This window comes from Aminobacter sp. DSM 101952 (assembly GCF_001424795.1).
In the GTDB taxonomy this organism is placed as follows: Bacteria; Pseudomonadota; Alphaproteobacteria; order Rhizobiales; family Rhizobiaceae; genus Aminobacter; species Aminobacter aganoensis.
The window spans coordinates 1-56,027 of sequence record NZ_LMCL01000012.1; the positions used below are offsets into that span (position 1 = coordinate 1).

Sequence of the window (56,027 nt, forward strand, 5' to 3'; positions counted from 1 at the left end):
GTGACCAGCTGGAACGGCCGCGTCGAAATCTCCTGGCCGGCGCCCGCAACGCCGATGACGATCGACTGGCCCCAGCCGCGATGGCTGGCTTCCAGCGCCTGGCGCATSACCTTGACGTTGCCGGTGCAGTCGAAGGTGTAGTCGGCGCCGCCGATCTGGTCGGCGCCGCGCTTGGTCAGGTTGACCAGRTASGGMACGATGTCGCCGTCGACCTCCTTCGGATTGACGAAATGSGTCATGCCGAAACGCTCGCCCCATTCCTTCTTGTCGTTGTTGAGGTCGACGCCGATGATCATGTCGGCACCGGCGAGACGCAGGCCCTGGATGACGTTGAGGCCGATGCCGCCGAGGCCGAAGACGATGGCCGTTGCGCCGATCTCGACYTTGGCGGTGTTGATGACCGCGCCGATGCCGGTGGTGACGCCGCAGCCGATGTAGCAGATCTTGTCGAACGGCGCGTCGGGRTTGACCTTGGCSAGYGCGATCTCGGGCAGCACGGTGAAGTTCGARAAKGTCGAGCAGCCCATGTAGTGGAAGATCTTGTCCTTGCCGATCGAGAACCGGCTCGAACCGTCCGGCATCAGGCCCTGGCCCTGCGTCGAGCGGATCGCGGTGCAYAGGTTGGTCTTCTGCGACAGGCACGACGGGCACGAGCGGCACTCGGGCGTGTAGAGCGGGATGACGTGGTCGCCCTTCTTGAGCGAGGTCACGCCCTTGCCGACATCGACGACGACGCCGGCACCCTCATGGCCGAGGATCGCCGGGAAGATGCCTTCGGGATCGGCGCCCGACARGGTGAACTCGTCGGTGTGGCAGATRCCGGTCGCCTTGATCTCGACGAGCACCTCGCCCTCGCGCGGACCCTCATTGCAGCTTGTCGCCCTATCCGAAGAGATGACGCAATTGGCGGAGGCGCTTGAAAAAACGAAGGAACAGCAGGTCCTCGTTACTCTTCGACGGGCGCCNCCTTGTCGCGCGCGATCCGGCCTTCCCAGCGGAAGTCGGGATCGTTGACCTGCCATATCTTCGGGCCCTTCTTGAGCGAGGTCACGCCCTTGCCGACATCGACGACGACGCCGGCACCCTCATGGCCGAGGATCGCCGGGAAGATGCCTTCGGGATCGGCGCCCGACAGGGTGAACTCGTCGGTGTGGCAGATRCCGGTCGCCTTGATCTCGACGAGCACCTCGCCCTCGCGCGGACCCTCGAGGTCCACCTCCATGATCTCGAGCGGCTTTCCGGCTCCGACGGCAACTGCGGCGCGGGTTTTCATGGTTTACACTCCCAAAATATCGGTTACCGGACCGATGGCCGGCGGAATTGCTTAAAACGGGTCAGGCTGCCTTGGCCGGTCCGGCGGGGAACACCCCCGACATCACCGTGAAGCCTTTGATGCGCTTGACACGATCGCACCAGCGGCGGATCGCCGGATAGTCCTGTCTGGGGACACCGCCCTCTTCCGACAGCATGATGTAGGGGAAGCAGGCGATGTCGGCGATGGTCGGATGCGCCGCCGAGCAGATCCACTGCCGCCCCTCCTGCTCGCCGAACCACAGATGCTCATCGAGGATGCGGAACAGGCGATGGGCGCCGGCACGGGCCGCCTCGACGTCAAAGTCGTAGAACAGCGCGTCATGCAACCGGGCCGCTGAAGCCGTGCCGGTGATGCCGTCGGCGAAGGCCAGCCACTGGCCGATCTCGCCGAGCAGCGCCGGGCTGTCGCGCGGATACCAGGTACCCGCGGCATCGTATTTCGAGGCGAGATAGACGAGAATCGCCTGGGCGTCGCGTAAGACGAGGCCATCGTCTTCAATCACAGGCAGTTGCCCGAGCGGGTTGATCTTGAGAAACCATTCCGACTTATGCTCGCGGCCGGGGTAGAAGTCGATCGGCACCGTCGTCCAGTCGACGCCGAGCATGCCCATCAGCAGGCGCAGCTTGTAGCAGTTGCCCGACAGTTCGTAGTCGTAGAGCGTAATCACAAGGGAAACTCCTAGAGGTCGAGGACGAGCCGCGCCGACTTGGCACGCGACACACAGGTCATGATCTTGGTGCCGGACTTGCGCTCGGCATCGTTGAGATAGACGTCCTGGTGATCCGGTTCGCCTTCGATGACGGTCGCGAGACACGTGCCGCAGGCGCCCTGCTCGCAAGACGACGGCATGTCGATGCCGGCTTCACGCATGACGTCGAGGATGGTCCTGCCCGCGGGCACCTTGAGCGTGACGCAGGAACGCGCCAGCGCCACCTCGAAGCTCGAGCTGTCGTCGATGACATTGGTGTTCTTGAAGTATTCGAAGTGCACCGCCGTTTCCGGCCAGCCGGCCTCGGCGGCGACATGGCGCGCGGCTTCCAGCATCGGCCCGGGGCCGCAGAGATAGAGATGCGCATCCGACCTGTAGCCGGACAGGATCTCGCGCAGCCTGGCGCCGGTCTGCTCGGGCGAAAGGCCGAGATGCGGCTTGAGCGATGTGCCGAGACAGGCGGTCTTCTCCGGGAAGGCAAGCTGCGCCTCGTTCTGCGCGAAATAGTGCAGTTCGAAATTGAGGCTCTGGTTGCTGAGCGCCTGGGCCATGGCGAGCAGCGGCGTGATGCCGATGCCGCCGGCGACGAAGATGGTCTTCATCGCATCGCGGCGCAGCGGAAAGTTGTTGCGCGGCTCGGAAATCGCCAGAACGTCGCCCTGGCGCACCGTCTCGTGCAGGCAGGTCGAGCCGCCCTTGGAGTCGCGCTCGAGCTTGACGCCGATGATATAGCTGTCGCTTTCGCCCGGGCCGTTGGTGATCGAATATTGCCGGATCAGGCCGTTGGGCAGATGCACGTCGATATGGGCGCCGGGCTGGAAGGTCGGCAACAGACCCTTGATCGGCCGAAGCTCGAAGCCGGCGATGCCGTCGGCAGCCTGCCACTTCCTGGCAACCTCGACGCGGATCGTCGCCTTGCGACCGTGCTTGGTCTCTTCCGGCATCTCGGCGAGTTCCGGCGAAACCCGGTCGATGACGGGCTCCAGCGGTGCAGGCACCGGCTGTGCCTGGGCCTCGTGCTCGGCGATGTCGCGCAGCTTCGACAGGAGGTCGTTGTGGTGATGGAGCACGGCCAGCCGCACGGCACCCTCGACCTTGCCGTCGAGGACGCCGCGGATCACCGAACGGTTGGAATCGACCGGCTGGACGAAGAACACGGCCAGCGTCGAAGCTTCGCCATCGACGGCACGCAGCGCGACCGAAAACTCGTTCGATGCCTCGACGGAGACCTTGGCGTCGCTGCCGTCGGTCCGGCCGTTCGGCTGGAAGCGGTAGCCCTCCAACCTGGCCGCAACGACGTCGGCCGGGGCGTTGACCGGGATGCCGCGCAGGGTCAGCAGTTCGCCCTCGGCAAGGCCGGGCAACTCGGGCACTTCGCCCTGCGGCTCCTCGGCCGACCAGATGAGGCCGTAGCGCTCGACGGCGGCGAAGGTGCGATTGGTGATGGTGCGCGCCGGCGCGTCGGCCGGATGGGCGGGAATGTAGGTACAGCCGGCGGTACGGTTCGAATAGCGCCAGCCATGGTACTGGCACTTCAGTTCGCGGCCATCGTTGATGCCGATGGACAGGCGCACGCCACGGTGCAGGCAGCGGTTTTCCCAGACGTTGACGTAGCCGTCGTCGGCACGCCAGACGGCGAACTCGCGGCCGAGCAACTGGGCATGGAAGACATGCCGGAACGGCAGGTCATAGGTCGCGGCAACGGGATGCCATCTGGTCTTGGCGGTATCGAGCATTGTTGTCTCCAGAACTGGGTTTCGCGCGGCTCGCGCTCAGGTAGCGGCGGGAATGACCCCGTAGGTCACACCCTTCTGACTGAGCCAGCGGCGGTATGCGATCGCCGACTTGTCGGCACGGATGGGTGTTTCGGCGCGCGGATCGAGCGGCAACCGTTTCGGGAACTGGTTTTCCAGGATCGGCTTGTCCTGCCCGAAGATCGTCTGCTGGAAGCGCTTGATGACCTTGTCCTCGTTCTCCTCGTCGAGGATGCACAGCATCATGTGCGCCCGCACATGCTCCTGGTCGACCGGCTGCAGGAACACGGCGATCACGTCTAGGCGGCTTTCATCGACCGGGCTCGATTTGTAGAGCACCGAGCAATAGGGATGCGGCACCCGGTAGATGTAGTCGACGTCGGCGCCCTCGGTCGACGTCGTCGAGGCCATCGGCTGGAAGAAGCGGCAGCGCGTGGCCAGGATCTCGTCGCGGTCGACCGAAATCTCGACGTCGTATTCCTTCACCTCGGTATGCGGTTCGGCGCCGAGGATGTCGGTGTGGACATAGGGGAAATGTCCCATGTCGAGGAAATTCTCGATTGCCCGCGGCGCCGAGACGTTCACGCCGACGGTCGCGGCATTGAGCTTGCGGCGGTCGGGCTCGTCGAATTCCGGTATCGGGAACAGGTCGGCCGGCGGATTGCCGAGCGACGTCCAGATATAACCATAGGCGAGCTTGACCGGCAGCTTGCCGTCAACGGCCGCCACGTCCACCAGGCTGCCCTCGGCAAGATCGGCCCGGTCGCGCCAGACCGCGGCGCTGCCCTTGCCGTCGATGGCAAGGCTGAGGCGTTCCTCCAGAAGCACCGTATCGACGACGACACCTGCCCGCACCTCCGCAAGGGCGGCCAGCGGGTGCCAGAGGTCGAGGATCACCTGATCCGTGCATCGCGTCTTGGTCATATGCGTTTCCTTAGTGAAGGCGCGGTTTCACATCCGCGCCGGTATGGCACCATAGGTGACCGACTTGTCGCGCAACCAGCGCCGGTACAGCACGGCCACGGCATCGGCGCGGATCGGCGTTTCGGCACGCGGATCGAGCGGCAGCCGCCTCGGCACCTGGTTCTCCAGGATCGGTTTGTCCTGGGCGAAGATCAACTGCATGAAGCTGCGGATCCCGGCCTCGTCGATGCCTTCCTTGAGGTAGGTGAGGAAGGGATGAGCGACGCAATTTTCCTCGTCGACCGGCTGGACGAACAGGGTAATGACGTCGAGCCGACCTTTCTGCGCCGGATTGCTCTTGTACAGCGCCACCGTGTAGGGGCGGATCACCTTGTAGACGTAGTCGACGATGAAGCCTTCCCTAGCCGTCGGCGAGGCGACGGGCTGGTAGAACTGGCATTCGGTCGCCACCAGCTCGTCGGCGGCTGTCAGTTCGACCTTATAGGGCGCTACTTCCGTATGCGGTTCTTCGCCAAGCCAGCCGGTGTGGACGAAAGGAAAATGTCCCATGTCGAGGAAATTCTCAACCATCCTCAACCCCGACACCTTGACGGCGATCGAGCCGCCGGTGACGAGATAACGATCGCCCTCCTCGGCTTCGGGCACGAAGACGATGTCCCGCTCGGGCTTGCCCAGGCATGCCCACAGGAAGCCATAGCGTTTGGTCGAATTGACGACCTCGCCGCTGTCTTCGCGGATGATCTGCTTGTCGTATCGGCCGTGGCTTCGAATGGTAAGATCGACGCCGAGAAGCCTTGTCTGAAACGCCGTGGCCGAGGACAGGTTCGCCAGATCCGCCACCACGTGCCAGTCGTTGAGAAGGACTCTGTCGCTACAAAGGGCTGCTATGCTCATGGCACCCTCCCTGGCTAGCACTTCCCCATGAACCTAGCTCTCTTATGCCTCAATTGGAAACACAGGATTGGATATCAATCAATAAGAAATTGCATATCCAGTTAAGAATTTTGGTTGACAGCGCGAACCGATTGAATACCGATATGGAATACCGTAACTCGGGATATGCGGCGCCGTCGGCGCAGCGCGAACCGGAGCTGGCCGCCAAGAAGCCAAAAAGGCACTGGCGGGAGGAGGGAGTTGCATGAGCCGCTCGCAGGCGATTGCCGACATTTTGACCCGGGCGATCCTCGATCACCGGCTCGTGCCCGGCTGCAAGCTCGGCGAGCGCGAGCTGTCCGAGATTTTCGACGTCAGCCGCATTGTCATCCGCCAGTCGCTGATCCGCCTTGCCGACGACGGGCTTGCCCAGATCGAGCGCAATCGCGGCGCCTTCGTCGCCCGTCCCAGCATGCAGGACGCGATGGAGATCTACGACGCCCTGACCCTGGTCGAACAGGGCGTGGCGGCCCAGCTCAGCGATCGCCTCGGCCCCGCCGGCTGGGCCGAATTGCGCCAGCATGTCGAGCGCCAGCGCCAGGCGGTTGCCTCGGGCAACGATGCCCTCGCCGACGTCCTCGGCCAGGAATTCCACACCGTTTTCGTCCGCCTCAGCCGCAACAAGGTGATGCAGGAAATCCACGCCCAGCTGGTGCGCCGCACCACGCTGCTCCGGTCGCTGATCACCGCCGATTTCGACTACTGCAACCTGCTCGACGACCATGCCCGCGTGGTCGAACTGCTCGAAAAGGGCCGGCTCAAGCCGGCGATGGAGCTCATTGATGCACATCACCGCAGCGTCGTGCGCGGCTACATCATGGACCGGCAGGTGTTCCCGGAGCTGACGCCCCGCGAAGCGCTGGAGCCGTATCTCGACGGCAAGGCCGGCGAAGCGCCGAAGCCTGCGCCACGAAAAAAGACGGGAGATAGAGGTGGAACAGGGGCGCACGCCCACGTCCACACCGCTAAATAGACCCGGCACGAAGCCGGGCGCCGACTACCAACAGAGGGTTACCACAATGCTTAATCTCAACAGACGCAAATTCCTGCAATATTCCGGCGCTGCCGGCGCGGCACTCGGCACCGGCAGCTGGGCTGGCCTCGCCAGCGCCCAGGAGCCACTCAAGATCGGCGTCGTCTATGTCTCGCCGATCGCCGACATCGGCTGGACCAAGCAGCACAGCCTGGGCGTCGATGCCATCAAGGCGGAATTCGGCGACAAGGTCGCGCTGACCGTCATCGACAACATCTTCATGCCCCAGGACGCCGAACGCGTGTTCCGCGAACTCGCCGCCTCCGGCAACCAGCTGATCTTCGGCACCTCGTTCTCGCACGGCACGCCGATGCAGAAAGTGGCGCCGCGCTTCCCCAAGGTCGCCTTCGAGCATTGCTCGGGCATTGTCCACTTGGCCAATCTCGGCACCTTCGAAGCCAAATATTATGAAGGCTGCTACGTGGCGGGTGCTTCCGGCGCCCATATGAGCAAGTCCGGCAAGATCGGCTTCATCGGCGGCTTCCCGATCCCCGACATCGTCGGCCCGGCCAATGCGCTGTTGCTCGGCGCCCAGAGCGTCAATCCCGACATCACCTGCAATGCAATCTTCCTCAATTCCTGGTTCGATCCGGGCAAGGAAAAGGAAGCGGCCAACACGCTGCTGTCGCAGGGCTGCGATGTCATCTGCTCGATGACCGATACCGCCACCGGCGTGCAGGTGGCGGGTGAAGGCGGCGCCTGGTCGATCGGCTATGCCTCAGACATGGCTAAGTTCGGCTCCGGTAAGCAGCTGACCGCCTTCACCCTCGACTGGTCGAGCGACTATGTCCGCGCCGCCAAGGGCGTGGCCGAAGGCAACTGGAAGCCGGAATCGCGCTGGGACGGCCTCGCCGGCGGCGTGGTCAAGATGGCGCCCTACAACGAGGCCATCCCGGCCGACGTCATCGCCAAGCTCAAGCAGCTCGAAGCCGACATCGGCTCGGGCAAGATCCATCCCTATGCGGGCGAACTGAAGGACCAGGACGGCAACGTCAAGGTCGCAGCCGGCAGCGTGCTGGCCGATGCCGACATCCGCGGCATGAACTGGTTCGTCAAGGGAATGATCGGCAAGCTCGGCTGATTTCCGCCCCACGCTAGCAAGTCCACCGGAGCCCAGGCTCCGGTGGCTATGGCTGCGCATCGTCCAACCCAAATGGCAGGACCGGCTATGCCCCCACGCCTCGAATTGCGCAACATCACCAAAAGCTATCCCGGCATCGTTGCAAATGACGACATCTCGATGTCGATCATGCCGGGCGAAATCCATGCGGTGCTCGGCGAAAACGGCGCCGGCAAGTCGACCTTGATGAAGATCATCTACGGCGCGGCCCAGGCCGATTCCGGCGAAATCTTCTGCGACGGCAAACCCATCGCCGCGCACACGCCAGCCACCTCGCGAGCGCTGGGCATCGAGATGGTTTATCAGCACTTCGCTTTGTTCGAATCCGTGACCGTGGTCGAGAACATCGCGCTGGCCGTTTCCAACACCTTCGACCTCGACGCGCTTGCCCGCCAGATCACCGAGCTGTCGAACCGCTACGGCATGCCGATCGATCCGCACCGCCGCGTGCACGACCTCTCCGTCGGCGAGCGCCAGCGCGTCGAGATCGTGCGTTGCCTGTTGCAGGCGCCGAAACTGCTGATCCTCGACGAGCCGACCTCGGTGCTGACGCCACAGGCGGTGGTCAAGCTGTTCGACACCTTGCGCCAGCTCGCCAGCGAAGGCTGCTCCATCGTCTACATCAGCCACAAGCTCGACGAGGTCCAGGAACTCTGCGACACCGCAACCGTGCTGCGCAACGGCAAGGTGACGGGCACGGCACGGCCCAAGGAAAGCACCTCCGCCCAACTGGCACGGCTGATGGTCGGCGCGGAACTGCCGGAGATGCACGTCAGCCCCTCGGTGCCGAGCGAAAAGCCGGTGCTCGAAGTGCGTGGCCTCACCGCCCCGGCGCGCGACCGCTACGGCGTCGAGCTGAAGAACGTCTCGTTTGAGGTGCGTGGCGGCGAGATCGTCGGCCTTGCCGGCGTCTCCGGTAATGGCCAGGCCGAGCTGATCTCGCTGCTCAGCGGCGAGCGTACCCATCCCAATGCCCTGACGATCCACATCGACGGCAAGGCTGCCGCCCATCTCAACGCCAGCGAACGGCGCAAGCTCGGCATGGCCTTCGTGCCGGAAGAACGTCTTGGCCGCGGCGCCGTGCCGCCGCATGCGCTGTGGCAGAATGCGGTGCTGACCGCCCACCGCACCGGGCTCGTCCGCAACGGCCTCGTCGACCGCAAGGGAGCAAACAGCTTCGCCGCGAAGATCATCGAGCGCTTCAAGGTCAAGGCCAACGGGCCTCAGGCGAGCGCCCAGAGCCTGTCGGGCGGCAACCTGCAGAAGTTCATCGTCGGCCGCGAGATCGCACTCCAGCCCAAGCTGTTCCTCGTCGCCCAGCCGACCTGGGGCGTCGATGTCGGCGCGGCAGCCTTCATTCGCCAGACGCTGGTCGATCTCAGCCGTTCGGGTGCGGCCGTGCTGGTGATCTCGGAGGAACTCGACGAGCTGTTCGAGATTTGCGATCGCCTGCTGGTCATCTGCCAGGGACAGGTTTCGCCGCCGCTGATCAGAACAAAAACCAACCGCGAGGAGATAGGCCTGCTGATGACCAGGGTCGACCGCGGCAACGGAACCAACGGGAGAGGCGAAGTTGCGGTACAGGATTGAACAAAGACCGGAACCATCCGCCAGGATGCGGGTGGCGGCGCCGGTCGTCGCGACCGGCCTGACGCTTGTCGTCGGCTCGCTTTTGTTTGCCGCGCTCGGCTATGACCCGCTGGCGACGCTGCAGGCCTTCTTCATCGCTCCGCTCAATTCGTTGAACGGGCTCTCCGAATGGCTGCTCAAGGCGTCGCCGCTGATCCTCATCGCCTGCGGCCTGGCCGTCGGCTTCCGTGCCAATGTCTGGAACATCGGCGCCGAGGGACAGCTGATCGTCGGCGCCATCGCCGCTTGCGGCGTCGGCCTGTTCTACCCCAACCCCGAAAGCCCCATCCTGCTGCCGCTGATGGTCCTGGCTGGTGCCTGCGGCGGCATGGCCTGGGCCGCCATCCCGGCCTTCCTCAGGGCGCGGATGAACACCAACGAGATCCTGGTCACGCTGATGCTGACCTATATCGCGACGCTTCTCCTGTCGTGGCTGGTGCACGGGCCGTGGCGCGACCCCGCCGGTTTCAATTATCCGCAGACCGCACTTCTGTCTGCCGCTGCGATGTTCGAGCCCTTCGACTATGCCTACCGGCTCAACGCCTCGGTCTTCATCACCGTGGTCGCGGTGTTCCTGATGTGGCTGTTCACCGACCGCAGCTTCCTCGGCTACAAGATGTCGGTCAGCGGCGCCGCCCCCCTGGCGGCACGTTATGCGGGCTTCCGCGAATCCTCGGCCGTCTGGATCGGCCTGCTGGCCGGCGGCGCTGCCGCAGGCGTTGCCGGCATGGCCGAAGTGGCCGGACCGCTCGGGCAGTTGTCGCCGCAGATCTCGCCCGGTTACGGCTTCGCCGCGATCATCGTCGCCTTCATCGGCCGTCTCAATGCCTTCGGCATCGTCCTCGGCGGCCTGCTGATGTCGCTGCTGTTCCTCGGCGGCGAGGCAGTGCAGATGAACCTTGGCCTGTCGGCGGCATTGACGCGAATCTTCCAGGGCATATTGCTGTTTTTCCTGCTCGCCGCCGACTTCTTCATCTTCTATCGACTTCGCCGCATCCCGGAGCACGCCTGATGGACCTGTTCATTGCCATCTTCACCGGCACCATCATTGCCGCCACGCCGCTGATCTTCGCGGCCCTCGGCGAACTCGTCGTCGAAAAATCCGGCGTACTCAACCTCGGCATCGAAGGCATGATGCTGATCGGCGCCGCCTTCGCCTTCTGGGCGGTCATCGCAGGCTTGCCGATGCCGGTGGCGATCCTCGCCGGCGCGCTCGGCGGGGCAGCCGCCTCGCTGCTGTTCGGCGTGCTGGCGCTGACGTTCCTCACCAACCAGTATGCCGCCGGCCTGGCCCTCGCCATCTTCGGCTCCGGCGTCTCGGCCTTCCTCGGGCGCAATTTCGGCTCCGCTCCGATCGACGCGCTCGACCGCATCAGCATCCCGTTCCTGTCGGACATCCCCGTCATCGGGCCGATGTTCTTCCGTTTCGACCCGATGGTCTATTTCGCCATCGTCATGTTCGCCGTCATCAGCTGGTTCCTCTACCGCACCAAGGGCGGGCTGATCCTGCGCACCATCGGTGAGTCGCCGGAGACCGCGCACGCCATCGGCTATCCGGTGATCAGGATCCGCTATCTCGCGGTGCTGTTCGGCGGGCTGATGGCCGGGCTTGCCGGTGCCTACCTGTCGGTCGCCTATACCCCACTCTGGGTCGAAAACATGACGGCCGGCAAGGGCTGGATCTCGCTGGCGCTCGTGGTCTTCGCCACCTGGCGGCCGCTGCGCGTGCTGCTCGGCGCCTGGCTGTTCGGCGGCATGACCATCCTGCAGCTTCAGGGCCAGGCGCTGGGCATTGCGGTTCCCTCCGAACTGCTCTCCGCTTTGCCCTATCTCGCGACGATCGTCGTGCTGGTCATCATCTCGCAGAACCGGCAGATGCTCGCCCTGCACTTCCCGGCATCGCTGGCAAAGCCATTCCGTCCGGCGACATAAGTCGCCGGGCCGCGAGACGTCACCATGCCCCCTGCCGAAAACCCCTTCCCCAACGACCCGGATCGCACCGCGATCTGGGAGATGCTGGTGCGCCGCGACATCGCAGCGTTTGTCGGCCAGGACTGGGCCATAGTCGCAGGCGATTTCGACGAGCAGCGCTTTCTCGGCGTCCACGCCCACAACTCGACCGACCCCGACCACTGGGATGCCGCCTTCCCCTCGCTCGCAACCTATCGCGACGAGTGGCTGCGCCAGGCGGCGGAGACGGCCGCCACCGCCTATGCCGAGCCGCTGGCAGACGCGATCTTCCGTGCCACGCGGTTGACGCAGATCGACATCACGAACGACGTCGCCGTGGCCCGCAAGAAATTTGACGGCACCATCCGCCGTGCCGACGGCAGCGACGATCGGCTGAACTGGCAGACGCTCTATTTCTGCCGCAAGGCCGGCGACCGCTGGAAGATCACCGGTTTCGTCGGGTACCTGGAATACAAATAACCGCTTCGCGCGTGGCTGATCGTCCTCGGGAAACGGCGCCCCTTGGGGCGCCTTTTCTTTTCCCGCATGGCCCCTGCAAGACAGAAAAGTCGATCTTGCAATCTTTGCGCTTGACTGCAAGATATCTTGCATTCTAAGAGTCGAGTGCAATGTGGATGCAAGATGATGACGCTGCTGGATCGCATCAAAAGCCATTCGACCCGCCTCACCGAGGCCGACCAGCGACTCGTCTCCGCCCTGCTTGAAAACGCCGCCGAAGCCGCCTTCCTGTCGAGCGCCCGCCTTGCCGAGCGCGCCAGCGTGCATGAGGCTGCAACCACCCGGCTTGCCCAGAAGCTTGGCTTCAAGGGCTACCCGGAGCTGCGCTCGCAGCTGCAGCGCGAACTGGTCGAAAGCCAGGATGCCGCCGAGCGCATGCGCCGCTCCGTTGCCAAGGTCGAGCATGGCGACTTCCTGCTCGACCTGATCGGCACCGAGATCGCGGCGCTCGAACATCTCCGCCTTGCCGTCCCCCAGGACAGCATCAACCGCGCCGCCGACATGATCGTCGAGGCGAAGCGGGTGTTCCTGTTCGGCCAGGGCCACGCCCAGTCGATCACCCAGTTCCTGCGCCGCCGGCTCGACCGCTTCGGCATGACCCCGATCGTGCTCGAGGGCCGCGGCCGCGACATCGCCGAGCGCGTCGTCGGCATGCGCGAGGGCGATCTCGTCCTGGCGCTCGCCTTCCGCAAGCAGCCGACCAGCTACGCGCCGCTTGTCGAGCACTGCCATGCGCAAGGCGCCAAGGCCATGCTGGTCACCGACCTTGCCGGAACCATGATGCAGCCACAGGCCGACCTGGTGCTGGCAGCACCGCGCGGCCGTTCGGGCAGCGAGTTCCAGACACCGACGGTGCCGTTCGCCATCGTCAACGCCATCCTTCTGACCATCGCCGGCCGCCACCAGCCCCGCGTCATGAGTGCCCTGGAGCGGCTATCGGGTCTGTTCGACGAATTCGATTGAGAAAACCTGGGAGGGAACCATGCTCAAGTCGATGAAATGGGCGCTGTTTGCAACGGTCGCCATACTGCCCCTTGCAGCCAGCGCTGCCGAGCTCGACACCATGAGCACGGCCGAACTGCTGCCGCTCGCGCAGAAGGAAGGCAAGGTCACCGTCTTCTCGTTGTCGAGCCGCATCGCCAAGGTCGAGAAGGCATTTGAGGAAGCCTATCCGGGCATCGACCTCGTCGGCGTCGACATGAGTTCGGTCAAGCAGATCGCCCGCGTCGTCGCCGAGCAGACCGCCGGCGTCAACGCCGTCGACGTGCTCTACATCGCCGACACGCCCGTGGTCTACGAAGACCTGGTCAAGACCAACCGCGTCGTGCCCTACATCCCGCCGCGCGTGGCGGGCGAACTCGCCGACGAACACAAGACGCCGCTGCTGACCCAGCGCCTGTCGACCAAGGTCCTGATGTACAACGAGGCGGCCAACCCGAATGGCGCGCCGATCAACAACCTCTGGCAGCTGACCACACCCGAGTGGAAGGGCCGCGTGCTGATGGTCGACCCGATGCAACGTGGCGAACTGCTCGACCTTCTTGTCGAGTTCTCGCTGCGGCCCGACGACATGGCAAAGGCCTACGAGGCCCAGTTCGGCAAGCCGATCGCCGTCGACAGCGACCTTGAGGGCGCGGGAGAACAGTTCATCCGCGACCTCTTCGCCAACGACCTCGTGCTGGTGCCCAACAGCGACGCCATCAACAAGGCCATCGGCGACAAGACGACGGCGAACCCGCCGGTCGGTTTCGCCACCTATTCCGACCGCCGCGACAACGAAAAGGAAGGCTGGGCGTTGCAGGTTGCCAACGACGTCGCGCCTTCCAATGGCATTCTGTTTCCAGCAGTCCTTGCACTGGTCGACAAGGCACCGAGCCCGGCTGCGGCTCGGTTGCTGATCGACTTCATGATGGGCGACGACTCGGCCACTGGCGGACCGGCCTTCGAGCCCTTCAATGTGCCGGGCGACTATGCCGTGCGACCGTCGGTGAAGGACAGCCCGGATTCGGTACCGCTCAAGGACCTCAAGGCCTGGCGCATCGATCCGGTGAAGACTGCCGCCGCCCGCAAGCGTATCGCCGACCTGGTGCTGACGCTGCAATGACTGCGGCCGGACCGGCGCCTTGGGGGAGGCGCCGGTCCGTTCCCCTTGCCTTTCCGACCGCGTCGCCGCGGCCCGGCTGCCCCGCGCTTCAATTCCGCGAGAAAGATTGTCATGTCCGCCGCTGCAACATCCGTGTTGTCCCGGAGAGGCTTTTTGCGCTCCGAAACGCTCGTACCCATCATCCTCATCCTGGTCGTCGGCATCCTGGTCATCGCGCCGCTGGTCAAGATCGTCCTGTCGACGCTGACGGTCGAGGGCCTTGATGCCTGGCAGGCCGTGCTTGCCAGCAAGATGTCCGAGAACCTGTGGTGGCGTCCGCTCTGGAACACCATCCTGCTCGGCATCGGCGTCGCAGCCGGCTGCATCCTGATGGGCGGCTTCCTCGCCTGGCTGGTTGTGCTGACCGACGTGCCGGCGCCGAAGACCCTTGGCCTGCTCGCCACGCTGCCCTTCATGATCCCGAGCTTTGCCGCTGCCCTCGCCTGGGGCGCCCTGTTCCGCAACAGCCGGCTTGGCGGCTCGGTCGGCTTCTTCGAAGCCAACGGCTACATCGTGCCCGACTGGCTCGCCTGGGGCCTGCTGCCGACCCTGATCGTGCTGATCGCGCACTACTATTCGCTGGCCTTCACCGTCATTTCGGCGGCCCTCAGCTCTGTCGGCGCCGACCTCGTCGAGGCGGCACAGGTGGCCGGCGCCAAGCGGTCGCGGATCTTCTTCGGTATCATCCTGCCTGTCGTCACGCCCGCGCTGATTGCGGCGGCCTCACTCACCTTCGCCGGTGCGGTCTCCAACTTCGCCGCCCCTGCCCTGCTCGGCCTGCCGGTCAGGATGCAAACGCTGTCGACGCGACTGTTCGGCATGATCGAGACCGGCCAGACCGAACGCGGCTTCGTCATCGCGCTGCTGCTGATCATCGTCTCCGCATCCTTCCTGTGGCTCGGCGAGCGCCTCGTCGCCGGCCGCAAGAGCTACGTCACCGTCACCGGCAAGGGCGGCCGCACCAAGCGCTTTCCACTCGGCAAATGGCGCTGGCCACTGTTTACGGTCGCCGTACTGATGTGCGCGCTGACCACCTTCCTGCCGGCGGTGATCCTCACCGCATCGAGTTTCGCGCTGCAGAACGGCTCGCTGTTCTCCAACTGGACGACACATTTCTGGATCGGCGAAGGCGGTACCGACATGGCGCAGGGCCAGGCCGGTATCTTCCGCAACCCTGTCTTGATCGAAGCCCTGTGGATGACGCTGAAGCTCGCCGTCACCGTGGCATTCACCACGATGGCGCTCGGCCTGGCGCTGGCCCACACCATCGCCCGCAACAAGGGTTCGGTGCTGGCCACCGTCCTCGGCCAGGTGTCGTTCACCCCTATCCTCATCCCGAGCATCGCCTTCGCAGCGGCATACATCGCGCTGTTCGGCGCGCCCATCGGCCCGCTGCCCTCGCTCTACGGCACCTTCCTGCTTCTGGTGCTGGCCGCCTCGGCACATCTGCTGCCCTACGCGGTGCAGTCGGGCCGCTCGGTGCTCGGCCAGATCTCAGCCGACATCGAGGAAAGCGCCCGGCTGACCGGCGCCGGCTTCTTCCGTCGCATGGGCGCCATCATCATGCCGCTCGCCATCCGCGGCCTGCTTGCCGGTGCGCTGCTGGTCTTCGTCAAGATCGTCCGCGACCTGTCGCTGGTGGTGCTTCTGTTCACCTCGACCTCGCCGGTCCTCAGCATGCTCGCCTACCGCTACGCCGCCGAAGGCTTCATGCAGTTCGCCAACGCCATCACCATGGTGATCCTCGTCCTCTGCGTCGTCGCCACGCTTCTGGCGCATCGCCTCCAGAACCGCGTCCAGAAGTGGAAATCCGCATGAACACGCAAAACGGCACGTCCGTCCCGGCGATCGCGATCCGCGGCGTCACCAAGCGTTTCGGCGGCTTCACCGCCGTCGACAATGTCGACATTTCGGTGCCGCAGGGATCGTTCCTGGTGCTGGTCGGCCCGTCCGGCTGCGGCAAGTCCACTTTGCTGCGCATGCTGGCCGGGCTGGAGACGCCCAGCGAAGGCGAGTTCGTCTTCATGGGCCGCACCGTCTCCGACGGCACGCGCGGCCTAGTCGCCGACGCCGGTGCCCGCGATGCCGGCCTGGTCTTCCAGAGCTACGCGCTGTGGCCGCACATGACGGTCGCCGGCAACATCGAATGGCCGCTCAAGGTCGCGAAATGGAGCAAGGCCGATCGCGCCGCCCGCGTCGACGAGGTGCTCGGCCTTCTCGGCATCTCGGCCCTGAAGGAGCGCTACCCCGCGGAGATATCCGGTGGCCAGCAACAGCGCGTGGCAATCGCCCGCACCATCGGCCCCAAGCCGAGCATCCTGTTGTTCGACGAGCCGCTCTCCAACCTCGACGCCAAGCTGCGCATCGAGATGCGCAGCGAACTGATGCGCATCCACCGGGCCACCGGCGCGACCTCTGTCTACGTTACCCACGACCAGGTCGAGGCGATGACCATGGCGAGCCATGTCGCGGTGCTGAACAACGGACGGGTCGAGCAGTTCGGCGCGCCGCTCGACCTGCTCGAAAACCCGCGCACCACATTCGTTGCCACCTTCCTCGGCACGCCGCCTGCCAATCTGATCGAGGTGACACGAAGCGGCGACGGCCTCGTCTATGAAGGGCTGCGTCTGGCCGACGCCAGGCGGGCCGAAGCGCAGGAGGGCGTGCAGCTTCTCTATCCCGCCCACGGCCTGGCGGTCGGCGACGTGCCGGGACGGCCGGCAATCACGGCACGCTTCGAGGAGGCGGCGCCGATCGCAGGACGCACCATGGTGACGGCCTTTTCCGGCGGCAAGCGGCTTACCGCCATGGCCGACGGCTACTTCCGCGCCGCAAGCGGCGACACGATACGCCTCAGCTTCCTGGGTGAGCCGAGCGCGGTTTTTGCAATGACTGGTGAAAGGATCGACTGATGAGATTGATAATGGTGCGCCATGGCGAGACCACCTGGAATGCCGAACACAGGCTCCAGGGCCACGACAACGCGCCGCTGTCGCCACGTGGCATCAGGCAGGTCCAGCGTTTCATCGATTTCGCGAAGGCCATGGAGCCCGACCATGTCGTGGTCTCCGATCTTGGCCGAACCCGCGAGACGGCCAGCCTGCTCGGCTATGGCGATGCGCCGCTCGATCCGCGGCTGCGCGAGATCGACATGGGCAACTGGACCGGCCGCATCAAGCACGAGCTAGAGGCCGAGCGTCCACATGAATATCTCGCCTGGCGCGCCGGCACCTTCACGCCCGACAGGGGCGAGCCATGGGCGGATTTCTGCGCCCGCATCGTCGAGGGCCTGCGTGATTGTCTCAGAACATGCAGCGGCGACACGCTTGCCATCGTCCATGGCGGCGTCATCCGAGCCGCCTGCCACGCCTTCCTGGGGCTTCCGCCCTCGCGCGTGGTTCCGGTGACGCCGGGTACCGCGACGATCCTGAGCTTCGATACCGCCGATGCGCCGGCAGCGCGGCTCGAGGCCTACAACATCGCAGCCGTCACGCCGGATTTCGATGCGCCGGACTGAGGTCGCGCCGGTCGCCAGCAGCTGACGTATGGCTGAGTCTGGACAATTCGGAGATGAAGGAAGCTCGCGGCTAAAGGAAAATGTCGCGGCTTCCGAGGGTCCCCCAAGAAGCCGCAGTTTCCCCCCTCACAGAGGCTGTAATAGCTAGATTATTTAAAACGCAGGTCTGCAATACAGACTTAGGTAGAAATGGCTGTGCGCCAACGGCAATATCTTGTTTCTGCATATGTCATGCGTTGTTAGAGCACCCAAACTACCAACACGATTCCAAATTCTGCAGCATCCCCCGTTTGGAGTATGCCGCCCAAAAATTAGGCATGGTCCGCGCGGTCGCCGCGCAGCGACGGGCCACCTGATGCCCACACGCAACCACGCTGGCAGTTTATTTCGAGGCTTCCTCGATATAGGCGATCACATTGGCGATGTCGGCATCGTCCTTGAGACCGGGAAAGGCCATCTTGTTGCCGGGCACCTTTTCCTTCGGCGCCTTCATGTAGGCGGCGATGTTGGTCTCGTCCCAGACGAGGCCGCCGGCACCAGCCTGCTTCATGGCATCGGAATATTTGGCCTCGAAGCTGGGGAGCGTTCCCGCCGTGCGGCCGACCACGCCGTGCAGGGACGGGCCTATCTTGTTCTTGTCGACCGCCAGGTCATGGCAGGCCATGCACTTGCTGAACACCTTCTTGCCGGCGGCCGCGTCGCCTGCCGCATGGACCGGATTGTTGGCTAGAACCGAAGCTGCAAGAAGGGCGAATGCGCCCCATGCCGTCAGTCTCATGGCTATCTCCTAAGTCAGGGTCGGCGCTCCACGTCGACGCCAGCGATACTATCCCCGGCTGTGGTAACGCGCCATGCTCCATTGCGTTGCAGCTTCTGGAGCCAGCACCGCCGAAATAGGAGGCCGTGCGGCAGGGGCGACAAGGGCCGCGATGATTGCTATCATCGTCCACGGTGCAGGTCGCGGTTCGCGTGACCAGTCACGCTGGACGGCAGCACCGCGAAGCCGCGACCGAACCGGGCCCGATCTCGGAGGAATGGTTCATGGCAAACTTCCACGTTTACGCAGCAGGAACCGGCAGCAACGTCGAACATCCCGCCATACGTCGGATAGGGGTTTCGGATGTATTTGACGCGCTTCGCCGAGGATTTGAAGACTTTTGGGACAAACCTTCACACTACGTCTTTTTATGCCTGATCTATCCGGTCGTCGGCGTGTTCCTCATTACATGGACCTCCGGCGGCAACGCACTGCAGCTGATCTACCCGCTGATGACGGGCTTCGCGCTGCTTGGACCATTCGCCGCGATCGGCCTCTACGAGATCAGCCGTCGGCGCGAGCAGAACATGGACACCTCCTGGTGGCATGCGCTCGAAGTCAGGAACTCGCCCGCCATGCCGGCCATTGCCGTGCTCGGCGTCATGCTGATGGCGCTGTTCATCGTCTGGCTGTTCACCGCGCAGGCCTTGTTCTCGTGGCTATACGGCGACAGCGCTCCGGCGACCTTCTTCGGTCTCGCCAACGACGTGCTGACCACCCAGCGAGGCTGGACGCTGATCATCCTCGGCAACGTCATCGGCTTCCTGTTCGCACTCGTCGCGTTGAGCACGACGGTCATCGCCTTCCCGCTGCTGCTCGATCGTGACATCGGCGCCTACGCCGCCGTCGAGACCTCGGCACGCGCGATCATGGCCAACCCGATGCCGATGCTGCTCTGGGGCCTGATCGTCGCGGTCGGACTGGTGATCGGCACGCTGCCCCTGCTCGTCGGACTGGCAATTGTGCTGCCCGTGCTCGGCCATTCGACCTGGCACCTCTACCGCAAGGTGATCGAGGCAGCACCGGCATCGACGGGCAATCGCGCCTGACCCGCACTTCGCCGGTGGCGGCCCTGCCGCCGGTTCTGTCTCGAAAAACTTCGCCCGCCCTGATGAGGGGCGGGCGTTGAAGTTTCCGGGCCCCGTCAGGCCGGGTGGCTGAAACGCGCCACTTGCGCGCCCTGCAGCAGGTTGCGGAAATCGCCGCCGCTGACATGCACCAGCGTCTTGTGGTCGCCGCCTTCGAAATAGACGTCGCCTTCCGCGCCGAAGCTTTCGTCGAGAATGACGGGTACGTCATAGGCGGCGCCCACCGGGGGCACGGCACCGATGTCGCAGTCGCTGAACAATTGCCCGAGCTCGTCTTCCGAGGCGAGGCCCAGTCGCTTGCCAAGCACGTCCTGCAGCGTGTTGAGCTCGACCCTGTGGCTGCTCGGAACCACGGCCAGCGCGTAGCCCATTTCGTGGTGCAACAGCACCGGCTTGGCAAGCCGCCTGCCCGGAATGTGTGCCGCCTGCGCCGTCTGGCTGCTGGTCGAGGTCCGGTGATGGGCAACGGTATCGAAGGGGATACCCTTGCCGGCTATGTAGTCTTGAAGTTTCCTTGCGATCGTCATCTTGGGCGTCCTTCTGTTGGGGGGATCCTCGAAGAACGAGAACCCACATTCTCCTCCCATCCTTTTTCCTGTCAACGAAGAACGCGCCGGCCGCCTGGAGCGGCCGTGCCTACTGTCCGGTGCCGAACGACAGCACGCGCGTGATTTCGGTGTAGCGGGACTCCACGACCATGATCGCCACGAACACCAGGATCACCAGCGGCGGCACGATGATCGCATAAGCAAGCGCCAGCCGCTCCCAGGCCATGTGCATGAACACGGCAACGATGAGCCCAGCCTTCAGCATCATGAAGATCAGGATCAGGCTCCATCTGAGCATGCCCTGAAGGGCGAAATAGTCGACGGCATAGGAACAGGCGCTGAGGATGAATAGCCAGCCCCAGACCACGAGATAAAGCTTGATCGGGTGCTGCTGCCCTTGCGCATGCGCGCCCGCCTGAGCCGGTGCGGCGTGCCCGTGGAGGCCATGATCCCGCGCTTCTACCTGTGCCATCGCTTCACCTCACCAAAGATAGAAGAACGCGAAGATGAACACCCAAACCAGATCGACGAAGTGCCAGTAGAGCCCCATGATCTCGACGCTCTCATACTGGCCCCGCCGGCTGGTGAAGAACCCGCGCGCGCCGGTCTCGTAGTCGCCCCGCCAGACCTTGCGCGCGACGATCAGAAGAAAGATCACGCCTATCGTCACATGGGTGCCGTGGAAGCCGGTGATCATGAAGAAGGTCGAGCCGAATTGCGCCGCGCCCCATGGGTTCTCCCACGGCCGCACGCCCTCGGTGATCAGCTTGGTCCATTCGAAGGCTTGCATGCCGACGAAGGTCGCGCCAAGCGCCGCCGTCAACAGCATCAGGATCGCCGTCTTGCGGCGGTCGCGACGGTAGCCGAAATTGACCGCCATCGCCATCGTGCCCGAGGAAGAGATCAGCACGAAGGTCATGATCGCGATCAGGATCAGCGGGATGTCCTGGCCGAACAGATGCAGCGCGAAGACCTCGCTCAGGTTCGGCCACGGAACGACGGTCGACATGCGCGCGGTCATGTAGGACAGCAGGAAGCAGCCGAAGATGAAGGTGTCGCTGAGCAGGAAGATCCACATCATCGCCTTGCCCCAGGAGACGCCCTTGAACGCCCTCTGGTCCGACGACCAATCGGCAACGAAGCCGCGCAGGCCCGGCGGCCGTGGCGCGGTGTGGTCGGCATGTCCCAGCGTGGTCTCGGCCATCCCTGTTCTCCTCAGCTCAACAGCCGGCGGCAGATGTCGATGAAGTCGGCCGCCCAGCCCATCAGCACGGCAAACAGCACCAGCCAGACGACGAGCAGCATGTGCCAATACATGGCGCACAGCTCCGTCGAGAGCACGAGCCGCGCCGAGCGTTCGCCGCGCCATGCCCTGACGTTGGTCCGGCCGAGCGCCACCATGCCGCCGATGATGTGCAGCCCGTGCATCGCGGTAATCAGATAGAAGAAGCTGACCGCCGGGTTCTCGGTCGCGAAATAGCCTTGTGCCGCCAGATCCCGCCAAGCCAGCAGCTGGCCACCGAGGAAGACCGTCGAGGTCAGCGCGCCGGCCAGCAGCGCAAGCCGCAGATTGTCGACCTGCCCCTTGTGCGCGGCCACGACCGCGCATTGCAGTGCCACGCTGGCCAGCACCAGCATCGCGGTGTTGAGCCACAACAGCCCGGGCACTGGCGCCGGCTGCCAGTCGGCATAGACCATGCGCATGAAATAGGCGCTGATCATCAACGCGAACAGCGCGCCGACCACGGCGAGAAACACCCCGAGCCCGAGCTTGGCCGGATGCACGATCGGCGCTTCGGTCTCGGGGAAGGCAGTGACCGGCCCCGCTTCGAGCCACGGCTTGGACATCAGCCGCTGGCGCGACAGCCACCAGCCCGCAATGGCCGTGATCAGCGCGAGGAAGACCAGGATGACGCTCATGCCGGCCCGCCTTGCGTCATCGGACGCGGGTCGTTCTGCGGAATGAAGTCCTCGGGCGCGCCCGGCACGCTGTAGTCGTAGGCCCAGCGATAGACGACCGGCAGTTCCTTGCCGAAATTGCCGTGCGGCGGCGGCGTCCCCGCCGTCTGCCATTCGAGCGAAGTCGCCCGCCATGGATTGTCGCCGGCGTCCTTGCCGTTGCGCAGGCTCCAGAACAGGTTGAACAGGAACACCATCTGGGCAAAACCGACGGTCAGCGCGGCGATGGTGATGAATTCGTTCAGCGTATGCACCGACGGTGGGATGAACGCCGTATCGCCGAGTTCGGGATAGCGCCTGGGAACGCCGACCAGCCCGACATAGTGCATCGGGAAGAAGATCAGATAGGCGCCGACGAACGTGACCCAGAAGTGGAAGCGGCCCATCGCCTCGTTGAGCATCCGGCCGGTAATCTTGGGATACCAGTGATAGATCGCGCCGAAGACGACCATGATCGGTGCCACGCCCATCACCATGTGGAAATGCGCCACCACGAACATCGTGTCCGACAGCGGCACGTCGACCACCACGTTGCCGAGGAACAGGCCGGTCAGCCCGCCATTGACGAAGGTAACGATGAAGGCGAGCGCAAACAGCATCGGCAAGGTCAGGTGGATGTCGCCGCGCCACAGCGTCAGCACCCAGTTGTAGACCTTGATCGCGGTCGGCACCGCGATGATCAGCGTCGTCGTGGCGAAGAAGAAGCCGAAATACGGGTGCATGCCCGACACGTACATGTGGTGCGCCCAGACGACGAAGCTGAGCGCGCCGATGCCGACGATCGCCCACACCATCATGCGGTAGCCGAAGATGTTCTTGCGCGCATGCGTGCTGATCAGGTCGGAGACGATACCGAAGGCGGGCAGCGCCACGATGTAGACCTCGGGGTGGCCGAAGAACCAGAACAGGTGCTGGAACATGATCGGGCTGCCACCATTGTGCGGCGACTGCTCGCCCATCTCGACGATGGCCGGCATGAAGAAGCTCGAGCCGATGATGCGGTCGAACAGCATCATCACGCAGGCGACGAACAGCGCCGGGAAGGCGAGCAGCGCCATGACGGTCGCCGTGAAGATGCCCCACACGGTCAACGGCATCCGCATCAGCGTCATGCCGCGCGTGCGCGCCTGCAGCACGGTTACCACGTAGTTGAGCCCGCCCATGGTGAAGCCGATGATGAACAGGATCAGCGACACCAGCATCAGGATGATGCCCCAGTCCTGACCGCCCGGCGTGCCCGAGGTGATCGCCTGCGGCGGATAGAGCGTCCATCCCGCTCCCGTCGGCCCGCCCGGCGCAAAGAAGCTCGACACCAGGACCAGCACCGCGAGCAGGTAGATCCAGTAGCTCAGCATGTTGACATAGGGGAACACCATGTCGCGCGCGCCGACCATCAGCGGGATCAGGTAATTGCCGAAGCCGCCGAGAAAGAGAGCCGTGAGCAGGTAGATCACCATGATCATGCCGTGCATGGTCATGAATTGGTAGTAGGCCTCGGGCGTGATGAAATCGAAGGTGCCGGGAAAGCCGAGTTGCAGCCGCATCAACCAGGACAGCACCAGCGCCACCAGTCCGATGGCCATCGCGGTTCCGGAATACTGGATGGCGATGACCTTGGCATCTTGCGAGAAGACGTATTTCGTCCACCAGCTGTGCGGATGGTAGAGATCCATCTCGCCCACTTCGGCCGGCGGGATCAGGTCTGCTCCGTGGGGCGTGACATCGACCATGCGTGCACCTGTTGCTCTTGCCTCTGCCTGTCGCGGTGAGGCCGCCTTCAAGCGGTCGCGCCGTGTCTCCTATTCCAGTTTCGCCGCAGCCTTCGCCTTCTCGACCAGCGCGCCCACCTTGGCGGGCCCGGTCAGTTGGGCGAATGTCGACTGCTGCTGCAGCCACGTCGTGTAGTCCTGCGCGGTGTCGACCATGACGATGCCGCGCATGAAGCCGTGCCCTGTTCCGCAGAGCTCGGCGCACAGCACTTCGAACGTGCCGGTCCGCGTCGGCGTGAACCAGAAATAGGTGACCATGCCCGGTACCATGTCCATCTTGGCGCGGAACTCGGGCACGTAGAAATCATGCAGCACGTCGATCGAGCGCAGCAGCATCTTGACCGGCTTGTCGATCGGCAGGTGCAGGTCGGCCGCCTCGACCACGACATCGTCCTGGCCGTTCGGATCCTCGGGATTGATGCCGAGCGGGTTGTCGGAATTGATCAACCGGGCATTCGACGTGCCGAGCTTGCCGTCGGCGCCGGGCAGGCGGAAACTCCACTGCCACTGCTGGGCGACGACCTCGACCTCGGTCGCATCCTTCGGCACGGTGACGAACTGCTTCCAGACATAGAGGCCGGGAGCCAGCATCGCCGCCACGCCGACCGCCGTGATCAGGGTCAGCCAGGATTCGAGCTTCCTGCTTTCAGGCTCGTAGGCGGCCTTCTGCCCTTCCTTGTGGCGGAAGCGGTAGACGCAATAGGCCATAAACAGCACGACCGCCGAGAAGACGGCGCCGGTGATCCAGAAAGTGACGACGAGAGTGCTGTCGATGTAGCCCCAGTTGGAGGCTATCGGCGTCCACCACCAGGGGCTCAGCACATGGAACAGCACCGAGCCGATGACAACAAGAACGAGTACGAGCGCTATGGCCATCCTCTGTCCTCCCGGCATTCCGGGGGACGCTGTCCCCTGAGGAAGGCCGGCCGCATCATAGCTTGATTTGTCGTCGAAATACTAGGGGAGCCGGTCCAGGCAAGGTCGCGTCATGTTGCAACCGCCTTGACCGCGTCGCGAAAACTGTTGCGCGACCGGCGTTATGTTGTTGCCGGCCGGACGAAATACAAAAGGCGGTGCGGCTGGATTTCCCCGCCGCACCGCCCTGATGTTCGGTCGCCTGTCAGACAGCCTGGGCTGGATAGCCGGCAGTGTCGAGCGCCTGCGCCACCTTGGCGGCATCGGCCGAAGTCTCGATCGAGACCGTCTGCGACTTCAGGTCGATCTCGATGCGCGCGGCCGCATCCACGCTCTGCACAGCCTTGGTGACCATGCCGGCGCAATGGCCACAGGTCATGTCGGGAACATTCATCTTCAGCATTTCAAGAACCTTGTTTCGGGCCGGCACAGCGCCGTAACCGCAATGTGGTGTTTCCAGCCACTGTAAGGTCAATTGGCTTTTCGATCACGGCTTTGTTACCGGACCTGGATCACGCCTCAAAACCCGGCAATGGACTGACGCCCGTATGAAAACATAATATTTTCAGCGAGTTGGCTGAAACTGGAAAATTCCGGAAAAATCCTGTTGACCTTCCCAACGCTGGAACCCTTAGACCTCTGGGCCGAAAGTGATGAAATAGAGGTCCGGTACCCATGAACGCTCCCTTGAACCTGACAACCACACGGCAAAGTTTCCCGATCGAGGGTATGACCTGCGCTTCCTGCGTCGGCCGCGTCGAGAAGGCCATCGCGGCAGTCCCGGGTGTCACCACCGCTGCCGTCAATCTTGCCACCGAGAGCGCCGATGTGAGCTTCGGCGGCGAGATCAATTCCGACGGCGTGATCGCCGCCATCCGCAACGCCGGCTATGACGTGCCGGTCGAAAAGATCGAGGTCGAGATCGAGGGCATGACCTGCGCCTCCTGCGTCGGCCGCGTCGAAAAGGCCATCGCAGCCGTCCCCGGCGTGAAGAGCGCTTCGGTCAATCTCGCTACCGAACGCGCCACCGTCGAGACCCTGGCCGGCACCACCCGCGCTGCCATCGATGCCGCCATCCGCAAGGCAGGCTACGAGCCGCGCCGCAGCGACACCGCGGGCGTCGAGGGCGACAGCCGCGAGGACGCCCGCAACCGCGAATTCTCCAACCTCAAGCGCGACTTCGGCATCGCCGCAATCCTGACCCTGCCGATCTTCGTGCTGGAAATGGGCTCGCACGCCTTCCCGGCGATGCACCACTGGCTGCTGGCCAACATTAGCCAGCAAAGCCTGTACCTTGCCTACTTCGTGCTGGCGACCATCGTCCAGTTCGGCCCCGGCCTGCGCTTCTACAGCAAGGGTGTCCCGGCCCTGCTGCGCCTCGCGCCCGACATGAACTCGCTGGTGGTGCTCGGTTCCACCGCCGCCTGGGCCTATTCGGTCGTCGCCACCTTTGCGCCCGGCGTACTGCCGGCAGGCACGGTCAACGTCTATTTCGAGGCGTCGGCCGTCATCATCACGCTGATCCTGCTCGGCCGCGTGCTCGAAGCCAAGGCCAAGGGCCGCACGTCGGAAGCGATCAAGCGGCTGATGGGCCTGCAGGCCAAGTCGGCACGGGTCGAGCGCAATGGCGAGTTCGTCGACATTCCGCTCGAGGAAGTCACCGCCGGTGACGTCGTCCAGGTGCGCCCCGGCGACAAGGTTCCGGTCGACGGCATGGTTCTGTCCGGCTCGTCCTTCGTCGACGAATCCATGATCTCCGGCGAGCCGATCCCCGTCAGCAAGGGCGAGGGCGCGGAAGTCGTCGGCGGCACGATCAACAAGACCGGCAGCTTCACTTACCGTGCCACCAAGGTCGGCGCCGACACGCTGCTGGCCCAGATCATCCGCATGGTCGAGACAGCGCAAGGCTCGAAGCTGCCGATCCAGGCGATGGTCGACAAGGTCACGTCCTGGTTCGTGCCTGCCGTCATGGTCGCTGCCGCACTGACCTTCCTCGTCTGGCTGGTCTTCGGCCCCGAGCCCGCCGCGACCTTCGCGCTGGTCAACGCGGTTGCCGTGCTCATCATCGCCTGCCCGTGTGCCATGGGTTTGGCGACGCCGACCTCGATCATGGTAGGCACGGGCCGCGCCGCCGAGATGGGCGTCCTGTTCCGCAACGGCGAAGCGTTGCAGTCACTGAAGTCGACGCAAGTCGTGGCGCTCGACAAGACGGGTACGCTGACCGCCGGCAAGCCTGTCATGACCGACCTGGAAGTTGCCACAGGTTTTGACCGTGCCAAGGTGCTGGCGCTCGTCGCTTCCGTCGAGGCCCAGTCCGAGCATCCGGTTGCCGCCGCAATCGTCGCCGCTGCCAAGGAAGAAGGCGTTGCCCTGGCCGAGATCGCGGCCTTCGAAGCAGAACCCGGCTTCGGCGTCAGCGCCAACGTCGGTGCGCACCGCATCGCCATCGGCGCCGACCGCTACATGACCAAGCTCGGCATCTCGGTGCAGGCGTTTGCCGAAACTGCGATCCGCATGGGCCTGAAGGCCAAGACCCCGCTCTATGCGGCGATCGACGGCAAGCTCGCAGCAGCCATCGCGGTCTCCGACCCGATCAAGGCGACGACGCCGCAGGCCATTCGCGCCCTGCACGACATGGGCCTGAAGGTGGCGATGATCACCGGCGACAACCGCCGCACGGCCGAGGCCATCGCCGCCCAGCTCGGCATCGACGAGGTCGTCGCCGAAGTGCTGCCCGACGGCAAGGTCGATGCCATCAAGCGCCTCCGCGCCGGTGGCAGGGCCGTAGCCTTCGTCGGCGACGGCATCAACGACGCCCCGGCGCTCGCCGAGGCCGAGGTCGGCATTGCCATCGGCACCGGCACCGACGTTGCCATCGAAAGCGCCGACGTGGTGCTGATGTCCGGCGACCTGCTTGGCGTCACCAACGCGATTGCGCTGTCCAAGGCGACCATCGCCAACATCAGGCAGAACCTGTTCTGGGCCTTCGCCTACAACGCCGCCCTCATTCCGGTCGCGGCGGGCGTGCTCTACCCGGTCAGCGGCACGCTGCTGTCGCCGATGCTGGCGGCGGGTGCGATGGCGATGTCGAGCGTCTTCGTGCTCGGCAATGCGATGCGGCTGAAGCGCTTCAAGGCCCCGGCCCGTGCTGCGGCCCCGTCGGGCGCCCCATCGCTGGTCCCGGCCGAGTAACTCCACCTACGGCCTGCCTCGCAGAGCATGATCCCGAAAAGTGGGACCCGGTTTTCGGGCAAGATCATGCTCCAACAAAGAAGGCAGGCCGCTCCGCCCCAAATCAAATCTCCTCATCACGCGAGGCCGCCATGCCCAACGCTCCCTGGATCGAAATCTTCACCACGCCCACTTGCCCGGATTGCCTGGCGCTGAAGCGCTGGCTGAATGCGCAGAGCCTGCCTTTTGTCGAGCGCGACTTGCGCGATCCTGCCATCGCCGACGAAGCCAAGCGCCGCACCGGCGTGCGCGTCGCCCCCATCACGATCATCGACAACAAGCACGTCTTCTTTGGCACCTTCGCCACCCAGCGCCCCGAGATCGAAGCGCTTCTGGACCTGACCCGGGCAGCATGACCATGACCTACATTACCCTGCCACAGCCCGGTCGCCGCATTGCGGTCGGCGATGCCCAGACGATCCTCCAGGCAGCGCAGGCGGCCGGCATCAGCTATCCGCACAGCTGCCGCTCCGGCCGCTGTGGCGCCTGCAAGTCGCGCCTCGTTTCCGGCCACGTCGAGCTCGGCAAGCACTCGCCATTTGCGCTTAGCGAACAGGAGCGCGCCGACGGGCTCATCCTCGCCTGCCGCTCCATCCCGATCGATGACGTCGTCGTCGAATGGCTCGACGAGGCTTTCGCTGCCGGGCAGCCTGCTGCACAGGATGCACAGGTCATCGCCATCGACCGCATGACGCACGACATCCTGGCAATCCGGCTCGAACTCACCGAGCGCGAGAGCTTCCGCTTCGCCGCCGGGCAATATCTGTCGTTGTCGGTGCCGGGTGCACCGCCGCGCAGCTATTCGATGGCGAACCGGCCCGACGAGGAAATTGTCGAGCTTCACGTCAGGGCAGTACCCGGCGGCCGCGCCAGCGGCCTGATTCACGAGTCGCTGGCGCCAGGCGACACGGTCCGCATCGAGGGCCCTGCGGGTTCCGCCTATCTGCGCGAGGCGCATGCCGGCCCGATCGTGGCGCTTGCCGGCGGCAGCGGCCTTGCGCCGATCAAGTCGATCGTCGAGACGGCGCTCCATGCCGGCATGGACCAGCCGATCCATGTCTATTTCGGTGCCCGCGCCGAACGCGACCTCTATCTGGTCGAACACTTCCGCGCGCTGGAACGGAGATTCGCCAACCTGGCCTTCGTGCCGGTGCTGTCGCAGACCGCTTCCGATGGCTGGCGCAGCGGCTTCGTCTCCGATGCCCTCGCCGCAGATCATGGCAACCTCACCGGCGCCAAGGCCTATGTCGCCGGCCCTCCGGCCATGGTTGACGCGGCCATGGCCGTTCTCGGCGCCCGTGGAGTTTTGGCGGCGGACATTCACGCCGATGTTTTCTTCACGCCCGAGGGAAGCGACAACAACGCCGCTTGACCACGGCGGGTCCAGTACCCATTGATAAGGCATGCATTCGATGCGGCACATTTCAGCCACGACCCAGCCCCACCGCGCGACCCAGCGCGGACAGGCTGGCGTGCGCGTTGCCGTTGTCGCCGATGGCCGCTCCATGGCGCTGAGAGCCCTGCGACTGATGTTGCCGCTGCTGCTTCTGTTCTTGCTCGCGCTCGGGCAGGCGGCCTCCGCCCACCCGGCTGCCAGCCAGCACCAGCCGCATGCCATGAAGACCATGTCGCATCACGCCGAAGCGGCCGATGAAGCCTGCTGCGGCGATCACTCGCAGGACGAAGATGGCAATGCCTGCCTTGCCCAATGCCTGGCGTCGTGCAGCTATTGCACGCCGCTCCCCGTGCCTGCGGCATTCCCGGGCGCAACGATCAAGTCGCCGCCTCCCGCGGTAACCGAGCCCATGCACGGGGCCACGGCATCGCCTCACCTGCGACCGCCATCCTTCTCCTGAACTGACGCGCATCGATGCGCACGACCCCGGCCCACGGCCGGGAGACAACCAGTTTTGGAGATTATCGCAATGAATACCCTTTCACGCCGCGGCTTCCTCGCGGCCTCGGCGGCTACGCTTTCGGCTGCCGCCATCCCGTCGCTGCTGATGCCAGTGCGCCAGGCCCGCGCCGATGCCCACAAGGTCATCACGGCCGGCAAGCGCGTCATCGAGGTCAAGGGCAAGGCCGCCAACGTGTTCGGCTTGACCCAGGCCGACGGCTCTTCCGGCCTCGTCATGAATGCCGGCGACAACTTCCGCGTCACGCTGAAGAACCTGATCGGCGAGCCGACCGTCATCCACTGGCACGGCCTCACCCCGCCATGGCAGCAGGACGGCGTCGCCGGCATCTCGCAGGAACCTATCCCCGACGGCGGCAGCCACGACTACGACTTCCCTGTCGCCCGTCCCGGCACCTTCTGGATGCATTCGCATTTCGGCCTGCAGGAGCAGTTGATGCTCGCCGCTCCGCTGATCGTGCGCGACCCCGCGGAGGCCGGCCAGGACATGCAGGAAGTGGTGGTGCTGTTCCACGACTTCACCTTCCGCGACCCGCGGGAAATCCTCGCCGAACTCAAGGCCGGCGGCCACGACATGGGCGCCATGCAGGCCCCCACCCCGGCGGCAGCCGGGCATGAAGGCCATGACATGTCGGGGATGTCCGGCATGTCTATGGGCAGCGGCGGCTCGATGAACATGGGCGGCACGCAGATGGACGGCCAGCCGGGTGGCATGTCCCATCTACAGGACGTGCAATACGACGCCCTGCTTGCCAACGACCGCACCCTCGACGACCCCGAGGTGTTCGCCGTCGAGCCCGGCGGTCGCGTCCGCCTGCGCCTCATCAATGGTGCCGCCTCGACCAACATGTGGCTCGACCTCGGCAAGCTCCAGGGCAAGCTGGTCGCCGTGGACGGCATGCCGGTCGAGCCTATCGAGGGCTCGCGCTTCGAGTTCGCCGTGGCCCAGCGCCTCGACATCGTTCTCGAGCTGCCGAAGGAAGCCTCGGCCTGGCCGGTCTTCGCCGTCCAGGAAGGAGGCCGCATGCGCACCGGTGTCGTACTCGCTGCCAAGGGCGCATCGGTCGGCAAGCTCACTGATGTGGCCGACGAGGACTTCCCGGCTGTCGGCGTCGAGCTCGAGCAAAAGCTGCGCGCCGCCAGTCCGCTGGCCGAAAAGACCGCCACGCGCCAGCACACCATGATGCTGGGCGAAGGGCAGAACTATGTCTGGACACTCGACGGCGCCATGCACGGCTCCGACAAGCCGCTGGCGGTCAAGAGCGGCGACCGCTTCGAGCTCACCTTCATGAACCACACCACCATGTCGCACCCGATGCACCTGCACGGCCACCTGTTCCAGGTCGTCGCGGTCAACGGCAAGCGCTTCGCCGGCGCCATGCGCGACACGGTTCTGGTCCCCGCCAACATGGGCATGGTGACCATCGCCTTCGACGCCGACAATGCCGGCAAATGGGCGCTGCACTGCCACCACCTCTACCACATGGCCGGCGGCATGATGACCTCGATGGCCTACGACAACTGACCTGAAACAGCAGGCCGGCGCACCAATGGCGCCGGCCTGCATCACGATTTCGCCAGCCCCTTGAGTTTCCAGTTACTGGAAGCCTTATATGAGACCCAAGTTGATCGAGGAGTGACCATGAACATTGGTACCGCTTCGGAGAAGTCGGGCCTGCCGGCCAAGACCATCCGCTACTACGAAGACATCGGCCTGCTGCGCCCCGATCGCGCCGGCAACGGCTATCGCGACTATTCGATGTCGGACGTGCACCGCCTGCGCTTCCTGCAGCGCTCGCGCAGCCTCGGCTTTTCAGTCGAGGAGTGCCGCCAGCTGCTGTCGCTCTATGGCGACAAGGAACGCGAGAGCGCCGACGTCAAGGCCATCGCCGAAATCAAGCTGGTCGAGATCGACCGCAAGCTGGCCGAGTTGACCGAGCTGCGCAACACGCTGCGCCACCTCGTGCACAATTGCCACGGCGACGACCGGCCAGACTGCCCGATCATCGACGGATTGTCCGGCAAGGCGACCCAGTAAGCGGCAGGCCGCGGGCCCTGGCATGACCAACCTCGCCGCCTATGGCGGCCTCTTCGTCGCGGCTTTCGCGGCCGCGACCTTGTTGCCGGCGCAGTCCGAAGCCGTGCTCGCCGGGCTGGTCATCAATGGCGGTTATTCGCTTGCCGTGCTGATCGGCGTCGCGACGCTTGGCAATGTGCTGGGCTCATGGATCAACTGGCTGCTCGGCCGCCAGGTCGAGCGCTTCAAGCACCGCCGCTGGTTCCCGGCCAGCCCCGCCGCGCTCACCCGCGCCGAAAATTGGTATCGCCGCTATGGCCGCTGGTCGCTGCTGCTTTCCTGGGTGCCCGTCATCGGCGACCCGCTGACGCTGATCGCCGGCACGCTGAAAGAGCCGCTATGGAGCTTTCTCGGGTTGGTTGGCATAGCCAAGCTCGTGCGCTACCTCGCAGTGGCAGCGGCGGCGCAGAGTTTCATCTAGCCAAATTCGTCGACTGGTCGACCGACTTGGGCCGGATCGGCAGTGACTTTGTCACGGCATGGATAGAGCCAAGGCCGATGCAGCACATGGCTCCGCACACTCGATGGCCGCTAGGCCGTGCGTCCTTCGACAAGCTCAGGATGAGGACCGTGGGCGCAACCGCTACCGGTTTTTTCGCGACATGAAAACCGGGCTCGCAATGCGAAATCCGTCGGCACCAGCGCTCCTCATCCTGAGCTTGTCGAAGGACGCACGACCTGGCAGCCTCAACTCAGCAACACCCCGACTTTGAGGCGGCAGTGGACGAGGGTCAGTTGAGCCTGTCGCTCAAGCCCTGATCAGCACCGGCCCGCGCGCGGCAAATCCAATCCCGACGTCCTGTCCCGGCACGAACGGCGCATCGACATCCGACGACACGGCAAACACCTCGCCGAATTCGGTCCCGACCATGAACTCCAGGTCGGAGCCGACATAGGTGACCTTGTCGAGCCGGCCCGGAATCGTGCGCGCACTGCCTGCCGGCTTGATCTCGATGCGGCTCGGCCGCACGGCGAGCTTGGCCGGCCCCGGCGCCATGCCGCGCGCGTCGAGTTTCGTCTCCAGCCCGCCCAGCCGCACATTGGCCAGGCCGTCGGCAACCGACGCGATCTCACAGTCGAAGATGTTGGCCTCGCCGATGAAGTCGGCGACGAAGGCGTCCGCCGGCGCATCGTAGAGTTCGCGCGGCGTGCCATCCTGGGCGATGACGGCATTGTTCATCACGATGATGCGGTCGGAGACGGCCAGCGCCTCTTCCTGGTCGTGAGTGACATAGACCACGGTCAGCCCGAGCTTGGTCTGGATGTCGCGGATTTCCTCGCGCACCCGGCGCCTGAGCTTGGCGTCGAGATTGGACAGCGGCTCATCGAACAAAAGCACCTGCGGCTCCAGAACCAGTGCCCGTGCAACGGCGACACGCTGCTGCTGGCCGCCGGACAGCTCGCTAGGCAAGCGGCCGCCATAGCCGGAAAGCCCCACCAGCTCCAGCCCGGCGCGGGCCCGGTCGCCGATCTCCTTCTTGGCGAAGCCGGAGAACTTCAGACCGTACTCGACATTCTCGTTGACCGTCATGTGCGGGAACAGCGCGTAGGACTGGAACACCATCGACACGTCGCGGTCGGTCGCCGGCAGATGCGTGACGTCGGCGCCGCCGATCAGGATCTGCCCGCGCGTTGCCATCTCGAGGCCTGCGATCATGCGCAGCGTCGTCGTCTTGCCGCAGCCGGATGGCCCGAGCAGCGTCACCAGCTTGCCCGCTTCGACGAACAGCGACACGTTGTTGACCGCCGGCACCGGGCTCTTGCCGTAGACCTTGGTGACCTTGCGAAACTCCACCGAAGCGGCGTTGCTCTTGATCTCGGCCATCAGCGCCTCCTCGGGGTTGTTTGCGGGTAGCGAGCTGTACCCCCACCCCTAACCCCTCCCCACAAGAGGGAGGGGGACTGCCGGCGCGCTGCCGTGGTTCTCGCTCCCAATCGGCGTGCAAGGCAAACTGTTGGTGTCGGGGCGAAGGCGCAGAAATTCCCCTCCACCTTGTGGGGAGGGGTCAGGGGTGGGGGTATCAAGTCCGCGAATGGTACCAAGAGTTGGCTCATCAGCCACCTCCTGAAAATGCCGGTTGGCTCACATTGGTGCGCGACTGCGACAGCTCGTGGCCGCGCCGGCCGATGTTGCGCCGCCCGACCAAGAGTTGCATCAGACCGACCACCGCCAGCATCACGCCGATCAGCACCGCCGAATAGGCGATCGCGATACCGTATTCGTTGTTCTCGACACGGCCGACGATGTAGCTCGTCGACATGTCGTAACGGGCGCTGACCAGGAAGATGATGGCGCTGATCGCCGTCATGGCGCGCACGAAGGAATAGACCAGCGCGGCGACGATCGCCGGCCTCAGCAGCGGCAGCACCACCTTGCGAAAAGTCTGCCAGGAATTGGCGCCAAGCGTCAGCGACGACTCGTCGAGGCTCTTGTCGATCTGCGACATCGACGCCACGCCGGCCCGCACCCCCACCGGCATGTTGCGGAAGATGAAGGACAGCACCAGGATGATGCCGGTGCCGGTCAGCTCGATCGGCGGCACGTTGAAGGCAATGACATAACTCACGCCGATCACGGTGCCGGGAATGGCGAACGACAGCATCGTGCCGAACTCGAAGGCGTTCTTGCCGGCAAAGCTCTGCCGCACCAGGAGATATGCGGTGAGCAGGCCGATGGCAGCCGTCAGCGGCGACGAGATCAGCGCGATCTGCAGCGTCGTCCAGAACGAGCTCCAGGCCGAACCCTTCCAGTGGATGCCGAACTCGTTCCAGCCCACCGCGAAAGCCTTCACATAGTGCGCGAAGGTCAGGCTGTGGTCGACGCCCCAGAGCTTGACGAAGCTGCCGTAGAAGATGGTCGCATAGACGAAGATGGTGAAGGCGACCCAGAAGCCGGCGACGCCATAGACGCCGCGCTTCAGGCCGGTGGGCAGCTCCGGATGCATGCCGGCGTCGCCCTTGCCCGACATCGTCGTGTAGGATTTCTTGCCGAGCCAGAAGCGCTGAGCATAGAAGGCCAGCAACGTGAAGGCCAGCAGCACGATGGCCAGCACCGCCGCTTGCGCCTCGTCATTCTGCGCACCGACGATGGCGAAGAATATCTCCGTCGACAGCACGTCGAAATTGCCGCCGAGCACCAGCGGATTGCCGAAATCGGCCATGCTTTCGATGAAGCCGAGCAGGAAGGCGTTGGCGAGGCCAGGCCGCATCAAGGGCAACGACACCGTCCAGAAGGTCTGCCAGCGGTTGGCGCGCAGGGTCTGCGCCGCCTCCTCCATCGACGGGCTGACACCCTCGACGACACCGATCAACACCAGGAAGGCGATCGGCGTAAACGCCAGCAACTGGGCGATCAGCAGCCCGGGCAGGCCGTAGATCCAGCGCGTCGGCTGGATACCGAACAGCTCCGAAAACGTCTGTGTCACGGCACCCGACAGGCCGAACAGCAGGATGATGGCGAGGCCGATGACGAAGGGCGGCGTGATGATCGGCAGCACCGTCAGCGCCCTCAGCAGCTTGCCATGCCTGAAGCCGGTGCGGGTCACCATCAGCGCGAAGACGAGGCCGAGCACGGTGGTCAGCACGCCGACGAGGACTGCGAGGAACAGCGAGTTCCAGGCGACGCCGCAGCGGCTGCCGCCGGCAATGCAATCGAGGCTCCACAGCCGCGGGCTGGACAGCTTGCCGAGGAACGTCGTCAACGAATAGCTGCCGTCCTCGGTGATCAGCGCATTGGCCAGCATCTGCAGGATCGGCATGAAGATGAACAGGCCGACCGACGCCACCACGAAGGCGATGGTCGAGACCACGAAGACATCGCCCCCAACCGCCCCGCGCGCGGCAAGGCCGATGGAAAACAGGAACAGGAAGGCGAGACCGACCAGCAGCGCGCCATAGCCCATTCCGAACTGGCGGTCGCCCAGTTCGCCGAACAGGCTTTGCAGCCAGCCGAACTGCCAGCCGCGCAAGCCGATGGCAAAACCCTGGAACAACAGCCAGGCGAAGCCCGCAGCACCTATCGCGACCAGCAGCTTGCCGAACAGCGGATCGGATTTTTGCCGCCCCCATAGCAACAGCGGCGCAGCCAGCAGCAGGCCGAGCGGCGCCAGCCACAGCTTCTCGCCCTTGAGATTGAGCACCAAAGCCGGCGCGAGTTTGCTGTCGAGGGGATAACCCTCGAACAGCCAGGACAAGCCGAAGAACCCGTCTTCGACGCCATACCAGGGGAGCACGGCAAAGCCGAGCATTCCGACCGCCATCCAAAGGATGACGGTCGGGTGCAGGCCGCCGCTAAAGTCGCGGGAACGCATCTGTTATTGCGGCAGCGTCGAGACTTCCGTGTCCCACTTCGAAAGCAGCCGCTTGCGTTCTTCGCTCGAGCCGTACTTCTTGAAGTCGTAGTCGATCAGCTTGATCGTCGACAGGTCGGGCGTCAGCTCGGATACCGCGGCCGCCTTGTTCGACGGCAGCTGGAACGACTTCACGTCCTTGGCCTTGCCCTGCATCTCGGCCGACAGCGCCCAGTCGTAGAACTTCTTGGCCGCCTCGGGATTGCGGGCGCCCTTGATCAGCGACATCGAGCCGATCTCGTAACCGGTGCCCTCGCAGGGTGCCACCGTGACGATCGGAAAGCCCGCCGCCGTCTGCGCCACCGCGTCGTGCATGAACACGATGCCGACAGTGGTTTCGCCGAGGCCCGCGGCCTTGATCGGCGCCGAGCCCGACTTGGTGTATTGGTTGATGTTCGCGTGCAGGGCCTTCATGTATTCGAAGCCCTTGTCCTCGCCCATCAGCTGCACCATCGTCGCCAGCGTCGTGTAGGCGGTGCCCGACGAATTCGGGTTGGCGATCTGGATCTGGCCCTTGAATTCCGGCTTGGTGAGATCCGCCCAGCACTTCGGCTCGGGCAGGCCGTTCTTGGCCAGAAGGTCCTTGTTGTAGCCGAAGCCGAGCGCGCCCGAATAGACGCCGATGGTCTTGTTGCCGGCGGCCTCGGCCTGCTTGATCGCCCAGTCGTGCAACTCGCCGCGCATCGGCGACATGTATTCTTCGGTCAGGTTTTCCTCGGCCGCCTGCAGATGCGGATCGCCGGTGCCGCCCCACCACACGTCGCCCTTGGGATTGCTGGCTTCGGCGCGCACCTGGGCATAGGTCTCGCCCGAGCTCTTGCGGGTCATGTCGACGGTGATGCCGGTCTTTTCCTCGAAACCGGTCTTGATCTGCTGGCACCAGGCCTCGTCGGCGCTGCAATAGAGCGTCAGGCTTTCAGCCTGCGCCGACGCGCCGCCGGCCATCATCAATGCGGCCAGCGCGGCCGAACGCAAAAGGACAGTTTTCATATTCCAGTTCCCTCCACATAATTATTCGCCGTCTAACGATCTGGTGTCGCTTTGGTCTATTGCAGAGTGAGTGGTTTTTACGCATTTTGCAATCGTGTTCATCGCACTATCTTTGGTGTCATGAACACGATCTGGCCGAAGTGCTAGGCATGGGAAAGACGGTCGTGAGAGGCCGCAGGAAAGGAGCGCCGGGGCGAAAATGCCGAAGGACAAGAAGACCATACGCAAGGCGAACAGGGGCGAGATCATCGCCCAGGTCGCTGCCATCCCGTTCCGCGTGAACGAGGCCGGCGAACTTGAGGTCATGCTTGTCACCTCGCGCGGCACCCGTCGTTTCATCGTTCCCAAAGGCTGGCCCATGAAAGGCAAGAGCGGCCGCCAGGCCGCGCTCATCGAAGCCCGCGAAGAGGCCGGCGTCCGTGGCAAGGCGCTGAAAAAGCCGGCCGGCAGCTATTGTTACTGGAAGCGGCTGTCGACCAGCTTCGTCCATGTCGAAGTCACCGCCTACCTTATCCAGGTCACCGAGGAGTTCGAGGAATGGCAGGAGGCGGGTGCCCGCCAGCGCGCCTGGCTCACGCCCTCGGATGCAGCGGTGCTGATCGACGAGCCCGAGCTCTCGACCCTGATCCGCGGCCTGACCGTCGCCAATCTGGTCCAGCCCGAGGCGGAACTGGCCTGAGTGCTGGCTCGCAGCCTGATGCGTGATACGCGGCTGCAAGATTCCAGTTGCAGGATTGCAGGCCGTCAAATCCGATTGTATCAGGAGGCTGCCGTTGCACATTTGTGCAAAGGCTCAGAAGCGGTTTGACGACCGACCCAAACTGGAGCTGCCAATGTCCGAACTGAAGCCGGGCAGGTCATTCGTAAGCGCCCAGCAGGTCGCCGAACTCGCCGGCGTTTCTCGCTCGGCGGTCTCCCGCACATTCACCGACGGCGCCAGCGTTTCCGAGACCACCCGCAAGAAGGTGCTCGAGGCTGCCGAGACGCTCGGCTACCACGTCAACCACCTCGCCCGCAGCCTGATCCACGAAGACAGCGGCATCGTCTGCCTCATCGGCGCCGACATCAACACGCCCTATCATTCGCGCCTGCTCGACGCGATCACGCGGCGCCTGCAGGCCATCAACCGCGTCGCCATGGTCATCAACACTTCTGGCGACAGCGACAGCGTCGATGCGGCGCTGCGCCAGACGCTCAACTACCGGGCCAACGCAACCGTCGTGCTGTCTGGCACTCCGCCGGCGTCCCTGATCAACACCTGCATCAACAGCGGTCAGCACGTTATCCTGATCAACCGCGACGACCATCTCGACGGCCCCGAAAACATCACCGTCGACAATGCGGCCGCAGCCCGCGAAGCCTTCCACATGCTGCACCGCGCCGGCTGCCGCCGCATCGCCGTGGTGTCGTCGCAAGCAGGCACGCCGAGCCTGGTTGCGCGCGAGCGCGCCTTCGAGGCTGCCGCCGGCGAGGCCGGCCTGTCGGTCACCATCACCCGTGCCGGTCCCACCGGCTACGGCGCCGGCTTCGAGGCGGGACGCCTGCTGCTCAGCGGCTCGGACCGGCCCGATGCCGCCTTCTGCGTCACCGATCTGCTCGCCTGCGGATTCATGGATGCCGCGCGCGTCGAATTCGGCATGAACGTGCCGGCCGAGCTGTGCGTCGTCGGTTTCGACGACATCGAACAGGCGGGCTGGGCATCATACCAGCTGACCACCTTCCGCCAGCCGATCGCCCAGGTCGCCGACCATATCACCAAGCTGCTCGACAGCGACGACCCCGAACCCGCGCAAGGCGGCCGTGCCTGCTTTCACGCCGACCCGGTCTGGCGTCGCACGGTCCGTCCCAGATGATCCCTCGACGTCACCTCGCCGGTCACGAGGTCGACCGCGAAATCGCGTGACGGAGCGCTCGCCAGCCAATCCATCATCATCCGCATGAACGATGCCAGCCGGTCCTGCAGGCAGCCCTCCGGCCACGCGCCGGCGGCGAACCGCGCCGCGAGATGTCGATAGGCGGCGATGCGCAGCGGATCGATGAAATCGAGCGCCACCTCGCGTCCCTTGCGCAGCCTGTACCAGTCGACGATCATTTCGAAGAACGGCAGCGCGCGCCAATCGTCGCCGGCCATGCGGACCGACGGGGCCAGAAGCGGCAGGGCGTCGGTCACCGACGAGGGTGAAGCCGCTTCCGCCAGCCGTTCCAGATCGCCGAGGTTCACGTGCGGCACCAGCGCCGCGAGATCCCTGGGCCACTCCTTGGGCAGGTAGCGGTGCCTGACCATCTCGGCGAGATGCCGGCTCAGGAAATCGGCATGGCTTGTGGCCTCGGTGACGGCAGCGGACGTCCCCTCCCGCGCCGCCTCGACGCGGTAGTACGCGAAGGCGGCGTCATGGCCGGGCACGTCGGCGACGACCACCGTTTCGACCTCCAGCCGCCGGTCGTCGATCTCCAGGACCTTGTATGCCGGCGGAAAGCCAACCATCGACGGCACGGCGATGTTGACTAGCCAGTCGTCGCCGTCGCGGAAGACAGCGGTGTCATTGATGTGCAAATGGCCGCTGAGATGCACCTTGATGCCGGTCGCCGCCACAGCCCTCGACGCCTCCGGCAGCGGCGTCCGGCGCAGGAAACTGGTGTCGTTGAGCAGCTTCGCCTCGTCCGCCGAGCTGCCGTTCAGCGGGTCGATGGCCGGATAGTGCGAAAACGCGATCAGCCGCTTGCCCGAGGCCCTCGCCCGGGCAGCAACGCTCTTCATCCAGTCGAGCACGAAACCCTTGTTGCGCGGCATCGCGTTCCAGCCGGCGTCGGTACTGTCGTGATAGCTCTTCTCCAGCCTTTCATCGAGATCGCCGTCCTTCGGCTCGAAAACATTGGCGTCGATCGACAGCAGCCAAAGCCCGTCCACCGGCTCGACCAGGAACGAGGCGTCCACCATGCGCCGGACTGTCCGGCCGTCGGCCGAGGCGATCTCGAAGGTCCGCGCCTCCAGTCTGTCATCGGTCCCGAACGGACATTCCCAGTGCCTGTCGTCTTCGCTGCGAAAGAAGCCATATGCTCCCATCGCCGGGATCGCCGAGCCATAGCCACCGCAGTACATCTCATCCGAAACGATGCGCTCGACGGAATCCCCATGCGCCATCGCAGGGTCGCTGGTCACCAGCGTGTGCGAGCCGTCTGCGTTGAGAAAACGCTTGCTCTGGTGCCGGCCATGGCTGGCATAGAGGTCGTGATTGCCCGCGGTCGCCACGAAACGCAGTCCGAAGCGCCGGGAGTAGTCCGCAAGCAGCGCCGTCGCCGCCGCCATCGTCGATTGCTGGCCGTCGTCGGTCAGGTCGCCCGCAACGATGACCAGCGAGATGCCACGCCGCACGATGTCGTCGAGCAGCGCCTTTGCGGCATGGAAACTCTCGTTGAAGACGCGTGTCGAGGCGTTGGTGTCGGCCAGCGTCCGCACCGCCACCCTGTCCCCGCGCCCCACGCTCTGGCGGTAGTCGATGTCGTGGAAATGCGGGTCGGCAATGACGGCAATCTTCATGTCATTCTCACAGCTGGGCGGCCTCGCCGTCAGTCGTTGTCGGCCAGCGCCGTGACCGGCGCCGGCAATCCCCTGTCGATCATGGCGATCCATTGCGCTGCCTTGCGGGCGGCTTCGACCAGCATCGGCTTGGGTGCCTCGTGCCATTCGTCGCGGCGCAACGCGCGCTGGGTCCGCACATGGTCGAGCGCGGCGTCGAGCGTCGGGAATTTCTCCGGCAACTCGACATGCAGGAACAGCGCGACCAGCGACACCGAGCGGCTGCGGCCGCCGCGGCAATTGACCAGCACATTGCCCTTCTCGCGCCGTCGATAGGTCGCCTTCTCCGGCAGCACCTGGCTGAAGGCGCCGCGCAGCAGGTAGAAACCCGACAACATCATGGTCTCCGGGTTGCCATGGCCGTCGATCAGCCCGAGCTTGTAGTAGCGCACCGCACCCACACCGTAGATCGCGTTAGTCGCCTCGCCTTCGCCGAATGGCTCGGTCGCATAGTTGAAGTCGAGATTGACCGCGCAGTTCACCACGGTGGTGATGTTCTTGTCGCGCAGCAATTCGAGATCGCCCGCGCCATCCATGCCGCCGACATAGATGTCGACGCCGTAGCCGGCGATGTCGCGTTCGATCAGGCTGAGTGCAGGCCGCTCATGGCGCGGGCTGGTCATGTCCATGGATGTTTGGCCTTCCGTTCGTCGTTGTCCGGCCGCCGTCAGCGCGCGCCTTCGAGGCTGATGCCCGTTGCTTCACTGATGCCCTGCGCCACGCCGGGTGCCGCCGCCAGAACCGCCCCGCCCTTGGTCAGGCCGTCGAGCGAAAGAAACGGTGCGACCACACCGCCGGCCTCCTTGACCAGCAAAAGCCCGGCCAGGCAATCCCAGGCATGCATGTGCAATTCCGCGTAGGCATCGGAACGGCCGTCGGCGACATAGGCGAGGCCGAGCGCACCGGAGGCGCCGCGGCGTACATTGGCGCCACGCTCGAGGATGTTGGACAGCACTTCGAGGTAACGCGTGTTGGTCTTGCGGTTCGACCACCCGAACTCGACGCAGGCGGCATCGAAATCGCTGGTCTTGGACACCGAGATCGGTTTGCCGTCACGGGTCGCCCCCTCGCCTCGCCTGGCGACGTAGAGCTCGTCGAGCGCCGGATTGTAGATCGCGCCGATTTCGATCTCGCCTTTGCTGACAAAGGCGATGGAGATGCAGAAATGCGGGATGTCGCGCGCAAAATTTGCCGTGCCGTCGATCGGGTCCACTACCCATACGTCCGACTTGATCGCGCCACCGGTTTCTTCGCCAAGAAAGCCATCGTCGGGGAACGCCTCGGCGATGCGCGCCTTGAGATGACGCTCCACCGCGGCATCGGTCTCGGTCAGGAAATCCTGCGGGCCCTTCATGCCAAAGCCCGGCGTCCTGTTCCTGAAGCCGTCGAGCGCCACGGCACCGGCGGACATGGCGATCTCGCGGCAGAAGGCGGTACGCCGGTCCAGCTCGGCGTCGGCATTCAGCTGCGGGGCGACTGCGTGAACGGTCATGTCAATGCTCATGTGTGGCTTTCGAGGTCAAGTTGCACACGTGTGCAAATTGGTCAACGTTATAAGACGAATAATGTTTTTCCGTTGCACGGAAGGTGATGGCGCCGCACCGAATGCGCTGATGCACAGCCGTGCCGGGCATGATCATGCCGCGCCTCCAGCAACCGAAAGCTTCGGCCCGCCGACCATCGCTGCATCGCGGCTGTCGGAAATTTCGCGAGCCACGCGCATCAGTGTCGGATAGTCGGCGCCCTCGCCCAGCGCGACATAGCCTGGACACATGAAGTCAGGCGTGCCGGCATCGACCTTGCCTAGGCTCAGCGGGTGATAGCTGCCGCCGGCCTGCTTGAGGATGAGCACCGCCGCCGCCACGTCCCACGGGTTGGAGCCGAACCCGGCGGAGGCATCGACCCAGCCGGCAGCGACGTGGCAGAGGCTGAGCGCCCCGCTGCCCGGCCGCCGCAGGGTCGAGAATGTCTCGGCCAGCACGCCGAAATTCTCCAGCGCCCGCTCGCGCCCGTCCAGCCTGAGGTCGCGCGCCACCGGATAGCCAGTGATCAGCGTCGCATGCCGCTCGTCGGCTATGGCGCGCGAACGCAGGGGCGCGCCGTTCAGCCAGGCACCGGTCAGGTCGGCCGAAAACAGCATGCCGGCAACAGGGTCGTAGACCGCGCCGGCGACGATCTCGCCGTCGATCGCCACCCCGACCGACACGCACCAGAAGGCGAAACCGCGGGCAAAATTCGAGGTGCCGTCGATCGGATCGACATACCAGCGCACCCGGCCATCGCCGCTCTCGCCGGCCTCCTCGCCGACCACGACGGAGTCGGGCACCTCGCCCAGGATGAAGGCGCGGATCGCCACCTCCGCCTCCTTGTCGTGTTTCGTCACCACGTCGTGCAGGTCGACCTTGTAGTCGACAGCCATGCTGGAGCGGAACGCCGCCAGGAGCGGCTCGCGCATCAACCGCGACGCCCTCTCGGCAATCGCTCGCAGGTGCCGGGATTCCTCGATGCCGGTCATGCCGCGATCCCCCGCGTCGTCTTGGCGAACAGCGCCAGCAGCCCGACTGGATCGGCAACGACGGCATCGGGCTTGAGCTTCAACTCGTAGGGCAGGTCATAGGTGCCCTTGTCCTCCATCAGGATGTTGCCGCCGACCCCGGCGCGTTTGCCGCACAGCACGTCACGGTCGAAATTGTCGCCGACATACCAGGCCTCGCCAGCCTCTATGCCCAGCTCACGCGTCGCCAGCCAGATCATCTCCGGGTTCGGCTTGCGCACCTTCGCCTCGTCGCTGTGGACGACCGTGGCGAACCGCCCGGTCAACCCATGGGCGTCGAGGAAATCGACATGCACCTGGCCGCACAGCGCGTTGCTGACGATGCCGACCGGCACGCCGGCTGCATCCGCTGCATCGAGCAGGTCGAGCATGCCGGTGCGCAACACGCGCTCGCTCTTCCAGCTGCCCATCTTGCGGCACAGGTCGTAGGCCTCGGCCACCACCACGTCGCGTGCCTGTTTTGGCCAGTCGCCGGCAACGAAATCGCCCCAGAATTCCTCGTGCTTCAGTTCGCGCGGCGCAAACGGCCGCGACATCGCATCCTTCCAATGCGAATCGGCAATGCCGCCCGCCTTGATGTCGGCGGCGATCTGCTCGGCCGAAAGCCCTGATACCCCAGCCTTGCCGAGCAGCCCGTGCACATGCGAGGCCAGCCGTTCGCGCCACCCCGGCACATGCGCCGTCGAAACGATCACGCCGCCAAAGTCGAGCAACAGCGCCTTTGGCGCCGCGAGGGTTCTCGCCGAGGGTTCGGTCATGCCATGATCTCCAGATCGAGCCAGTGGAAAAAAGCGGGACGGAGCCGAAGGAGACGGGCCCCGTCCCTAGCCCACCGGGAAACTATTTCTTGTAGGCGACGCGCCAAAGGTCCTGCCAATCCTGGCGCGCATCCCAGTCTTCGAGCGCCGTCGAGGCGTCGTATTGCTGCAGCTTGTCCAGCACCTTGCCGATGCCCGAAGGCTCGTCTGCCGGCAGCCCGATATCGGGATTGGTCGGCAGCTTGCCGTCCTTTACCTGCGGCGCGATGCCTTCTTCGGTCAGGATGTAGTGGATGAACAGCTTGGCGGCGTTCGGGCTCTTGGTGCCGGTGGCGATCAGCCCGAGCTTGACATAGGTCCAGCCCGGCCACGGATCGAGGCCTTCGCACAGACCGAGCTTGAAGCCCTTGTCGGCGTTGTCGCGGAACTTGGCCGAACTCATCAATCCGAAGAACGGCTCCTTCTGGCCCGGCGCACCCACGCTTTCCGATATGGCATCGTCCGAATCGGAAAGCAGTGGTGCATTGCCCGCAAACGCCTTCACCCAGGCAGCCGTGGCGCTGTCTTCGCCGACCTCGATGTCCTTGCCGAAATGTGCCTTGTAGGCCGCCTTCATCTTGTCGTCGTCATGCGTCGCGGTCTGGTTGAACCAGTCGGGATAGGTGCCCTTGGACAGCGGATCGTAGAAGGCGACCTTGCCTTTCCACTTGGGATCGGTGAGCTCCCAGATGTTCTTCACCGGGCAGGCGTCATGGACTTCCGTATTGTAGGCCCAGACGCTGGCATTGGTGGTGATCGCCAGCGGGTTCTGGAACTTGGCCGGGATCTTGTCGGCCATGTCCGGCGGCAGATAGCTCTCGACGAATTTCTGCGGCAGGAGCTGTGCCAGCCCGGCCGGCGCATCGGTGATCAGCACCACGTCGCCCTTGACGTTCTTGGCCTGGCCCTCGCGCACGATCATCTCGAGCTGCGCGCTCGCCGACACCTTGATGCCGGTCGCCTTCACGCCGTATTTGGCCGAGAAGTTCTCGGCCATTTCGACGATCTTGCCGGTGCTGTCGTAGATGTTGATCGGCGCTTCCTTTTTCGCCGCCTCGACCAGCGCGTTGAGGTCGAAGGCCTCGGCCCGCGCCGGGGCCGACGCCAGCACCGCTGCCGCCATCATGCCCGCCAGCGCGGTCGTTGCGAGTGCAACTTTCCTGCTCGTTCCAAATGCCGGCTTCATTGTTTCCTCCCGAAAAATCCGGCTGAAACGCGCCCGGCCGAACGCCGGGCGCGGCAATCGCAAGCACTATTTCTTGTAGTTGATGCGCCAGAGGTCCTGCCAATCCTGGCGCGCGTCCCAGTCGCCCTGGGCCGACGCCGAGTCGTAGGGGAAGATCTGGTCCAGCGCCTTGCCGATACCCGAGGGCTCGTCGTCAGGCAGCTTGGCGTCGGTGTTCGTCGACATCTTGCCGTCGGCCGCCTGCGGGGCGATGCCTTCCTCGGTCATCAGGTAGTGGATGAACAGCCTGGACGCATTCGGGCTGTCGGTGCCCTTGGCGATGAAGCCGAGGCTCGGATACATCCAGCCGGCGAACGGCTTCAGGCCGGTGCAGAGGCCGAGCTTCGAGCCTACATCCTGGTTGTTGCGGAACTTGGCCGAGCTGATCAGGCCGATGAACTGCTCCTTCTGGTCGGGCGCGCCGACAGCCTGCGCCGCGCCTTCGTCGGCATCGGTCAGGAGCGGACCGTTGGCGGCCAGCGCCTTGACCCAGGCGGCGGTCGCACCTTCCTCGTCGGTCACCAGCTCCTTGCCGAAATGGTCCTTGTAGGCGGCAGCCACCTTGTCGTCGGCATTGGTCGCCATCTGGTTGAACCAGTCGACATAGGACGCCTTGTTGAGCGGGTCCTGCATGGCGAGCTTGCCCTTCCACTTGGCCTCCGTCAGCTCCCAGATGTTCTTCACCGGGCAGCTTTCGTTGAGCTGGGTGTTGTAGGCAAAGACGTTGGCCTCGTTGGAGACGGTCAGCGGGTTCTGGTACTGCGCCGGAATCTTGGCGGCGAGATCCGGCGGCAGCCAGCTCTCGACGAAGCCCTGCGGCACCAGCTGCGCCACGCCAGCCGGCACGTCGGAGATCTGGATGACGTCGCCCTGCACATTCTTGGCCTGGCCTTCGCGGATCACCATTTCCAGCTGCGCGGCGGCATTGGCCTTGGTGCCGGTCGCCTGCACGCCATACTTCTTGGTGAAATTCTCGGCCTGTTTCACGATCTTGCCGGTGCTCGAATAGACGTTGAGCGGCGGCTCCTTCTTGGCCGCCTCGATCAGCGCGTTGAGGTCGAACTCCTCGGCCTGCGTTGCACCGGCAAACAGGCCGGCGGCAATGCCGAGCGCCGTCGCAGCAAGGAGCCGCTTCACATCGAAATGTCTGCTCATCTCTTCCTCCCTCTTTCGGGCCGGCTCCATGCCGGCCGTCTTGTTTCCCGATAGTCCTGCTTCATTCCCGGCGGACGGTCCTCCGCCGCCCACCGAACGTCTCAATGCAACTTGGCCGGTCGCATCGCCCGGTCGGCCGCCTCCACGCGCTGGCCGGCCTTGTCGAAGACATGCAGCGCCTTGGGCTTGACCCACCAGGTCACGGCCTCGCCGACCTCGACCTCGGGCGACTGGTGGGTGGTCAAGAACAGTTTTTCGCTGGCGGCGGTCAGCTCGATGATCCAGCTGCCACCCGTGGGCAGGATGCCGGTCACCTCCGCCTTGCCCGACAGCGCCCCTTCCGCAACGCCGCGCTCGGCGTCGGCGAGGCGGATCGCCTCCGGCCGGATGCCGATCGAACCGGCGTCGCGCAGCTCGGCAAAGCGCGTGCCGAGATAGGCATTGACCCGCCGCGATACCTCCGAATTGCCATCGTCCAGTTCGACGATGTTGATCGGCGGGTTGCCGACGAACTGCGCCACGAAGCGGTTGGCCGGGCGGTCATAGATGTCGTTGGGCGTGCCGACCTGCTGCAGCTGGCCCTCGCTCATCACGGCGATGGTGGTGGCAAGCGTCATCGCCTCCCACTGGTCGTGGGTCACGAAGACGATCGTCGTCTTGAACTCGGCATGCAGCCGCTTGAGCTCGGCCCGCATCTCCAGGCGAAGGGCGGCGTCGAGGTTGGACAGCGGCTCGTCGAGCAGAAGCACCTCCGGATTGACCGCCAGCATGCGGGCCAAAGCCACGCGTTGCTGCTGGCCGCCCGACAGCTGCGAGGGATAGCGGTCGCGGTACTTCTCGATGCCCAGCGTCTTCATCACCTGGTCGACGCGCGCCTCGCGCTCGGCCTTCGGCATCTTGCGCAGGCGCAGGCCGAAGTCGGTGTTGCGTTCGATGGTCAGATGCGGCCACAGCGCGTAGCTCTGGAACACCAGCCCCATCTCGCGCCGTTCCGGCGGCACGAACACGCCCTCGACCACGGAATCGACGACCTTGGGCCCGACGCGGATCTCGCCCGCCGTCAGGTGCTCCAGCCCCGCAATCATCCGCAAGGTCGTCGTCTTGCCGCAGCCGGACGGGCCCAGCAGGCACATGAACTCGCCGTCGCCGATTTCGAGGTCGAGGTCGGCCACCGCATTGGCCGAATTGCCGCCGTAGTTCTTCTCGACGCCGCTCAGGTTGATCTTCGGCATGTCAGTTCCCCAGTCCTTGCGCGAGATTGGTCTTGGTCAGCTTCTGGCCGAGCAGCGCGCCGAAATAGGCGAGGCCCGCGATGATGAGCACGACGGCGTTGGCGGCCTGCGTGTAGTGGTAGTCGACCAGCCTGAGCGAATAGGTGGTCAGCACGTCGGTCGACGGCACCGCCAGCACGACGAACAGGCTGAGCCCCTTGATGCCCGAGATGAAGGGCAGAAGGATGCCTGTCGTCAGCGATCCCTTCTGGATCGGGATGACGATCGAGATCATGCGGCGGAACCAGCCCGCGCCGGCGATCTGCGCCGCCTCTTCCGGGTCCTTGCCGAGTTGCGTCATGGCGGCGATGCCGGCGCGCGAGGCATAGGGCATCTGGTCGGCGATCAGCGCCAGCATCAGGATCAGCGTCGTGCCGTAGAGCGCGGGGATCGGGCCGCGCGGCACGGCGAACAGCGACAGATAGGCGGCGGCAAAGGCGATGCCCGGGACGAGATAGGGCAGGAATGTCACCTGGCGCAGGAAGGTGCCGAGCGGCCTCACCGGCGTGCGGGCCACGACATAACCGACCAGAAGCCCAAGAATGCCGGAGGTGATCGAGGCGACGCCGACGATGCGCAGGCTGTTCCAGGCCGCATTCCACAGGTCCGGACTCAACAGGATGCCAGTCTGGAGCGCCACCGTGTTGAGGTTGGTGCCGATCCAGTAGTCGAGGGTGAAATTGTCGAGATTGAACTGGCCCGGCACCCGCATGACGGTCGACAGGAACAGCGTGCCGATCGGCAGGCCGACGCTGAGCACGAACATCAGCGCCGCGAAGCCGGTTGCCGGCATCCTCAGGATGCCGAGCGGGCTCAACCGGTTCATCGAGCCCTTCGAGCCGATGGTGACGAAGCGACGCGCCTCGCGCATCAGCCGGGCGTCGATGGTGATGGTGATGATGCCGATCAGCATGATCGCACCGGCCAGCACCGCGCCCACGCCGACCTGGCGCGACGAGATGTTCTGGTACAACGAGGTCGCCAGCACGTCGAAATTGACCGGCAGGCCGAGCACGTAGGGCACGCCGAATTCGCCGAGGCACTTGGCGAAGATCAGCACCATCGCCGACATCAGGGACGGGCGCATCAGCGGCATGATGATCTTGCTCGCCACTGTCAGCCTGCCGGCACCGAGGATGCGGGCCGAGTCTTCGAGCTGGGAATCGAAGCGGCGCAGCGCGTTGCCGAACAGCAGGATGACGAAGGGCGAGTAATGCAGCGCCAGGATGATCGTCACCGGCAGCTGGCCATAGGACAGCCAGTCGGGCGGCGAAAAGCCAAGCGATTCCAGCCAGCCGGGCTGGCCGCCGACGGTGCGGTTCTTGAACAGCGTCGTCCAGGCCAGCGCGAAGGTCCAGGCCGGCAGCATGTAGGGCACGATGAGGGCTGTCGCGAACCAGCGCCGTCCGAACATGTCGGTGCGGCTGAGCAGCCAGGCCAGCGTGCCGCCCACCAACATCGACAGCACGATGGCGCCCGCCGCCACGCTCAGCGTGTTGACCAGTGGCTCCCAGAACAAATCGTGCGAGATGCGCGAGAGAAAGACGCGGTCGAGATAATACCAGGTCAGCTCGCCGACATCCTGCTTGATGCGGCGTTCGTCGCCGAACTGGACGCGCATCGCGTCCGACAGCATCGAGATGATCGGCACGACAATGAGATAGGCAAACAGCGCGGCGGCCAGGATTCCGATGGTCGTCGTCGGTTCGCGCAGCGCCACCTTCATCCGATAGCGCAGGCGCTGGCCCCGCGTCGGCGCCGCAAGCCGGGATGCCGACCTGGGTGCCATGACTGCGGGTTTGGTCGATGTCTGGGCAGGCCCGCTCACGAAGCCCCCCTCCCTTCCCCAGTCGGGACGGCGCCTTGGCGACAGCCGCGATCCATCGGACGCGCGGCCAGTCCTTCATGCGTTGGCACGAACATGCATTCTCCTCCGCTGGTGCCTGTGGCTGGGCCTGGCGGACTAGGTCCGCTGCTTCCTCGCCGCCCTTGCTTCAGGCACGCCCGCCCTCCTCCGGGCAGACCGGCGCATCGCTGCGCCTGTTGGCATATTCATTCCATCCGCGGCACGTTCATGTCAATCCGGATTCGTCATATTTTTGCACAGGCGTGCAAAACAGCAAAAATTGGATGAAAAGCCTAATTTATTCGTTTGCAATGAGCTTTCCGTCGGCAACGCAGCATGAGATTAGAGAAAATTGTGCACTGCCGTGCAAGTTGAGTTTTCACCCGCTGCGGGCAGCAAAAAGCCCGCCCCGGGAACGGCGCAGCGGCCGACCCAGGGCGGGCCTCGAAGCTCGAGCCAGATATCCGGCGAGCCTACTTGACGATCTGGATGCTGGTATTGGCCGGACCGAAGGCCTCGACCAGTTCGTAGAAATCCTCGGCATTGTCAGGATGCAGGCGCACGCAGCCATGCGACGCCGGCCGGCCGAGCCGGCTGATGTGGTCGGTGGCGTGTACGGCATAGCCGCCGTTGAAGAACACCGAATGCGGCATCGGTGCGTTGTCGTATTTCCGCGAGTACCACATCTCGTGCATCCGCGTCGGCTTGAAAGAGCCCTTCGGCGTGACATAGCCCTTGCCGCCGGTGGAGACCTTCCAGACGAAGGTGGTGTGCCCGTCGATCATGACATGCATCCTCTGCTCGCCGATCGACACCCGGGCGACGATCTTGCTGGCAGCCTGCGCCGCACCCTGCCCGACCCCGAGGAGAAGGGCCGCGCCGGTCATTGCGACGGCCGTGACGTTGATGAACCGGGAGGAAAGGGCGAACTGCATGTCTTGCTCCATCTGCCGGCCACGCCGGACGTTGAATTGATGGGCAGCGTTATGCGCGCTCCATGTTTCGTTAATATTTCGTTTGAGCTATTTTCTCGTTTCGGTTGTGTTTCATAAATTATACACGCCGCTTCAGGTTCTGACCTATCCGCCACCGAAAATTGGCTGGCGGAGAGCCCATGATATCCGTTGGCACCTGCGCGACGGGCATTCCTCATCGCACATCCGGCGAAAAATGGCCGCCACGGCTGAATCCGCAACAGCATTGCAACAATAGAGGCCTGTCAGGGACAACCCGGCGGCATCTTCCCGATACAGCGGCCCGCCAAATTCACTCCCGACGAAACGAACGTTGCGAAAGCAGGATGGGCGCGAAACGGTTGGCTGCAAGATGGTTCCTGCGGGTGGGCGTCGCTACGGCGATACTGTCGGGGATCGGAGTTCTGGCCGACCCGGGCAACGCCATGGCAGCGGATTTGCTGCCGGTGCAGGACATGGCGCCGGCAGACCACGCCATTCTTGTCTTCGCAACAGCATTGTTCGTCGCAACTCTGCACATCGGTCGGGTCCATGGGCGTGGGTGCCTGGCCTGGGTGAGCAGAACCTCGCGCGTCACTCGCAGCGAGGACAGGATACCCGCGCCGTCCACGGCAGGTCAGGCGGCGCGGGTATTCGGTTGATTGCAGGCCGACACCACCAACCCCTGGGACGGAAACGGAACCCACGACCATGAAGAACAAATTCGTCGCATCCGTGCTTTCGGCACTTCTCTACACCCAGGGGCTTCTTGGCTTCGCCGCAGTGGCGAGCGTGCTCCTGAAGGACAGGGCCCACGCCGAAACGATGACGACCGGCATCGTCGAGACGGCCGTACCGGCCGCAGCCGCGCCGGCGCGCTGAAATCTTGGTCGCCGCAGCGACGTCAGTTCGGATTTTCGGTTGGAGCAGAGCCGGCCTCCTGGCCGGCCGCCTTTGTCGGCGGATCGAACCGGTAGCCCGATCCGCGGATCGTGGTGATGCTTTCCGTATCGAGCTTGCGGCGCAGGCGCACGATGCGCGAGTCGATCGAGCGGTCGAAGGCGTCGGCGCTCTCGGCCGGCGCCGCGGCCATGATGTCGTCGCGCGTCAGCACCTTCCTGGGCTGCGACAGGAACAGCTTGAGCAAGGCGATCTGTCCTGGCGACAACTGCTCCTCCTCGCCGGAACGGTGCATCACCAGCGCCGACCTCAGGTCGACGGTCGAATTCTCCAGCACCACCAATTCCTGGGTGCCGCGTCCCCGGCGCGCCAGGAGACCGCCGATGCGCGCGGCAAGCTCTCTGACATTGAGAGGGCTCTCCACGACATCGGCGGCGCCGAGTTCCAGTGCCAGCACCTTGTCGACCAGTTCGGTCGGCCGGCAGATCAGGATGAAATCGGGTCCGCCCTCGCCGCCAAAGGCGCGCAGCAGGTCGCGGCCTTGCGATGGCGTCAGGCCGTCGCCCACCACGACCACGTCGATACCGCGCGCCGAAAGCAACGACTCGGCCTCCCACAGCCGACGCGCCGTGCGCACGTCATGGCCGCGCCGGTCGAGATGATCGGTCAGGTCGGAGGCAACGACCTCCGCTATGGCAACAAGTGCTACGACCGATCTTCCAGCCATGTTCCATCCCGCAGCAACAGTGTCGTCGCGACCATTGCCTGCCGGGCCGGTCTTGTCGCCGCTCCCAGGGGCAAGAAGATGCCGCGAGACGCGCTTGGCCGGGGATGGATCCCCAGTCTGGACGTTCGAAGCCTCTATTCGCCCCTAACCAGGCACAGCGCCGTTAGCAACTGCCCACGCCAAATGATCACTGGACATCATGTTTATACCCAATCTACTTTCCGCCGATAGCGGAGGCGAGACTAAACTGCGCGCTCGGATTGTCATCGTTGAAGATGAGCCCGACCTGAGGGATGCCGTGGCCGAGTATCTCGGCGCGAACGGCTTTGACGTGACCGCCGTCGAAAGCGCAGCTGCCCTGCGCGCCCTGATCGAGACCGAACAGTTCCAGCTTGCCATTCTCGACATCGCCATGCCCGGCGAGGACGGCCTGTCGCTTGGCCGCTGGCTGCGCTCCAGGATGCCGATCGGCATCATCTACGCCACCGCCGCGGGCACCGCGCTAGACCGCATCGTCGGGCTCGAGATCGGCGCCGACGACTACATGGTCAAGCCCTACGAATTGCGTGAGCTTCTCGCGCGCGTTCGCAGCGTCATCCGACGCGTGCCGCAACCCGAGAGCTTCAGGCAGTCGCTGCTCGCCGCCCAGCCGCCACGCCGCACCATCGCCTTCGGCGCCTTCCAGGCCGATCTCGACGGCCGCCTGGTCACCGGCAGCGCCGGCACCATCATCGACATGGCCAAGAGCGAGTTCGACATGCTCGAGGTCTTCCTGACCCGGCCCAACCGGCTGCTCAGCCGCGCTACGATCTCGGAGGCCATCGGCTTCGCCGAAGACCCCGAATCCTCGCGCGCCGTCGACATCCGCATCATGCGGCTCAGGAAAAAGATCGAGGACGATCCGGCGAACCCGAAATTTCTGCGCACCGTGCGCGGGGAAGGCTATATCTTCTCCCTGCCCGGCAGCGAAGGCTACTAGCGCATCGGCCCGAAAATCGGAGTCGATTTTCGGAAAGCACGATGCGCAATATTAGACACTTGGAGCGTCCTTTGTGCGTCTGATGGGACGCACGGCGCTCCAAAGCCTCCGGCCGAGCCAGGAACCGCGATGACCTTGTTGACCGTCTCACGCACCGACAATCCGTCGGGCACGCCGAGCCCCACCATCGTGGCGGGACAGATCGTGCGTCGGCTGCGTCAGGCCCAGGATTGGCAGATCGAGATTGATCACATCCTGGAATGTTTTGCCCGCGGCTTCGGCGGCCATCGCACCATCCTGTTCCGGCTGCGCGACCTGCCCGGCCAGGGCTTCGCGCAGTCCATCGCCGCCTATTGGGTCGACCCCAGGATCGACGCCTTCGCAGCACCGCCGACGACGATCAACCAGGCACTGGTGGAGTCCGACCCGCTGCTCGAACGCCTCGCCGAGGAAGGCCGCCAGGGCAAGATCTTCGCCGGGCTGACGCGGGACCTGACCGGCTTCCTGCGCAACGATTTCGAACAGCAGCACATCAAGTCGTTTCTGTCGGTGGCGGTCTCGGCACACGGCCATCTCTGGGGCACGCTGGCGGTCAACGATTGCATCGTCGAACGCAACTGGAAAGACGACGAAATCGCCGCCCTCGAAATCATCGCCGCAGCCCTTGGCGACGCCGTCGAACGCTCGCTGTCGGAATACCATGTCAGCGAGATCATCCGCCGCACCATGCTGCAAGCCTCTCTCGACGCGATCATGGTGGTCGACGAGACCGGCTCGATCATCGAGTTCAACCCGGCCGCCGAGAAGATGTTCGGCTGGACGCGCGACGAGGTCCTCGGCAAGGACCTGCTCGATACGGTCATCCCCACCTACTACCGCAAGGGCTACAACAACGGCGCCGAATACCTCGCGGGCCGCGGCTCGCCGATGGTCGGCCACCGGCTCGAGACGGTGACCCAGAATGCGGCCGGTGAGATCATTCCGATCGAACTCACCGCCAACGAGATGCGGCTTGCCGACCGACGGCTGATCCTCGGCTCGATCCGCGACCTCAGGGAAAAGCACCACGCCGAAGAAGAGATCAACCGCCAGCGCGAGAAACTGCACCAGAACGAGAAGATGGCAGCCATGGGCTCGCTGCTCGCCGGTGTCTCGCACGAACTCAACAACCCGCTCGCGGTCGTCGTTGCCCAGTCGACGCTGCTGTACGAGTTTGCCCCCGACCCGCAGACCAAGCTGCGGGCCGAAAAGGTGCGCGCAGCCGCCGAGCGCTGTGGCCGCATCGTCAAGAGCTTCCTTGGCATGGTGCGCCTGCATCCCACCGCCCGCTCCGAGACGGACCTCAACCAGGTCATCCGCGCCGCCCTCGAAGTGACCGCCTATGGCGCGCGTTCGAGCGGCATCAGCATCGACACCGACCTGGCGCCGGGCCCGCTCAGCGTGATGGCCGACGCCGACCACATGACCCAGGTGGCAGCCAACTTCCTGGTCAACAGCCAGCATGCCCTTGCCGCCGCAAGCGAGCTGCGCAGCATCAAGGTCCGGACGTTCCGCAATGCCGACGGCAGCGCCGGTTTCTCGGTCGAGGACTCAGGCCCCGGCATCGCCGAGACCATCCGCGACCGCATCTTCGAGTCCTACTTCACCACCAAGCCGGTCGGCGTCGGCACCGGCATCGGCCTGTCCATCTCGAAAGCCATCGTCGACCGCCACAACGGCAAGATCTGGTTCGAGCCGGTGGAGCCGGCCGGCGCGCGTTTCGTCGTCGAGCTCCCTCCCATGCAGGCCGGCCACGGCACGGCCATGGAATCCGTTCCCAAGTCGAGCGGCCTGCGCCATGCGGTCATCATCGACGACGAGCCCGATGTCGCAGGTTCGCTGTCCGACATCCTCGAACTGATGGGCGTCAAGGCGCGGATCGTCTCGACCTGGGATTCGGATGCCGAAGCGCTGCTGGATCAGCCGGTCGACATCATCTTTTCCGATCTGCGCATGCCCGACCGGAGCGGCATCACCATCTTCCGCGAGATCGTCGCCAAACAGCCCGGCATGGCACAGCGTTTCGTGCTCGTCACCGGCGACCTGATCGGCGCCAAGGCCGAGCTCGAGCAACTGCCGCCGAACCTCAAGCCGCACATTCTCGAAAAGCCGTTCAGCACCTTCGACGTGCGCAGTGCCCTGAGTGCAGTCAGCGATCAGGTCGCGGACAACGAGTAGACGCCCCCCCGGGGTCCGCAGCAAACGCGGCACGGGGTTCAGCACAGGCCACGCAGACGCCGACACCCCCATTTTACAGAGCCGACCCCGCCTACCGGACAAAAAAAGCCCCCACAGCCGAAGCTGCAGGGGCAGGTACGCGCTGGAGGATCTGAGTGCGCGGCAGGGAACATGCCACGTTGCGGGGCCGTCGCCCCGAACGCTGATCAGAAGATGTTGGGTGTGGTGCGGAGCGGCTCGGCGCTGGCGATCAGCCGCACCTTGCGTGCCTCGCGAATGCCGGCCTCCTTGGCGATGGCCTCGAGGCAGATCTCGTTCTCGACACCCCAGGCCTGCCCGCGGCAGGCGATATCGGTCTCCGACTGCGGCAGCCGGTCGGTCTTTGGCGTCGTGCGCGCACCGTCCATCATCCGTGGCGCCGAGCCAACCGAGGCGAATGCCGGCCCGCTGCCCGGCGCCCAGGCCATCGACGAAAGCGAGGCGATGACCAGCACCGAAAACATCGCCATCGGGTGCTCGTTCGCACGCTGGCGAAGAGCCAGGCGCGGGCGGCGGTAGATATGCGCGCGCGGCTGGAACTGACGGTCGAATTCGGAAACCTGCTTGGTGCCGGACATCGGAT

52 protein-coding genes and 2 pseudogenes are annotated in these 56,027 nt (G+C 64.7%); 24 read left to right on the forward strand and 30 right to left on the reverse strand.

Annotated features, from left to right (window positions below; translation table 11 throughout):
* From ASC75_RS10040 to ASC75_RS10065, 6 genes and pseudogenes are all read right to left on the reverse strand, one after another.
* Window positions 1-866: pseudogene (locus ASC75_RS10040) on the reverse strand (alcohol dehydrogenase catalytic domain-containing protein); the annotation flags it as partial.
* A gap of 164 nt (window positions 867-1,030) precedes the next feature.
* A pseudogene (locus ASC75_RS10045) lies at window positions 1,031-1,273 on the reverse strand (alcohol dehydrogenase catalytic domain-containing protein); the annotation flags it as partial.
* 61 nt (window positions 1,274-1,334) lie between these two features.
* Window positions 1,335-1,982: a glutathione S-transferase gene (locus ASC75_RS10050; RefSeq protein WP_055973990.1), complete on the reverse strand. Its 648-nt coding sequence runs from the start codon at window positions 1,980-1,982 to the stop codon at window positions 1,335-1,337.
* 11 nt (window positions 1,983-1,993) lie between these two features.
* Window positions 1,994-3,760, reverse strand: coding sequence for a Rieske 2Fe-2S domain-containing protein (locus ASC75_RS10055; protein WP_055973994.1), 1,767 nt, complete (start codon window positions 3,758-3,760; stop codon window positions 1,994-1,996).
* 36 nt (window positions 3,761-3,796) lie between these two features.
* Window positions 3,797-4,702: an aromatic ring-hydroxylating dioxygenase subunit alpha gene (locus ASC75_RS10060; protein ID WP_055973996.1), complete on the reverse strand. Its 906-nt coding sequence runs from the start codon at window positions 4,700-4,702 to the stop codon at window positions 3,797-3,799.
* A gap of 27 nt (window positions 4,703-4,729) precedes the next feature.
* On the reverse strand, window positions 4,730-5,596 hold the full coding sequence (locus tag ASC75_RS10065) for an aromatic ring-hydroxylating dioxygenase subunit alpha (RefSeq protein ID WP_055973999.1): 867 nt from the start codon (window positions 5,594-5,596) through the stop codon (window positions 4,730-4,732).
* A 244-nt stretch (window positions 5,597-5,840) separates the two neighbouring features.
* On the opposite strand from ASC75_RS10065, the gene ASC75_RS10070 reads away from it, so the two are divergent.
* From ASC75_RS10070 to ASC75_RS10120, 11 genes are all read left to right on the forward strand, one after another.
* A complete protein-coding gene (locus tag ASC75_RS10070) occupies window positions 5,841-6,608 on the forward strand; it encodes a GntR family transcriptional regulator (protein WP_055974002.1) in 768 nt (255 codons plus the stop codon).
* A gap of 46 nt (window positions 6,609-6,654) precedes the next feature.
* Window positions 6,655-7,749 (forward strand): BMP family ABC transporter substrate-binding protein, encoded by a 1,095-nt coding sequence (locus ASC75_RS10075; RefSeq protein WP_055974005.1) that lies wholly within the window; start codon window positions 6,655-6,657, stop codon window positions 7,747-7,749.
* Window positions 7,750-7,836: 87 nt separating this feature from the next.
* Window positions 7,837-9,378, forward strand: coding sequence for an ABC transporter ATP-binding protein (locus ASC75_RS10080; protein ID WP_055974009.1), 1,542 nt, complete (start codon window positions 7,837-7,839; stop codon window positions 9,376-9,378).
* Window positions 9,362-10,429 (forward strand): ABC transporter permease, encoded by a 1,068-nt coding sequence (locus ASC75_RS10085; protein ID WP_184117368.1) that lies wholly within the window; start codon window positions 9,362-9,364, stop codon window positions 10,427-10,429. The genes ASC75_RS10080 and ASC75_RS10085 overlap by 17 nt, the downstream gene beginning before the upstream one ends.
* Window positions 10,429-11,349, forward strand: a complete 921-nt coding sequence (locus ASC75_RS10090) for an ABC transporter permease (protein WP_055974014.1) — start codon at window positions 10,429-10,431, stop codon at window positions 11,347-11,349. The genes ASC75_RS10085 and ASC75_RS10090 overlap by 1 nt, the downstream gene beginning before the upstream one ends.
* 24 nt (window positions 11,350-11,373) lie before the next feature.
* Window positions 11,374-11,847 (forward strand): hypothetical protein, encoded by a 474-nt coding sequence (locus ASC75_RS10095; RefSeq protein WP_055974017.1) that lies wholly within the window; start codon window positions 11,374-11,376, stop codon window positions 11,845-11,847.
* Between the two features lie 165 nt (window positions 11,848-12,012).
* A complete protein-coding gene (locus ASC75_RS10100; RefSeq protein WP_244487806.1) occupies window positions 12,013-12,849 on the forward strand; it encodes a MurR/RpiR family transcriptional regulator in 837 nt (278 codons plus the stop codon).
* 19 nt (window positions 12,850-12,868) lie between these two features.
* The gene (locus ASC75_RS10105; protein ID WP_082496504.1) at window positions 12,869-13,990 is read left to right on the forward strand and encodes an ABC transporter substrate-binding protein; all 1,122 of its coding nucleotides are present in this window, start codon (window positions 12,869-12,871) and stop codon (window positions 13,988-13,990) included.
* Between the two features lie 111 nt (window positions 13,991-14,101).
* Entirely contained in the window at window positions 14,102-15,847 is a 1,746-nt protein-coding gene (locus ASC75_RS10110; RefSeq protein ID WP_055974022.1) for an iron ABC transporter permease, read from the forward strand.
* On the forward strand, window positions 15,844-16,941 hold the full coding sequence (locus ASC75_RS10115) for an ABC transporter ATP-binding protein (protein ID WP_055974025.1): 1,098 nt from the start codon (window positions 15,844-15,846) through the stop codon (window positions 16,939-16,941). The genes ASC75_RS10110 and ASC75_RS10115 overlap by 4 nt, the downstream gene beginning before the upstream one ends.
* Window positions 16,941-17,546 carry a histidine phosphatase family protein gene (locus ASC75_RS10120; RefSeq protein ID WP_055974028.1) on the forward strand — a complete coding sequence of 202 codons (606 nt, stop codon included), beginning with the start codon at window positions 16,941-16,943 and terminating at the stop codon, window positions 17,544-17,546. Before ASC75_RS10115 ends, ASC75_RS10120 begins: the two co-directional genes overlap by 1 nt.
* A 382-nt stretch (window positions 17,547-17,928) precedes the next feature.
* Here ASC75_RS10120 and ASC75_RS10125 read toward each other — a convergent pair whose 3' ends face one another.
* The gene (locus ASC75_RS10125) at window positions 17,929-18,324 is read right to left on the reverse strand and encodes a cytochrome c family protein (protein ID WP_055974032.1); all 396 of its coding nucleotides are present in this window, start codon (window positions 18,322-18,324) and stop codon (window positions 17,929-17,931) included.
* Between the two features lie 263 nt (window positions 18,325-18,587).
* Between ASC75_RS10125 and ASC75_RS10130 the strand changes: the two genes are divergently transcribed.
* Entirely contained in the window at window positions 18,588-19,412 is an 825-nt protein-coding gene (locus ASC75_RS10130; RefSeq protein ID WP_055975340.1) for a DUF2189 domain-containing protein, read from the forward strand.
* 95 nt (window positions 19,413-19,507) lie between these two features.
* Here ASC75_RS10130 and ASC75_RS10135 read toward each other — a convergent pair whose 3' ends face one another.
* From ASC75_RS10135 to ASC75_RS10165, 7 genes are all read right to left on the reverse strand, one after another.
* The gene (locus ASC75_RS10135; protein ID WP_055974035.1) at window positions 19,508-19,978 is read right to left on the reverse strand and encodes an aminoacyl-tRNA deacylase; all 471 of its coding nucleotides are present in this window, start codon (window positions 19,976-19,978) and stop codon (window positions 19,508-19,510) included.
* 109 nt (window positions 19,979-20,087) lie between these two features.
* The gene (locus ASC75_RS10140; protein WP_055974038.1) at window positions 20,088-20,471 is read right to left on the reverse strand and encodes a cytochrome C oxidase subunit IV family protein; all 384 of its coding nucleotides are present in this window, start codon (window positions 20,469-20,471) and stop codon (window positions 20,088-20,090) included.
* Window positions 20,472-20,480: 9 nt separating this feature from the next.
* Window positions 20,481-21,203, reverse strand: a complete 723-nt coding sequence (locus ASC75_RS10145; protein WP_055974041.1) for a heme-copper oxidase subunit III family protein — start codon at window positions 21,201-21,203, stop codon at window positions 20,481-20,483.
* 11 nt (window positions 21,204-21,214) lie between these two features.
* Window positions 21,215-21,919, reverse strand: coding sequence for a cytochrome c oxidase subunit 3 (locus tag ASC75_RS10150; protein ID WP_055974044.1), 705 nt, complete (start codon window positions 21,917-21,919; stop codon window positions 21,215-21,217).
* On the reverse strand, window positions 21,916-23,688 hold the full coding sequence (gene ctaD, locus ASC75_RS10155) for a cytochrome c oxidase subunit I (protein WP_055974053.1): 1,773 nt from the start codon (window positions 23,686-23,688) through the stop codon (window positions 21,916-21,918). Before ctaD ends, ASC75_RS10150 begins: the two co-directional genes overlap by 4 nt.
* Before the next feature lie 69 nt (window positions 23,689-23,757).
* Window positions 23,758-24,603, reverse strand: a complete 846-nt coding sequence (locus ASC75_RS10160) for a cytochrome c oxidase subunit II (protein ID WP_055974055.1) — start codon at window positions 24,601-24,603, stop codon at window positions 23,758-23,760.
* 244 nt (window positions 24,604-24,847) lie between these two features.
* Window positions 24,848-25,045 (reverse strand): heavy-metal-associated domain-containing protein, encoded by a 198-nt coding sequence (locus ASC75_RS10165; protein WP_055975343.1) that lies wholly within the window; start codon window positions 25,043-25,045, stop codon window positions 24,848-24,850.
* A 272-nt stretch (window positions 25,046-25,317) separates the two neighbouring features.
* On the opposite strand from ASC75_RS10165, the gene ASC75_RS10170 reads away from it, so the two are divergent.
* The 3 genes from ASC75_RS10170 to ASC75_RS10180 all read left to right on the forward strand — a co-directional run bounded on the left by ASC75_RS10170 (window position 25,318) and on the right by ASC75_RS10180 (window position 29,245).
* Window positions 25,318-27,834: a heavy metal translocating P-type ATPase gene (locus ASC75_RS10170; RefSeq protein WP_055974063.1), complete on the forward strand. Its 2,517-nt coding sequence runs from the start codon at window positions 25,318-25,320 to the stop codon at window positions 27,832-27,834.
* 131 nt (window positions 27,835-27,965) lie between these two features.
* The gene (locus ASC75_RS10175) at window positions 27,966-28,229 is read left to right on the forward strand and encodes a glutaredoxin (protein WP_055974066.1); all 264 of its coding nucleotides are present in this window, start codon (window positions 27,966-27,968) and stop codon (window positions 28,227-28,229) included.
* Window positions 28,230-28,231: 2 nt separating this feature from the next.
* Window positions 28,232-29,245, forward strand: coding sequence for a 2Fe-2S iron-sulfur cluster-binding protein (locus tag ASC75_RS10180; RefSeq protein WP_156381188.1), 1,014 nt, complete (start codon window positions 28,232-28,234; stop codon window positions 29,243-29,245).
* Window positions 29,246-29,297: 52 nt separating this feature from the next.
* On the opposite strand, the gene ASC75_RS25945 is transcribed toward ASC75_RS10180, so the two are convergent.
* Window positions 29,298-29,582, reverse strand: a complete 285-nt coding sequence (locus ASC75_RS25945) for a hypothetical protein (protein WP_156381189.1) — start codon at window positions 29,580-29,582, stop codon at window positions 29,298-29,300.
* 216 nt (window positions 29,583-29,798) lie between these two features.
* Here ASC75_RS25945 and ASC75_RS10190 point away from each other — a divergent pair, with 216 nt between their 5' ends.
* From ASC75_RS10190 to ASC75_RS10200, 3 genes are all read left to right on the forward strand, one after another.
* A complete protein-coding gene (locus ASC75_RS10190; protein WP_055974074.1) occupies window positions 29,799-31,313 on the forward strand; it encodes a multicopper oxidase domain-containing protein in 1,515 nt (504 codons plus the stop codon).
* A 117-nt stretch (window positions 31,314-31,430) separates the two neighbouring features.
* Window positions 31,431-31,826, forward strand: a complete 396-nt coding sequence (gene cueR, locus ASC75_RS10195) for a Cu(I)-responsive transcriptional regulator (RefSeq protein ID WP_055974078.1) — start codon at window positions 31,431-31,433, stop codon at window positions 31,824-31,826.
* A 22-nt stretch (window positions 31,827-31,848) separates the two neighbouring features.
* Window positions 31,849-32,286 (forward strand): YqaA family protein, encoded by a 438-nt coding sequence (locus ASC75_RS10200; RefSeq protein ID WP_055974081.1) that lies wholly within the window; start codon window positions 31,849-31,851, stop codon window positions 32,284-32,286.
* A 327-nt stretch (window positions 32,287-32,613) separates the two neighbouring features.
* Here ASC75_RS10200 and ASC75_RS10205 read toward each other — a convergent pair whose 3' ends face one another.
* The 3 genes from ASC75_RS10205 to ASC75_RS10215 form a co-directional block, all read right to left on the reverse strand.
* Window positions 32,614-33,690, reverse strand: a complete 1,077-nt coding sequence (locus tag ASC75_RS10205; RefSeq protein WP_055974084.1) for an ABC transporter ATP-binding protein — start codon at window positions 33,688-33,690, stop codon at window positions 32,614-32,616.
* A gap of 229 nt (window positions 33,691-33,919) precedes the next feature.
* On the reverse strand, window positions 33,920-36,175 hold the full coding sequence (locus ASC75_RS10210; RefSeq protein WP_055974087.1) for an iron ABC transporter permease: 2,256 nt from the start codon (window positions 36,173-36,175) through the stop codon (window positions 33,920-33,922).
* Between the two features lie 3 nt (window positions 36,176-36,178).
* Window positions 36,179-37,204: an ABC transporter substrate-binding protein gene (locus ASC75_RS10215; RefSeq protein ID WP_055974090.1), complete on the reverse strand. Its 1,026-nt coding sequence runs from the start codon at window positions 37,202-37,204 to the stop codon at window positions 36,179-36,181.
* A gap of 199 nt (window positions 37,205-37,403) precedes the next feature.
* Between ASC75_RS10215 and ASC75_RS10220 the strand changes: the two genes are divergently transcribed.
* Both ASC75_RS10220 and ASC75_RS10225 read left to right on the forward strand, forming a co-directional pair.
* Complete coding sequence (locus ASC75_RS10220; protein WP_055974093.1) at window positions 37,404-37,883, forward strand: NUDIX hydrolase; 480 nt, start codon at window positions 37,404-37,406, stop codon at window positions 37,881-37,883.
* 154 nt (window positions 37,884-38,037) lie between these two features.
* Entirely contained in the window at window positions 38,038-39,057 is a 1,020-nt protein-coding gene (locus ASC75_RS10225) for a substrate-binding domain-containing protein (RefSeq protein ID WP_055974096.1), read from the forward strand.
* On the opposite strand, the gene ASC75_RS10230 is transcribed toward ASC75_RS10225, so the two are convergent.
* From ASC75_RS10230 to ASC75_RS10275, 10 genes are all read right to left on the reverse strand, one after another.
* On the reverse strand, window positions 39,015-40,742 hold the full coding sequence (locus ASC75_RS10230) for a metallophosphoesterase (RefSeq protein ID WP_055974098.1): 1,728 nt from the start codon (window positions 40,740-40,742) through the stop codon (window positions 39,015-39,017). The two genes, ASC75_RS10225 and ASC75_RS10230, sit on opposite strands and share 43 nt — an antisense overlap.
* A gap of 29 nt (window positions 40,743-40,771) precedes the next feature.
* Window positions 40,772-41,410 carry a dual specificity protein phosphatase gene (locus ASC75_RS10235; protein ID WP_082496506.1) on the reverse strand — a complete coding sequence of 213 codons (639 nt, stop codon included), beginning with the start codon at window positions 41,408-41,410 and terminating at the stop codon, window positions 40,772-40,774.
* Window positions 41,411-41,448: 38 nt separating this feature from the next.
* The gene (locus ASC75_RS10240) at window positions 41,449-42,192 is read right to left on the reverse strand and encodes an inositol monophosphatase family protein (RefSeq protein WP_244487819.1); all 744 of its coding nucleotides are present in this window, start codon (window positions 42,190-42,192) and stop codon (window positions 41,449-41,451) included.
* 225 nt (window positions 42,193-42,417) lie between these two features.
* Window positions 42,418-43,296 (reverse strand): inositol monophosphatase, encoded by an 879-nt coding sequence (locus tag ASC75_RS10245; RefSeq protein WP_055974101.1) that lies wholly within the window; start codon window positions 43,294-43,296, stop codon window positions 42,418-42,420.
* Complete coding sequence (locus ASC75_RS10250; protein ID WP_055974104.1) at window positions 43,293-44,093, reverse strand: HAD-IA family hydrolase; 801 nt, start codon at window positions 44,091-44,093, stop codon at window positions 43,293-43,295. Before ASC75_RS10250 ends, ASC75_RS10245 begins: the two co-directional genes overlap by 4 nt.
* Before the next feature lie 82 nt (window positions 44,094-44,175).
* Window positions 44,176-45,318, reverse strand: a complete 1,143-nt coding sequence (locus ASC75_RS10255) for an ABC transporter substrate-binding protein (protein WP_055974106.1) — start codon at window positions 45,316-45,318, stop codon at window positions 44,176-44,178.
* Window positions 45,319-45,384: 66 nt separating this feature from the next.
* Window positions 45,385-46,512, reverse strand: a complete 1,128-nt coding sequence (locus ASC75_RS10260) for an ABC transporter substrate-binding protein (RefSeq protein ID WP_055975353.1) — start codon at window positions 46,510-46,512, stop codon at window positions 45,385-45,387.
* Window positions 46,513-46,613: 101 nt separating this feature from the next.
* A complete protein-coding gene (locus ASC75_RS10265) occupies window positions 46,614-47,744 on the reverse strand; it encodes an ABC transporter ATP-binding protein (RefSeq protein WP_055974109.1) in 1,131 nt (376 codons plus the stop codon).
* Between the two features lies 1 nt (window position 47,745).
* Window positions 47,746-49,572 (reverse strand): iron ABC transporter permease, encoded by a 1,827-nt coding sequence (locus tag ASC75_RS10270; RefSeq protein WP_055974112.1) that lies wholly within the window; start codon window positions 49,570-49,572, stop codon window positions 47,746-47,748.
* A gap of 530 nt (window positions 49,573-50,102) precedes the next feature.
* Window positions 50,103-50,564 (reverse strand): L,D-transpeptidase, encoded by a 462-nt coding sequence (locus ASC75_RS10275; protein WP_055975356.1) that lies wholly within the window; start codon window positions 50,562-50,564, stop codon window positions 50,103-50,105.
* 179 nt (window positions 50,565-50,743) lie between these two features.
* Here ASC75_RS10275 and ASC75_RS25950 point away from each other — a divergent pair, with 179 nt between their 5' ends.
* Together ASC75_RS25950 and ASC75_RS26415 are read left to right on the forward strand one after the other, a co-directional pair.
* Window positions 50,744-51,244 carry a hypothetical protein gene (locus tag ASC75_RS25950; protein WP_156381192.1) on the forward strand — a complete coding sequence of 167 codons (501 nt, stop codon included), beginning with the start codon at window positions 50,744-50,746 and terminating at the stop codon, window positions 51,242-51,244.
* 49 nt (window positions 51,245-51,293) lie between these two features.
* Window positions 51,294-51,464, forward strand: coding sequence for a hypothetical protein (locus ASC75_RS26415; protein WP_184117369.1), 171 nt, complete (start codon window positions 51,294-51,296; stop codon window positions 51,462-51,464).
* Between the two features lie 22 nt (window positions 51,465-51,486).
* Here ASC75_RS26415 and ASC75_RS10285 read toward each other — a convergent pair whose 3' ends face one another.
* A complete protein-coding gene (locus ASC75_RS10285) occupies window positions 51,487-52,209 on the reverse strand; it encodes a response regulator transcription factor (RefSeq protein WP_055974118.1) in 723 nt (240 codons plus the stop codon).
* A 199-nt stretch (window positions 52,210-52,408) separates the two neighbouring features.
* On the opposite strand from ASC75_RS10285, the gene ASC75_RS10290 reads away from it, so the two are divergent.
* Together ASC75_RS10290 and ASC75_RS10295 are read left to right on the forward strand one after the other, a co-directional pair.
* A complete protein-coding gene (locus ASC75_RS10290; protein ID WP_184117370.1) occupies window positions 52,409-53,188 on the forward strand; it encodes a response regulator transcription factor in 780 nt (259 codons plus the stop codon).
* Window positions 53,189-53,317: 129 nt separating this feature from the next.
* Window positions 53,318-55,405, forward strand: coding sequence for a sensor histidine kinase (locus ASC75_RS10295; protein WP_055974121.1), 2,088 nt, complete (start codon window positions 53,318-53,320; stop codon window positions 55,403-55,405).
* A gap of 206 nt (window positions 55,406-55,611) precedes the next feature.
* Here ASC75_RS10295 and ASC75_RS10300 read toward each other — a convergent pair whose 3' ends face one another.
* Window positions 55,612-56,022, reverse strand: coding sequence for a hypothetical protein (locus ASC75_RS10300; RefSeq protein WP_055974124.1), 411 nt, complete (start codon window positions 56,020-56,022; stop codon window positions 55,612-55,614).
* Window positions 56,023-56,027 lie beyond the last annotated feature (5 nt).

What these genes read in the sequence shown, in the direction of transcription:
- ASC75_RS10055 (WP_055973994.1), bottom strand. Translation starts at nt 3,760, where the DNA reads ATGCTCGATACCGCCAAGACCAGATGGCATCCCGTTGCCGCGACCTAT.
- ASC75_RS10060 (WP_055973996.1), bottom strand. Translation starts at nt 4,702, where the DNA reads ATGACCAAGACGCGATGCACGGATCAGGTGATCCTCGACCTCTGGCAC.
- ASC75_RS10065 (WP_055973999.1), bottom strand. Translation starts at nt 5,596, where the DNA reads ATGAGCATAGCAGCCCTTTGTAGCGACAGAGTCCTTCTCAACGACTGG.
- ASC75_RS10070 (WP_055974002.1), top strand. Translation starts at nt 5,841, where the DNA reads ATGAGCCGCTCGCAGGCGATTGCCGACATTTTGACCCGGGCGATCCTC.
- ASC75_RS10075 (WP_055974005.1), top strand. Translation starts at nt 6,655, where the DNA reads ATGCTTAATCTCAACAGACGCAAATTCCTGCAATATTCCGGCGCTGCC.
- ASC75_RS10080 (WP_055974009.1), top strand. Translation starts at nt 7,837, where the DNA reads ATGCCCCCACGCCTCGAATTGCGCAACATCACCAAAAGCTATCCCGGC.
- ASC75_RS10090 (WP_055974014.1), top strand. Translation starts at nt 10,429, where the DNA reads ATGGACCTGTTCATTGCCATCTTCACCGGCACCATCATTGCCGCCACG.
- ASC75_RS10095 (WP_055974017.1), top strand. Translation starts at nt 11,374, where the DNA reads ATGCCCCCTGCCGAAAACCCCTTCCCCAACGACCCGGATCGCACCGCG.
- ASC75_RS10100 (WP_244487806.1), top strand. Translation starts at nt 12,013, where the DNA reads ATGACGCTGCTGGATCGCATCAAAAGCCATTCGACCCGCCTCACCGAG.
- ASC75_RS10105 (WP_082496504.1), top strand. Translation starts at nt 12,869, where the DNA reads ATGCTCAAGTCGATGAAATGGGCGCTGTTTGCAACGGTCGCCATACTG.
- ASC75_RS10110 (WP_055974022.1), top strand. Translation starts at nt 14,102, where the DNA reads ATGTCCGCCGCTGCAACATCCGTGTTGTCCCGGAGAGGCTTTTTGCGC.
- ASC75_RS10115 (WP_055974025.1), top strand. Translation starts at nt 15,844, where the DNA reads ATGAACACGCAAAACGGCACGTCCGTCCCGGCGATCGCGATCCGCGGC.
- ASC75_RS10120 (WP_055974028.1), top strand. Translation starts at nt 16,941, where the DNA reads ATGAGATTGATAATGGTGCGCCATGGCGAGACCACCTGGAATGCCGAA.
- ASC75_RS10125 (WP_055974032.1), bottom strand. Translation starts at nt 18,324, where the DNA reads ATGAGACTGACGGCATGGGGCGCATTCGCCCTTCTTGCAGCTTCGGTT.
- ASC75_RS10130 (WP_055975340.1), top strand. Translation starts at nt 18,588, where the DNA reads ATGGCAAACTTCCACGTTTACGCAGCAGGAACCGGCAGCAACGTCGAA.
- ASC75_RS10135 (WP_055974035.1), bottom strand. Translation starts at nt 19,978, where the DNA reads ATGACGATCGCAAGGAAACTTCAAGACTACATAGCCGGCAAGGGTATC.
- ASC75_RS10140 (WP_055974038.1), bottom strand. Translation starts at nt 20,471, where the DNA reads ATGGCACAGGTAGAAGCGCGGGATCATGGCCTCCACGGGCACGCCGCA.
- ASC75_RS10145 (WP_055974041.1), bottom strand. Translation starts at nt 21,203, where the DNA reads ATGGCCGAGACCACGCTGGGACATGCCGACCACACCGCGCCACGGCCG.
- ASC75_RS10150 (WP_055974044.1), bottom strand. Translation starts at nt 21,919, where the DNA reads ATGAGCGTCATCCTGGTCTTCCTCGCGCTGATCACGGCCATTGCGGGC.
- ctaD (WP_055974053.1), bottom strand. Translation starts at nt 23,688, where the DNA reads ATGGTCGATGTCACGCCCCACGGAGCAGACCTGATCCCGCCGGCCGAA.
- ASC75_RS10160 (WP_055974055.1), bottom strand. Translation starts at nt 24,603, where the DNA reads ATGGCCATAGCGCTCGTACTCGTTCTTGTTGTCATCGGCTCGGTGCTG.
- ASC75_RS10165 (WP_055975343.1), bottom strand. Translation starts at nt 25,045, where the DNA reads ATGCTGAAGATGAATGTTCCCGACATGACCTGTGGCCATTGCGCCGGC.
- ASC75_RS10170 (WP_055974063.1), top strand. Translation starts at nt 25,318, where the DNA reads ATGAACGCTCCCTTGAACCTGACAACCACACGGCAAAGTTTCCCGATC.
- ASC75_RS10175 (WP_055974066.1), top strand. Translation starts at nt 27,966, where the DNA reads ATGCCCAACGCTCCCTGGATCGAAATCTTCACCACGCCCACTTGCCCG.
- ASC75_RS10180 (WP_156381188.1), top strand. Translation starts at nt 28,232, where the DNA reads ATGACCTACATTACCCTGCCACAGCCCGGTCGCCGCATTGCGGTCGGC.
- ASC75_RS10190 (WP_055974074.1), top strand. Translation starts at nt 29,799, where the DNA reads ATGAATACCCTTTCACGCCGCGGCTTCCTCGCGGCCTCGGCGGCTACG.
- cueR (WP_055974078.1), top strand. Translation starts at nt 31,431, where the DNA reads ATGAACATTGGTACCGCTTCGGAGAAGTCGGGCCTGCCGGCCAAGACC.
- ASC75_RS10200 (WP_055974081.1), top strand. Translation starts at nt 31,849, where the DNA reads ATGACCAACCTCGCCGCCTATGGCGGCCTCTTCGTCGCGGCTTTCGCG.
- ASC75_RS10205 (WP_055974084.1), bottom strand. Translation starts at nt 33,690, where the DNA reads ATGGCCGAGATCAAGAGCAACGCCGCTTCGGTGGAGTTTCGCAAGGTC.
- ASC75_RS10210 (WP_055974087.1), bottom strand. Translation starts at nt 36,175, where the DNA reads ATGCGTTCCCGCGACTTTAGCGGCGGCCTGCACCCGACCGTCATCCTT.
- ASC75_RS10215 (WP_055974090.1), bottom strand. Translation starts at nt 37,204, where the DNA reads ATGAAAACTGTCCTTTTGCGTTCGGCCGCGCTGGCCGCATTGATGATG.
- ASC75_RS10220 (WP_055974093.1), top strand. Translation starts at nt 37,404, where the DNA reads ATGCCGAAGGACAAGAAGACCATACGCAAGGCGAACAGGGGCGAGATC.
- ASC75_RS10225 (WP_055974096.1), top strand. Translation starts at nt 38,038, where the DNA reads ATGTCCGAACTGAAGCCGGGCAGGTCATTCGTAAGCGCCCAGCAGGTC.
- ASC75_RS10230 (WP_055974098.1), bottom strand. Translation starts at nt 40,742, where the DNA reads ATGAAGATTGCCGTCATTGCCGACCCGCATTTCCACGACATCGACTAC.
- ASC75_RS10235 (WP_082496506.1), bottom strand. Translation starts at nt 41,410, where the DNA reads ATGGACATGACCAGCCCGCGCCATGAGCGGCCTGCACTCAGCCTGATC.
- ASC75_RS10240 (WP_244487819.1), bottom strand. Translation starts at nt 42,192, where the DNA reads ATGTCCGCCGGTGCCGTGGCGCTCGACGGCTTCAGGAACAGGACGCCG.
- ASC75_RS10245 (WP_055974101.1), bottom strand. Translation starts at nt 43,296, where the DNA reads ATGACCGGCATCGAGGAATCCCGGCACCTGCGAGCGATTGCCGAGAGG.
- ASC75_RS10250 (WP_055974104.1), bottom strand. Translation starts at nt 44,093, where the DNA reads ATGACCGAACCCTCGGCGAGAACCCTCGCGGCGCCAAAGGCGCTGTTG.
- ASC75_RS10255 (WP_055974106.1), bottom strand. Translation starts at nt 45,318, where the DNA reads ATGAAGCCGGCATTTGGAACGAGCAGGAAAGTTGCACTCGCAACGACC.
- ASC75_RS10260 (WP_055975353.1), bottom strand. Translation starts at nt 46,512, where the DNA reads ATGAGCAGACATTTCGATGTGAAGCGGCTCCTTGCTGCGACGGCGCTC.
- ASC75_RS10265 (WP_055974109.1), bottom strand. Translation starts at nt 47,744, where the DNA reads ATGCCGAAGATCAACCTGAGCGGCGTCGAGAAGAACTACGGCGGCAAT.
- ASC75_RS10270 (WP_055974112.1), bottom strand. Translation starts at nt 49,572, where the DNA reads ATGGCACCCAGGTCGGCATCCCGGCTTGCGGCGCCGACGCGGGGCCAG.
- ASC75_RS10275 (WP_055975356.1), bottom strand. Translation starts at nt 50,564, where the DNA reads ATGCAGTTCGCCCTTTCCTCCCGGTTCATCAACGTCACGGCCGTCGCA.
- ASC75_RS25950 (WP_156381192.1), top strand. Translation starts at nt 50,744, where the DNA reads ATGATATCCGTTGGCACCTGCGCGACGGGCATTCCTCATCGCACATCC.
- ASC75_RS26415 (WP_184117369.1), top strand. Translation starts at nt 51,294, where the DNA reads ATGAAGAACAAATTCGTCGCATCCGTGCTTTCGGCACTTCTCTACACC.
- ASC75_RS10285 (WP_055974118.1), bottom strand. Translation starts at nt 52,209, where the DNA reads ATGGCTGGAAGATCGGTCGTAGCACTTGTTGCCATAGCGGAGGTCGTT.
- ASC75_RS10290 (WP_184117370.1), top strand. Translation starts at nt 52,409, where the DNA reads ATGTTTATACCCAATCTACTTTCCGCCGATAGCGGAGGCGAGACTAAA.
- ASC75_RS10295 (WP_055974121.1), top strand. Translation starts at nt 53,318, where the DNA reads ATGACCTTGTTGACCGTCTCACGCACCGACAATCCGTCGGGCACGCCG.
- ASC75_RS10300 (WP_055974124.1), bottom strand. Translation starts at nt 56,022, where the DNA reads ATGTCCGGCACCAAGCAGGTTTCCGAATTCGACCGTCAGTTCCAGCCG.